The 57671-nt window shown below is 42.0% G+C and carries 59 protein-coding genes and 1 riboswitch (2 of these 60 cut by a window edge); of the genes, 28 read left to right on the forward strand and 31 right to left on the reverse strand.

What is annotated here, in order from left to right:
• On the reverse strand, positions 1–78 hold the 5' end (the start) of the coding sequence (locus BUR42_RS06240; RefSeq protein WP_074238400.1) for a TonB-dependent receptor. 1983 nt of this gene lie to the left of the window's left edge; only the first 78 of its 2061 coding nucleotides appear in the window; it begins with the start codon at positions 76–78; the stop codon falls past the left edge of the window.
• A gap of 105 nt (positions 79–183) precedes the next feature.
• A riboswitch (cobalamin riboswitch) is annotated at positions 184–391 on the reverse strand.
• A gap of 79 nt (positions 392–470) precedes the next feature.
• Between BUR42_RS06240 and BUR42_RS06245 the strand changes: the two genes are divergently transcribed.
• Complete coding sequence (locus tag BUR42_RS06245; protein ID WP_074238401.1) at positions 471–2879, forward strand: TonB-dependent receptor; 2409 nt, start codon at positions 471–473, stop codon at positions 2877–2879.
• Positions 2880–2986: 107 nt separating this feature from the next.
• On the opposite strand, the gene BUR42_RS06250 is transcribed toward BUR42_RS06245, so the two are convergent.
• Both BUR42_RS06250 and BUR42_RS06255 read right to left on the reverse strand, forming a co-directional pair.
• Positions 2987–4033, reverse strand: a complete 1047-nt coding sequence (locus BUR42_RS06250; RefSeq protein WP_074240475.1) for a sensor histidine kinase — start codon at positions 4031–4033, stop codon at positions 2987–2989.
• Positions 4030–4704 carry a response regulator transcription factor gene (locus BUR42_RS06255; protein ID WP_074238402.1) on the reverse strand — a complete coding sequence of 225 codons (675 nt, stop codon included), beginning with the start codon at positions 4702–4704 and terminating at the stop codon, positions 4030–4032. Before BUR42_RS06255 ends, BUR42_RS06250 begins: the two co-directional genes overlap by 4 nt.
• A gap of 80 nt (positions 4705–4784) precedes the next feature.
• Here BUR42_RS06255 and BUR42_RS06260 point away from each other — a divergent pair, with 80 nt between their 5' ends.
• Positions 4785–5459 carry a phosphatase PAP2 family protein gene (locus BUR42_RS06260; protein ID WP_200798224.1) on the forward strand — a complete coding sequence of 225 codons (675 nt, stop codon included), beginning with the start codon at positions 4785–4787 and terminating at the stop codon, positions 5457–5459.
• 294 nt (positions 5460–5753) lie between these two features.
• Here BUR42_RS06260 and BUR42_RS06265 read toward each other — a convergent pair whose 3' ends face one another.
• The gene (locus BUR42_RS06265) at positions 5754–6872 is read right to left on the reverse strand and encodes a DUF4238 domain-containing protein (protein ID WP_074238404.1); all 1119 of its coding nucleotides are present in this window, start codon (positions 6870–6872) and stop codon (positions 5754–5756) included.
• A 316-nt stretch (positions 6873–7188) separates the two neighbouring features.
• Here BUR42_RS06265 and BUR42_RS06270 point away from each other — a divergent pair, with 316 nt between their 5' ends.
• Positions 7189–8946, forward strand: a complete 1758-nt coding sequence (locus tag BUR42_RS06270; RefSeq protein ID WP_074238405.1) for an ATP-binding response regulator — start codon at positions 7189–7191, stop codon at positions 8944–8946.
• Between the two features lie 14 nt (positions 8947–8960).
• Here BUR42_RS06270 and BUR42_RS06275 read toward each other — a convergent pair whose 3' ends face one another.
• Positions 8961–9935 carry a terpene synthase family protein gene (locus BUR42_RS06275; protein WP_074238406.1) on the reverse strand — a complete coding sequence of 325 codons (975 nt, stop codon included), beginning with the start codon at positions 9933–9935 and terminating at the stop codon, positions 8961–8963.
• Positions 9936–10309: 374 nt separating this feature from the next.
• Here BUR42_RS06275 and BUR42_RS06280 point away from each other — a divergent pair, with 374 nt between their 5' ends.
• Complete coding sequence (locus tag BUR42_RS06280; RefSeq protein ID WP_074238407.1) at positions 10310–10600, forward strand: hypothetical protein; 291 nt, start codon at positions 10310–10312, stop codon at positions 10598–10600.
• A 143-nt stretch (positions 10601–10743) separates the two neighbouring features.
• Here the strand turns inward: BUR42_RS06280 and mobC are convergent, their stop codons facing one another.
• The 4 genes from mobC to BUR42_RS06300 form a co-directional block, all read right to left on the reverse strand.
• Complete coding sequence (gene mobC, locus BUR42_RS06285) at positions 10744–12747, reverse strand: conjugal transfer protein MobC (RefSeq protein ID WP_074238408.1); 2004 nt, start codon at positions 12745–12747, stop codon at positions 10744–10746.
• Positions 12748–12766: 19 nt separating this feature from the next.
• On the reverse strand, positions 12767–14110 hold the full coding sequence (locus tag BUR42_RS06290; protein ID WP_074238409.1) for a relaxase/mobilization nuclease domain-containing protein: 1344 nt from the start codon (positions 14108–14110) through the stop codon (positions 12767–12769).
• Positions 14095–14481: a plasmid mobilization protein gene (locus BUR42_RS06295; RefSeq protein ID WP_074238410.1), complete on the reverse strand. Its 387-nt coding sequence runs from the start codon at positions 14479–14481 to the stop codon at positions 14095–14097. Before BUR42_RS06295 ends, BUR42_RS06290 begins: the two co-directional genes overlap by 16 nt.
• Positions 14482–14651: 170 nt before the next feature.
• Positions 14652–15515 carry a toprim domain-containing protein gene (locus BUR42_RS06300; protein WP_143197354.1) on the reverse strand — a complete coding sequence of 288 codons (864 nt, stop codon included), beginning with the start codon at positions 15513–15515 and terminating at the stop codon, positions 14652–14654.
• A 195-nt stretch (positions 15516–15710) separates the two neighbouring features.
• On the opposite strand from BUR42_RS06300, the gene BUR42_RS06305 reads away from it, so the two are divergent.
• Complete coding sequence (locus tag BUR42_RS06305) at positions 15711–15992, forward strand: hypothetical protein (protein ID WP_074238411.1); 282 nt, start codon at positions 15711–15713, stop codon at positions 15990–15992.
• Between the two features lie 209 nt (positions 15993–16201).
• On the opposite strand, the gene BUR42_RS06310 is transcribed toward BUR42_RS06305, so the two are convergent.
• The 9 genes from BUR42_RS06310 to BUR42_RS06350 form a co-directional block, all read right to left on the reverse strand.
• On the reverse strand, positions 16202–16450 hold the full coding sequence (locus tag BUR42_RS06310; protein ID WP_074238412.1) for a hypothetical protein: 249 nt from the start codon (positions 16448–16450) through the stop codon (positions 16202–16204).
• A 109-nt stretch (positions 16451–16559) separates the two neighbouring features.
• Positions 16560–17603: a DUF932 domain-containing protein gene (locus tag BUR42_RS06315; RefSeq protein WP_074238413.1), complete on the reverse strand. Its 1044-nt coding sequence runs from the start codon at positions 17601–17603 to the stop codon at positions 16560–16562.
• 57 nt (positions 17604–17660) lie between these two features.
• On the reverse strand, positions 17661–18140 hold the full coding sequence (locus tag BUR42_RS06320; protein ID WP_074238414.1) for a hypothetical protein: 480 nt from the start codon (positions 18138–18140) through the stop codon (positions 17661–17663).
• 528 nt (positions 18141–18668) lie between these two features.
• On the reverse strand, positions 18669–19184 hold the full coding sequence (locus tag BUR42_RS06325; protein WP_074238415.1) for a hypothetical protein: 516 nt from the start codon (positions 19182–19184) through the stop codon (positions 18669–18671).
• 175 nt (positions 19185–19359) lie between these two features.
• Complete coding sequence (locus tag BUR42_RS06330; protein WP_143197355.1) at positions 19360–19986, reverse strand: hypothetical protein; 627 nt, start codon at positions 19984–19986, stop codon at positions 19360–19362.
• Between the two features lie 66 nt (positions 19987–20052).
• Positions 20053–20397, reverse strand: coding sequence for a hypothetical protein (locus tag BUR42_RS06335; protein WP_143197356.1), 345 nt, complete (start codon positions 20395–20397; stop codon positions 20053–20055).
• Between the two features lie 83 nt (positions 20398–20480).
• Positions 20481–20993, reverse strand: a complete 513-nt coding sequence (locus tag BUR42_RS06340; protein ID WP_074238418.1) for a hypothetical protein — start codon at positions 20991–20993, stop codon at positions 20481–20483.
• Positions 20994–21306: 313 nt separating this feature from the next.
• A complete protein-coding gene (locus tag BUR42_RS06345; RefSeq protein ID WP_074238419.1) occupies positions 21307–21711 on the reverse strand; it encodes a hypothetical protein in 405 nt (134 codons plus the stop codon).
• Between the two features lie 100 nt (positions 21712–21811).
• Positions 21812–22156: a hypothetical protein gene (locus tag BUR42_RS06350; RefSeq protein WP_074238420.1), complete on the reverse strand. Its 345-nt coding sequence runs from the start codon at positions 22154–22156 to the stop codon at positions 21812–21814.
• Positions 22157–22869: 713 nt separating this feature from the next.
• Between BUR42_RS06350 and BUR42_RS06355 the strand changes: the two genes are divergently transcribed.
• The 5 genes from BUR42_RS06355 to BUR42_RS06375 all read left to right on the forward strand — a co-directional run bounded on the left by BUR42_RS06355 (position 22870) and on the right by BUR42_RS06375 (position 31004).
• A complete protein-coding gene (locus BUR42_RS06355; protein WP_074238421.1) occupies positions 22870–23439 on the forward strand; it encodes an RNA polymerase sigma factor in 570 nt (189 codons plus the stop codon).
• Positions 23440–23505: 66 nt separating this feature from the next.
• Positions 23506–24663, forward strand: coding sequence for a FecR family protein (locus tag BUR42_RS06360; RefSeq protein ID WP_074238422.1), 1158 nt, complete (start codon positions 23506–23508; stop codon positions 24661–24663).
• Positions 24664–24853: 190 nt separating this feature from the next.
• Entirely contained in the window at positions 24854–28411 is a 3558-nt protein-coding gene (locus BUR42_RS06365; RefSeq protein WP_159442224.1) for a SusC/RagA family TonB-linked outer membrane protein, read from the forward strand.
• An 18-nt stretch (positions 28412–28429) separates the two neighbouring features.
• Entirely contained in the window at positions 28430–29767 is a 1338-nt protein-coding gene (locus BUR42_RS06370; protein ID WP_074238424.1) for a RagB/SusD family nutrient uptake outer membrane protein, read from the forward strand.
• Between the two features lie 25 nt (positions 29768–29792).
• On the forward strand, positions 29793–31004 hold the full coding sequence (locus tag BUR42_RS06375; RefSeq protein WP_074238425.1) for a TlpA family protein disulfide reductase: 1212 nt from the start codon (positions 29793–29795) through the stop codon (positions 31002–31004).
• A 150-nt stretch (positions 31005–31154) separates the two neighbouring features.
• On the opposite strand, the gene BUR42_RS06380 is transcribed toward BUR42_RS06375, so the two are convergent.
• The 5 genes from BUR42_RS06380 to BUR42_RS06400 form a co-directional block, all read right to left on the reverse strand.
• Complete coding sequence (locus BUR42_RS06380) at positions 31155–31547, reverse strand: hypothetical protein (RefSeq protein ID WP_074238426.1); 393 nt, start codon at positions 31545–31547, stop codon at positions 31155–31157.
• Positions 31548–31586: 39 nt separating this feature from the next.
• Positions 31587–32021, reverse strand: a complete 435-nt coding sequence (locus BUR42_RS06385; RefSeq protein ID WP_143197358.1) for a hypothetical protein — start codon at positions 32019–32021, stop codon at positions 31587–31589.
• 16 nt (positions 32022–32037) lie between these two features.
• Positions 32038–32484 carry a MauE/DoxX family redox-associated membrane protein gene (locus BUR42_RS06390; RefSeq protein ID WP_159442225.1) on the reverse strand — a complete coding sequence of 149 codons (447 nt, stop codon included), beginning with the start codon at positions 32482–32484 and terminating at the stop codon, positions 32038–32040.
• 364 nt (positions 32485–32848) lie between these two features.
• A complete protein-coding gene (locus BUR42_RS30145) occupies positions 32849–33181 on the reverse strand; it encodes a helix-turn-helix domain-containing protein (protein ID WP_074238429.1) in 333 nt (110 codons plus the stop codon).
• A 311-nt stretch (positions 33182–33492) separates the two neighbouring features.
• Entirely contained in the window at positions 33493–34110 is a 618-nt protein-coding gene (locus BUR42_RS06400; RefSeq protein ID WP_200798225.1) for an acyltransferase, read from the reverse strand.
• Positions 34111–34533: 423 nt separating this feature from the next.
• Here BUR42_RS06400 and BUR42_RS06405 point away from each other — a divergent pair, with 423 nt between their 5' ends.
• Genes BUR42_RS06405 through BUR42_RS06415 form a run of 3 tightly spaced genes read left to right on the forward strand, consistent with a single transcriptional unit; the run spans position 34534 to position 36762 of the window.
• Positions 34534–35904, forward strand: a complete 1371-nt coding sequence (locus BUR42_RS06405; protein WP_074238431.1) for a hypothetical protein — start codon at positions 34534–34536, stop codon at positions 35902–35904.
• 13 nt (positions 35905–35917) lie between these two features.
• Positions 35918–36484 (forward strand): DUF6705 family protein, encoded by a 567-nt coding sequence (locus BUR42_RS06410; protein WP_074238432.1) that lies wholly within the window; start codon positions 35918–35920, stop codon positions 36482–36484.
• A 38-nt stretch (positions 36485–36522) separates the two neighbouring features.
• Positions 36523–36762, forward strand: coding sequence for a hypothetical protein (locus BUR42_RS06415; protein ID WP_074238433.1), 240 nt, complete (start codon positions 36523–36525; stop codon positions 36760–36762).
• 164 nt (positions 36763–36926) lie between these two features.
• On the opposite strand, the gene BUR42_RS06420 is transcribed toward BUR42_RS06415, so the two are convergent.
• Entirely contained in the window at positions 36927–37436 is a 510-nt protein-coding gene (locus BUR42_RS06420) for a hypothetical protein (RefSeq protein ID WP_074238434.1), read from the reverse strand.
• Between the two features lie 404 nt (positions 37437–37840).
• Here BUR42_RS06420 and BUR42_RS06425 point away from each other — a divergent pair, with 404 nt between their 5' ends.
• Positions 37841–38209 carry a helix-turn-helix transcriptional regulator gene (locus BUR42_RS06425; RefSeq protein ID WP_074238435.1) on the forward strand — a complete coding sequence of 123 codons (369 nt, stop codon included), beginning with the start codon at positions 37841–37843 and terminating at the stop codon, positions 38207–38209.
• A gap of 189 nt (positions 38210–38398) precedes the next feature.
• On the opposite strand, the gene BUR42_RS06430 is transcribed toward BUR42_RS06425, so the two are convergent.
• From BUR42_RS06430 to BUR42_RS06455, 6 genes are all read right to left on the reverse strand, one after another.
• Positions 38399–39193: a hypothetical protein gene (locus BUR42_RS06430; RefSeq protein ID WP_074238436.1), complete on the reverse strand. Its 795-nt coding sequence runs from the start codon at positions 39191–39193 to the stop codon at positions 38399–38401.
• Positions 39194–39268: 75 nt separating this feature from the next.
• Positions 39269–39910 (reverse strand): hypothetical protein, encoded by a 642-nt coding sequence (locus BUR42_RS06435; RefSeq protein WP_074238437.1) that lies wholly within the window; start codon positions 39908–39910, stop codon positions 39269–39271.
• A 110-nt stretch (positions 39911–40020) separates the two neighbouring features.
• Complete coding sequence (locus tag BUR42_RS30150) at positions 40021–40236, reverse strand: DUF6965 family protein (RefSeq protein WP_074238438.1); 216 nt, start codon at positions 40234–40236, stop codon at positions 40021–40023.
• Between the two features lie 63 nt (positions 40237–40299).
• Positions 40300–43527, reverse strand: coding sequence for an error-prone DNA polymerase (locus BUR42_RS06445; RefSeq protein ID WP_074238439.1), 3228 nt, complete (start codon positions 43525–43527; stop codon positions 40300–40302).
• 11 nt (positions 43528–43538) lie between these two features.
• A complete protein-coding gene (locus BUR42_RS06450) occupies positions 43539–45038 on the reverse strand; it encodes a Y-family DNA polymerase (RefSeq protein WP_074238440.1) in 1500 nt (499 codons plus the stop codon).
• A 6-nt stretch (positions 45039–45044) separates the two neighbouring features.
• Positions 45045–45770 (reverse strand): ImuA family protein, encoded by a 726-nt coding sequence (locus tag BUR42_RS06455; protein WP_074238441.1) that lies wholly within the window; start codon positions 45768–45770, stop codon positions 45045–45047.
• 199 nt (positions 45771–45969) lie between these two features.
• On the opposite strand from BUR42_RS06455, the gene ligD reads away from it, so the two are divergent.
• Entirely contained in the window at positions 45970–46938 is a 969-nt protein-coding gene (gene ligD / locus BUR42_RS06460; protein ID WP_074238442.1) for a non-homologous end-joining DNA ligase, read from the forward strand.
• An 88-nt stretch (positions 46939–47026) separates the two neighbouring features.
• Complete coding sequence (locus tag BUR42_RS06465) at positions 47027–47242, forward strand: helix-turn-helix domain-containing protein (RefSeq protein WP_074238443.1); 216 nt, start codon at positions 47027–47029, stop codon at positions 47240–47242.
• Between the two features lie 6 nt (positions 47243–47248).
• Here the strand turns inward: BUR42_RS06465 and BUR42_RS06470 are convergent, their stop codons facing one another.
• A complete protein-coding gene (locus BUR42_RS06470; protein ID WP_074238444.1) occupies positions 47249–48052 on the reverse strand; it encodes a competence protein CoiA in 804 nt (267 codons plus the stop codon).
• A gap of 248 nt (positions 48053–48300) precedes the next feature.
• Between BUR42_RS06470 and BUR42_RS06475 the strand changes: the two genes are divergently transcribed.
• The 12 genes from BUR42_RS06475 to BUR42_RS06530 form a co-directional block, all read left to right on the forward strand.
• Entirely contained in the window at positions 48301–48927 is a 627-nt protein-coding gene (locus tag BUR42_RS06475; RefSeq protein ID WP_074238445.1) for a Crp/Fnr family transcriptional regulator, read from the forward strand.
• Between the two features lie 314 nt (positions 48928–49241).
• Positions 49242–50438, forward strand: a complete 1197-nt coding sequence (locus tag BUR42_RS06480; RefSeq protein WP_074238446.1) for a hypothetical protein — start codon at positions 49242–49244, stop codon at positions 50436–50438.
• Positions 50439–50716: 278 nt separating this feature from the next.
• Entirely contained in the window at positions 50717–51154 is a 438-nt protein-coding gene (locus BUR42_RS06485; RefSeq protein WP_074238447.1) for a hypothetical protein, read from the forward strand.
• A gap of 172 nt (positions 51155–51326) precedes the next feature.
• A complete protein-coding gene (locus BUR42_RS06490) occupies positions 51327–51716 on the forward strand; it encodes a DUF4134 domain-containing protein (RefSeq protein ID WP_084185438.1) in 390 nt (129 codons plus the stop codon).
• A gap of 8 nt (positions 51717–51724) precedes the next feature.
• Complete coding sequence (locus tag BUR42_RS06495) at positions 51725–52165, forward strand: hypothetical protein (protein ID WP_143197359.1); 441 nt, start codon at positions 51725–51727, stop codon at positions 52163–52165.
• Positions 52166–52417: 252 nt separating this feature from the next.
• Positions 52418–52747, forward strand: coding sequence for a DUF4133 domain-containing protein (locus tag BUR42_RS06500; RefSeq protein WP_074238449.1), 330 nt, complete (start codon positions 52418–52420; stop codon positions 52745–52747).
• Entirely contained in the window at positions 52744–53265 is a 522-nt protein-coding gene (locus BUR42_RS06505) for a hypothetical protein (RefSeq protein WP_074238450.1), read from the forward strand. Before BUR42_RS06500 ends, BUR42_RS06505 begins: the two co-directional genes overlap by 4 nt.
• Positions 53266–53267: 2 nt before the next feature.
• Positions 53268–53816, forward strand: coding sequence for a hypothetical protein (locus BUR42_RS06510; protein WP_074238451.1), 549 nt, complete (start codon positions 53268–53270; stop codon positions 53814–53816).
• A gap of 37 nt (positions 53817–53853) precedes the next feature.
• On the forward strand, positions 53854–54678 hold the full coding sequence (locus BUR42_RS06515) for a hypothetical protein (RefSeq protein ID WP_074238452.1): 825 nt from the start codon (positions 53854–53856) through the stop codon (positions 54676–54678).
• A gap of 51 nt (positions 54679–54729) precedes the next feature.
• Positions 54730–55593, forward strand: coding sequence for a hypothetical protein (locus BUR42_RS06520; protein WP_143197360.1), 864 nt, complete (start codon positions 54730–54732; stop codon positions 55591–55593).
• A gap of 33 nt (positions 55594–55626) precedes the next feature.
• Complete coding sequence (locus BUR42_RS06525) at positions 55627–56451, forward strand: hypothetical protein (RefSeq protein WP_074238454.1); 825 nt, start codon at positions 55627–55629, stop codon at positions 56449–56451.
• 96 nt (positions 56452–56547) lie between these two features.
• On the forward strand, positions 56548–57671 hold the 5' portion of the coding sequence (locus BUR42_RS06530) for a TraG family conjugative transposon ATPase (RefSeq protein WP_074238455.1). It continues 1318 nt past the right edge of the window; the window shows 1124 of its 2442 coding nt (coding positions 1–1124); it begins with the start codon at positions 56548–56550; its stop codon lies beyond the right edge, outside the window.

Below are 57671 nucleotides of genomic sequence, written 5' to 3' on the forward strand. Positions count from 1 at the left end.
CTGTCCGTACAGGCCAATGCCAATAAATAATCCTAAAAACGTGATGGAAAACGTTTTTAGAATGCATGAAATACGCATCCGTAAATAGATTTCTTCAGATTGCTTACTGAATGATACACGAAAACAAATAGATACCTGAAATACTCATTTCAGGCTGTATTTAAAGCCCTATCCGCGAAAGCTTTAAAATTGTTTGCAGTGGCAGGTCTCCTGACTTGTTCTCACTTTGAACGCGCCTTCCCATTTTTATTCACTAAAAACAGTGGCAAGAAGATGTCAAAGTGTTGTAATAGAACTTACAGTAGCGGGTCTGTTCAGGATTTTCACCTGATTCCCTATTAATTTTAACATTGTGAAACGTATGTTAAAAACCAAATGCAACGCGAAAGTAGCTTATTTCTATATTATAACAAAGGGTCTTTTCATCCTACGTCCAGAATTCCTCCCAAATCAGGTCCTACTTTTATGCGATGAAAAGGAAAAATCTGTTACTGCTGCTGTTCAGCATCGTTTCGCAAATAGTCTATGCTCAGTCTGCCAACGTTTCTGTATCAGGAACCGTAAAAGGAAAGAAAGACGGGAAACCTTTGCCATACGTGAACGTATTGCTGAAAAGAGTGAAAGACAGTTCCTTTGTTACCGGTACCGTCAGTAATGAAAAGGGGTTGTTTACACTAACAGGTGTAAAACCGGATAACTATATCCTCGAAGCCTCTTTCATGGGCTTAAAAACAAAAGCACAGGAATTATTCGTGGGTAACCTTTCTCCGTTTATAGATATCCCTGCCATAGAAATGGAAGAAACGGTATCACAGTTGCAGGGAGTGGTGGTTACCGGCCAGCAACAAACCATTAGCACCGCGCTGGATAAAAAGACATATAACGTGGCCGATAATATCAGCCAGGGAGGAGGATCTGTGCTGCAAACCATGCAAAACCTTCCCGGCATCACTGTACAGGATGGCAAGGTACAGCTGAGGGGAAACGATAAGGTTACCATACTCGTAGATGGTAAACAAACCGCGCTCACCGGCTTTGGCAGCCAGTATGGACTGGATAATATCCCGGCATCTTCCATAGAAAAAATAGAGATCATCAACAATCCTTCTTCGAGATATGATGCCAATGGAAATGCGGGGATCATCAATATTGTAATGAAGAAGAACAAACAGGAGGGATGGAACGGTAAAGCCGGCTTAGCCCTGGGGCTGGGCTCTCTTTGGGAGCGAAGGGAGAATTTACCTACCATCAGGCCCCAGTATAAAATGACGCCAAAGATCAATCCCTCCCTGGCACTGAACTACCGGAAAAATAAGATCAATGCTTTTTTACAGGCAGATAACCTGTACACGCAAACCCTGAATAAAAATGAATTTGTGACCAGAACGTATGATGATGGGGAAGTGGTGCAGCAACAACTCAAAAGGAACCGGAATACCAACTTCTTTACTTCAAGGGCAGGTATCGACTGGTATATGAATGATAAGAATACCCTCACCGTATCCGGTATGTTTGGCAGCGAAAAGATCATAGACCGCGGCGATCAGCCTTTCTTCCAAAAAGACCTGTCACAAAGGCTGCGCCTGTGGCAATTCCTGGAAGATGAGCTGAAAACCACGGTAATGGGCACAGCCAATTACCAGCGTAAGTTCCAGGAACCGGGGCATTTGCTCAACGTTTCCTTCAACTATACATTCCACCGGGAAGATGAAAAGTACTTTTATGATAATATCCTGCCTGCCTCCTCCGGCACAGATGCTTTTAAGCTGTTATCAGACGAGCAGGTGTATGACCTGAATATAGACTATATAAGGCCGCTCAGGTACGGAAGGATCGAAACCGGTATAAAGCTGAGAGACCGAAGCATCCCCACGAATATGCAATTTATTCCCGGGGTTAACTCCGTGATCGATTCAGCAGCCGGTGGCTGGGCTACTTACAGGGAACTTATTCCTGCACTCTACGGTAATTATGTGTTTGAAACCAAAAAATGGGAAGCAGAACTTGGGCTCAGACTGGAATATGTGCGTATTAAGTATGATGTTAACCCGGAACACCCTACCTATAGCAGCGACGGGTATAATTACACCCAGCCATTCCCTAATTTCAGGTTAAGCTATAAATTAAATGAGCATAACAAATTATCCGCCTTTTTCAACAGAAGGGTAGACCGCCCCAATGAAGTAGACATCAGGATATTCCCCAAGTATGATGATGCGGATATTATAAAAGTAGGGAACCCGGCACTGAGGCCACAGTTCACTAATTCCATTGAAGTAGGTTACAAAAACACCTGGGCAAAGGGTAGCTTCTACGTGGCCGGCTATCATCGTTTTGCGGAGGGGACCATTACAAGGATCTCTACCGTAGTACCGGGAAGCGCCTCTGTTTACGCCATTTTCCAGAATGCAGGAAAAAGCTATAATACAGGAGTGGAAGCGGTGCTGGAAGAAAAAATATCTCCTGCTTATTCCTTTAACGTAAATGGAAACATCTACAGGAATAAATTCAATGCATATACTGTCAATAATCTATACCCTATCCCTCATCAATTTACGGCAGCGGAGCAAAGTATTGTTTCAGGGAATTTAAAACTGAATAATAACTTTCGTTTTGCCGGAGGTCTTGAAGCGCAGCTGACTGCTGTATACATGGCCCCGGATATTATTCCGCAGGGAAAGATCGAATCCCGTTTTTCGCTGGATGCGGGTATCAAAAAGGCCATACAAAAAGCTAAAGGAGAAATTTTCCTGAACGCTACAGACCTTCTTAATACAATGGTCATTAAGCGGGAAATAGTGGGCAACGGTTTTTCCTACACGAGTAAAGACTACTACGAAACACAGGTGATCAGGGTGGGGTATAATTATAAATTTTAAACCCTTCGTTTATGAGGCTGCGAAGCGTACTTGTTGAAATGGAAGAATATATCAACCGGCTTTTCAATGCTTCAGATCAACCCGGTCTGCTCTATCGGAAACACAGATCATCTGAATACCAGGTAGAAATGATGATATCCGTCTCTAAACTCATACTCCACGTTCCATTGGTACCGGATCACAATTTGCTTGACCAATGCCAGGCCCAGGCCCGTACCAGGTGAATGCTGGGAGGCAGATGCAAAACGTTTGAACAATTGCGATCTGTTAAGCGGTTCAGTTCCCGGGTTGGAAACAGTCAGGCGGTCCGCGTTAATATTAACATAGATATGGCCTGCCCCCTGTGTATGTCTTATAGCGTTTGTCAATAAATTACCGATCAGGATCTCGATCAGGATCCGGTTCCCTTCCACTACAAGAGGCTCATGCGCCTCTACCTGCAATTCACAGCCCTTTTCTTCAAAGAAGGGGGCAAACTGCACAGATAGGTCCTGCACCAACGCATAGAGGTCTATTGACGCTTTATCAGCAAACTGTTTGTTCTCGATCTTGGTGAGGAGGAGTAAGTTTTTGTTGATGCGGCCCGCTCTTATGAGTGCCGCCTGTGCAGCCTCAATTAAATTATACTGATCATCATCCATCGTTTTGCCCTGGGAAAGCAATTCCAGCTTGGATTGTACGATTGCCAGCGGTGTTTGCAGTTCATGAGAAGCATTATCCGCAAATTCCTTTTGCTGGTTATATACGGCGATGTTGGCCTGCAGCAATCTTTTCAGGCTTTCATTCAGTTCATCAAACTCAGCAATGCCTGCTTTCTCAAAATGAATATTATCAGGGTTATCGAGGTCAAATTGTTTGATCTGTTTCAATGTTTGATAGAATGGCTGCCACATGCCACGGGATAACCTCCGGTTCAGGAGGATGAGGGCGCCTAAAAGGATGGCAAAGAACAGGGCACTCAAAAGGGTAACAGCACCGATGATCAGTAATTTGTCTTCCCGCATGGCTTCAGGTGTCACAATCACGTTATGCTCGTCCAGTTCGTATTGCCACAGCCTGCTTAATGCGAGGTAATAGATGGGGATGCTGCAGGCCAGCACAATGGCGGCACAGATCACAATCCTTTTGAGTGAATAGTTCAGCAGCTTACTCATATCTCCCATTTATAACCGCTCCCGTACATTGTTTTAAGATATTGCCCAACACCCGCCTCATTTAGTTTACGTTTAAGGTTTTTGATATGCGAATACACAAAATCATAACTATCAAACTGGGCAGCCACATCTCCTGAAAGATGCTCTGCAAGGGCTGCTTTGGAGATAACCCGGTTCTTGTTGATCATGAAATACATCAACAGGTCAAATTCCTTCTTTGTCAGCAGCATGGGTTTTCCGCCTATCGTAACTGCCTTACCCAAAACATCCACCCGGATCTCCTGCTGTTCAATAACGTTTACACTTCCAAAGTGTTTCCGCCTGATCAATGAGTATACCCTGGCAGCCAGCTCCGGCAAATGAAAAGGTTTGGCGAGGTAATCGTCCGCACCGATCCTCAGGCCGTTGATCTTATCGTCCATCGAGTTTTTGGCCGAAATGATGATCACTCCATCATTTTTCTTCTGCAGCTTCAATTCCTTCAGGATCTGGAATCCATCGCCACCGGGCAGCATCAGGTCCAGAAGGATACAATCGTAATCGAAAGAATCAATCCTTTCCAATGCCTGAGCATAGGTGGATGCATACTCGCAGAGGTAACTTTCATCTGAAAGATAGCTCCCCATGCTTTTGGCCAGTTCCACTTCATCTTCAATGATTAAGATCTTCATGGTACAAATTTACTGTTGAATTCTGTTTTCTTTTTGGACAAGCACAGAATTTCCCCAAAATCGTTCCTCAATTTTGTATAATGAAAAAGTTGAGCTTGTGCCTTATTATCTCTGTAACAGCAATGATTACCAGGGGCCAGGATGCAGATAGCCTCCACTACAGCAGCCGTTTGAAGTTCAGCTTCAGGCAGGTGCATGTACCATTGGTCTTAGGTGTAATGGGAATAGCAGCTAACGGAAACGGCCCGGAGTCCTTTAAAAAAGAGCTGGCCGAGGAAAGGAATGAGCATTTTTCCGGGTTTCATACGCGTATAGATGATTACCTGCAATTCTCTCCGTTTGTAATTGCCTATGGCCTGGATGCTATGGGGATACGTTCAAAAACAGATATCCATAACCGGACGGCTATTCTTTTGAAAGGGGAATTGCTTATGCTGGGCTCGGTATTCGGCCTGAAAACACTCACTCATCAATTGCGGCCGGACGGTTCCACCTACAATTCTTTTCCATCAGGGCACACCGCACAGGCATTTGCAGCGGCCACTTTTTTAAGTGAGGAATATAAAGACCGTTTCCATTGGATGCCTTTTGCCGCATACGGACTGGCCAGTTCAGTGGGCGCGCTCAGGATTGCGAATAACCGCCATTATATTTCAGATGTATTATTGGGAGCGGGGATAGGTATCCTTTCAATGAAGGCTTCCTATTGGATGCATAGATACAAATGGAAGAAGCGAGATCAACTTTATTTCTGAAAACAAAAAAGCCACATAATCTTGCGATCTATGCGGCTTTGCGTTTGTTTGTTTTTTAGTTGTGATTCCGCTGGAATCACAACAAATACGCTATATCGGCCACAGTGGCCCACTTTTATTTTCTGATCAATCTGGTAACCGCTCTGGTAACCGTTTTGATTTGAATTGATTTAATACGATTTAAAGAACTTCTTTGTGACAAAGCAAATATACTGATAATCAGCATAATTACAAATAATATCAAAAAATATTCACCGTACGCCCTTTCCAGAATTGAAATCCTCTACCACTGGGCTATAGCTTTATCCCCATAGCTGAGTAAGTGCCCATGAGTTTTTTGAATGCATCATCATTGTCCATAATTCCCGAATCCTTTATTTCTTTAGCTTTCGCAATCGATTCTTTAGAGAACATTGAGCCTGTTTTTTTGGCGATAATAAAAAGTTCAGCCAGCCCGGTAGCCTTGTCGCGAATATTTTTAAAATCTTTAATATTTTCTTCAGTATGCGCTCCTAAAGCTTTTTGACTTTCGAAATGGGCTTTGACATCCCCCGGATATCCTAAAATCCTACCGTCTGAGGTTTCTTCTGTTCGTAAGTTTACGCCTGCTGCAAAACGTTTATCTCGTTTTCCCCGCCTTAGTTCCAATCTTTCACCTTCAGAAACTGCATTGGGATAGATTACCAAATAGTGCTTCCTGTCTAAAGCTATCTCGATAATGTTATGTTGATCAAAAATGTTATGTGGGTTAGGTTTACTATCAGGTCCAAGAATAAGCACAGGATTATCAGAAGAAATCAGAGGAACTTCGGCAGGAACTTCCATCACTTCTATACCACATTCCATCTTGTAATCAACAAAACGCTTCCATTGTTCCAGATGATTATCAAGAAAAAACAGCTTGTTCTTTACTTTTAGGGCTGCCCTAATCTCCTCAATATTCTCCATATTAATAACGTGGGCTTCATTCCACTCATCAATGTATTCTATTATATCGTCACCTGAATTAAGCCGATCATTAAACCCATCAAAGCTTTTGTCTAATTTTTCATTCTCGTCATTAAGGAAAAAGGGCGTCCTGAAATAAAGACTTAGAATAGTATTAAGAACAGACCGTTTTTGTTCTTTCGATAAACTTGTTAATTCTGTATCTATAAGAAGATTGTACACTGAGGGGTAAATATCATCTACCTCACTAGCATAGCGCTTTTCGAGGCTAAAGCGGTCACCTGGTGTTTCTGGAGGAAATGTATAAATATTTTTTTGTACACAGACTTGTGTAGTTGTTAAGGTTTTAATTTCATCAGAACCTCTCATTAGAGTGTCAACAAGATACCGCCCTTCTTCAGCCTTGGTCGCAAATTGTTTAAGGAAAGATTTTGGAATAAAATGTTGATGTTTAGGGGCACCCATAAATATTAGTTTAATTATCTAAGCTATAAGGACTAATATAATGGAAACTTAGGTTGATAAACAGAAAAATTTTACCAGTATTTAAAAATGAATAACACAAATATATTTGTATCCTCAAATAAACACCTTTGTCAAAGGTCCATAATAGATTTAACATCAAATCTTTATGGCACAAAAAGAATATATTAATTATCGCATATAATATATTGGTCATTTATCCATTTACAAACGGTTAACATTTTGAGTTCTGAATTTCAGTAAATTACAGCCATACGAACCCTCAAGGCGAAAATTTCAATTCTAAACCTCTGATTTTATGGAGCCTGCAACCCTGCCCGATAATTCTATGGTAAAAAATGGTAAGAGAATTTTTCAGTTCATTGATGAAAAAATACTTTTAGCCGGGACTGCCGGATTAGATAATAAAGAAGATTTAAAGCGAACGCGCCTTGTTAATTCAATTTGCGCCATAACTGCATTTCTGGCATTATCAATTGGTTTTTTATTCTATCTTCTTACCGGATTGCTGAAGGAAATATTTATTCCGGCAGCAATTGAAGCTTCACTTTTTAGCCTTATTATCTTTTTAAATGTTTGGAAACTCCGTCGGCTTGCTTCATTCTCCTGTTTGATTGTGCATCTTGGATGTGCAGTTTACTTTGCCTCATTACTTGGTTCCCGCATTAATGTAGTTATTATTCTCGCCTTTCTGTTCGGCTTATGTCGTTTGATATACAAAGATAAACTTCAAAGGGGTGTTTCCATGACAGCAATTGCACTGGCTTTGATAGTTATTGAAGCGAATGCATATTTGGGGATTATCAAGCCGCTGGATATGCCGGAAAGAAGCCAGTGGATATTTCGCTGGATTGCCTTGCCTAGTTTTCTCTTTTTCTTTGTAATGATTCTGGATTACTATGACATAGAAATTAAAAGGTTATATAAACAGATAAAAGACTTTGTACGCGATGTTGTTCATGATCTGAGAAATGTAACTGTCTCAAATTCACAAACACTAATAGAATTAAAATCGGAACTCAATAAAAAGGTTCCCGATTTAGGGCGTATTAGGTTATTGGTTAATAAAGTTTCCAGCGCTAACGAAAATATGAGTGTCATTATCAACAATATCCTGGATAAAGCTGGCAACAAAATCACCATTAACGTTTTTGATGAAACTTTTAGTTTGATTGACCTCATTAAAAACGTTATCGAAACACTTTCTGCAAGTGCTGATTCACGCTCGTTAGAGATTGTTAATTGGTATGATGCAGAAATGCCTGAGTATGTCGTGAGCGATTTGGGCAGGATGAACACTATATTGATCAACTTCCTCTCCAACGCCATTAAGTATTCGGATAAAGAAACTAAGATTAAGTTAGCGGTATCAAAAGATATGGATCATTTTACAATCTCAGTTACCAACAGCTGCCCGCGTATCCCGGAGGAAAAACTAGCGCGTTTGTTTGATGAACACTATACGGCAAAGAGGGATGAAAATGTTGTGGGAAATGGAATCGGACTACATATAGTAAAACGAACGGTAGAGGCATTCAACGGTACTTATGGCGTAACCAGCAACGATACTGAAACTACATTTTACGTTAGGTTAAGACTGGTTCCAGGCAAGAAAGTTGATATTTCAGAGATAATTGGGGAACCTCAAACACTTGATGGTGCAGAAATCTATTATGCAGAAGATAACCTAATGGATAATATGATTACCAAAAGATATCTAAAAAATGCAGGGTGTAATGTTACAACTTGTGTAAATGGAAAGGAAATGCTGGAACTATTACACACAGATCCTAAAGTGCCGGATTGTTTTGTTCTTGATGATCGCATGCCGGTTATGAATGGGAATGAACTACTTAAAAAGCTAAAATCACCAAACAGCCCTTATAAAAACATTCCGGTTATTATTCTTACTGGAGATGGATTCACAGAGAATATTGATCAGCTAATTGCAGCAGGAGCTGATCAGGTTATCATCAAATCGAACCAACAATTTCTTGAGATTAAGAACGCACTTGACCGGCATTTACACAGAAGACCTGCTGTAAATGCCGGCTAGGTAATCAAAAGATTTTACTGCGTTAAAGCAACTTTTCTAATATCAATTGACGGGTGGCCTCCTGCTTTGTACCGGGCCGTTAATTCCAAGGTCCAGAAAAGATATCCCGATATCATGTATCTAAGATTATCTACATAACTTCTTACTGCATCGTTGTATCTCCCGAAATCTGGCAGGCCATCACTGGTTATTTCAAACTCATGAACGTCCTGATCATGAATCTTGAGTAATTCTGCATTCGCTTGCTCTCCTGAGCAACCTGAGTAGTGTTTAATGATTAGCGCCAGGTTGAAAACCTCATTACCATCCTCATGATGGGCGGAAAAATAATCATTTTCCCATGACAGAATCCTGGCCGTAAGATGCCCTAACCGGTAAACGGATGGATGGTTTATAATTTCATCCGGAAGAATTGTACCAGTGATCATTTCTGCAAAACTCGCCATTATCCAGACATTTACATCGTTGACCCTGATATCATAAAAAGCTTCCATTGAGGGAAACACATTGCTCTTACGGTATGAAATAGCTTCTTTCATACCTTTAAAATATAGTTCCAGGCTGTGGCATATCCTTTTTTGCAGCCATTCCTCTCCACACCTGTCAATTATGATTTTCCTGAATGCAATTAGCGGTGCATACAAGGGATCATCACTAACAAGCTTTCCGAAACGAAGGAACTCCAGTGAAATCCGCTCTACTTCCTGGATCTTCTCAAATGAGGAATGTTCAAAAAGATCATCTACAGTAAAGCACCAGAGGAAACCTGCGCAAATGATCTTAAGGTCGCTCGGGTCGGCCTTCGGGTACGTACAGGCTGCGCAATGCCCTATGCCTGTAGCCGAGTATTTCTTCCGGACAATTGCCGGGAGAAAGTAATAATGTTCGTTGATTGAAGAATCAATAAAGACTTCCATTTCGTTTCCGGCTGGATTTACCGCGTGCGGAAATGCGAACTGTAAAGCATTTTCGTTTGACATGTCTTTCATTTTCTAAGTTTTAGATGTGAAGAATATATTGTATTTATCGGATAGGGAAAGCTGATTGCCTTAGTATATTCTAATGCCTTATTCTCGAATGAACAGGTTCCTAAGCCTGTATCTCATTGAACATCCATGTCTTTGAATAATCGTGTTAATTACTTGTTATTGATGAAAAGGTACGCCATAGAGGTCAGAAATCCTTCGGTGATCAAGTTAATAGGCGATCACACAATGCGCTTTTTTGTTAATTTACAGGCAGGTTGAATCGGCTTTGAGGGATCATAACCTGGTAAGGAAATAGTGATGAAACAATGACAGCATAGGCTCACCCCGATAAGTCATATTTTACCTCTTAATAGTAACCCAAAACAAAAATATTTATGGGCAATCTTTTCACCCGTATGTCTGACTTTGCGAATGTTGACGATAACCCTGCTCACCAGCTTTACAAAATGACCATTGCGTTTATATGTACTCCTGGTGGCGTATCTGATGAAGAATTAAAGACATTTCAATCAGAAGATCCCTATAGGACACTGTATAATGAAAGTGCGGGAAAGGACAAGTTCCTGCCCGAATTCCAGCGGAGTCTTCCACCTACACATATTCAATGGATCAGAGACGCTGGATTAGGGATATTTTTATGGGAGGAACTTGAACAATGGTTTTAGCTCAGGATTTAGCTAATAGCTGCAAAATATTGATCTCGATTCGCCCTTTACTTTAAAGACTACTCGTACTAATAAGAATAAGGACGGCATAAATGCCGTCCTTTTAAAACAAAAAATAAGGGGATGGATAAATCTATTAGCTGTCATTTCCTGATGACCAGGTGTTCCAACGTCGGGTCGTTCAGCATGCGCTGAATTTCACTGCGGCCAATTTCCTGAACCTCTTCACGTATCCTCTGGAAATTAAGGTCCACCATTTTCTGATCCACCTGCCTGATGACAGGGATAGGTTTATAGGCAGCTTCCTCTTTATTGATAGCTTCGAAATCATTCTGAATCTCGCAATGAAAAGCCTTCAGGGCAATTTTCTGATCAGGGGTATCAGCAACCATACCCACAAATTCTCCGCTGGACAAAGCGGCTATTTTACTGGCTGGAACTGCTGATTCCAGCTGCTTGCTCTTTGAGATAGAAGTATCGGCACTGTTAATGGAAAGGCTTTGCCTGTCTTGGTTGATCTTGCCTATTCTTTCGCTGAGTTGCCGGGCAGAATCCCCTGAAACCTGACCAGATATGATATTTCCGACAGTATTCAGGATCACATCCGCCTGTTCTTTGCCGTAGTCTTTGCGTAGCTGGCTGGCATCCTGGATACCTAGAAACACACAAACTTTATTACTCCTGCCAGTAGCGATAGTTGGGATTATATCTGTGGTAATGGTGGGAAATTCATCCAGTATCAGCGCAGACTTGAGCTTGTTCTTCTGGTTAATGATCTTCAGTATCCTGTTGAGGTATAGGCTCAAAACCGCCCCGTAGGTCTGGATCTTCTGCGGGTTGTTCCCCATGCAGATGACTTTCGGATGATTGGGATTGTTCAGATCAAGGCTGAAGTCATTCCCGCTCAGGACATAATATAATTGAGGAGATGCCAGCCTTGCCAGAGCAATTTTCGCAGAGGCTATCTGCCCCTCCAGCTGCTCCATAACATCGTTGACATATGCCTGGATGAACGGAGAGAGGAGCACTGTTATGGTCGGCTCCAGCTGTAAAATTGAGAAGAGCGTATCGTAGTCTAAATTAATTAACTCTATGACATGCGGTAATGTACAGTACCTACCCTCTTGGTATTTTACCAGGAACCAGATTACCGCAGTAACAAAATTAATTGGCGATTCCACAAAAAAATCCCCACCCTTGGTTTGCCATTGTCTGTTAAGACCAAGGAGAATGGTACGTGCAGATTCGGCGGCATCAGTAATGTCCGACATGCCAAGCGGATCAAAAACATTGAGCCGGTGTGATCGGGTAAGGTCATCAAAATTGACAAACAGGCAATCAGATCTTTTTGATTTGTACCTGTGTTTGTTCTTCAGCCAGTAGTTATAGGCAATAATAGAGAGGTCAGGAAACTTAAAATCATAGATTAAAGCCGTATAGGGTTCAGCGCCATTCTCTGATTTGCTTAATGCCTGGGAGATACAATGTCTGAGGACAAAGGCCGATTTTCCACTTCCCGGACTGCCCTGGATGAGCGATGCGCGTGCTGGGCTGACCAGGTTGATCCAGCCATTAAACAATTTCTTTTTATATCGAAACTTGGTTGGCAGATTAATGGAAAACTCATTGGTGAGCAGCCGCGTCTCCTGCGGAAAGGTTTCCTGGTCGTTGTTAAAAACATCATCGGCCAGGCTATCCTTTATGATCCTGGTGAGCAGTGTTCCCCCGGTTAACACCAGTATAAAACCTACGGAAGTGATGCAGATGTACAGCCCCGCCTGAATGGTCAGCGGCAACTTAGGGATTAAGATCAGGTAAGCGATGAAATACAGCAGAAGGCCGGTAATGATGTAGGCGAATGCTGTTTTGTAGCCTAACTTTTCATCCTTCCGCCCCTTAACGCCCAGCAGAGACACCAATAATATCCCCAGGGCAATAAGTTTGGATTTATGAAAAAATGTAAATAATCCTGACCGGGCAATATTACCCAGTAAACGATCTGTGAAGCCTGAAACAAGCCCCCATTCCTGGAAAGCTCCGTATAGATAGTAGTAAAAATGGATGAGCAGTATCGTGATGCTGATCAACCTTGTCATATCAATTATCTTCCTTAGCGCCTGTTCATTTTCACCTGTTTGATGTGACATAATCTTTCATGGTTAAGTGTTATTCATTCTGTTTTTTCTTCATTTTCTTCTTTTTAGCGCGGAGTGGATAAGGAATAGGTTCGTCGGCATTTTCTGATCTAAACAGAATGTCAACGATACCTTCAGTGTGAGTTGAAGTGGAAGGAAACGATGGGAGATGATTGTGAGAATCTGGATTTTCTTTCTGTGGGAATGGGAATATTATTCGTGGGTTTGGGTCTTTGATGGTGAGCTTTTCGCGACTGATATTGCCAGTATTCAATCGTTCAGAAATAGCTTTAGCACTATAGTCCGGTCCTAGTTTACGGCCATTGAAGACACATTTTTTTTCATGATCGATGAAAGTAATGCCGTATACAAAACCATTTTCATTAATGCGTGGAATGAGTTGCACAGCATCCCTTTTTAAAGCGGATTGCAGGTCGTCAAGGGTTTTGACGGACTTACTTTTCAGGGCAAAATCAATGATACTTCTAAGCCTTGTTTTGTGTGTATTTCTGGCTGTCGCGTTGATCAAAAATCTTTTTTCAAGGAATTTTAGGGTAGGTTTACTATGAAAAATACTGGCTTTGATTGGAATACCAGCAGGCTTTCCTTCTCTATCCAGCAAACGATATTGAAGCCCTTTATATCGCTTTAGCCGGGAGCCTTCAGCTCCAGTTTCGGCGCAAACACCGCCAAGGCTAAGTACTGCATTGAGTTCACCTATGCTGGCATATTTGTACTTTAGAATCACATGCTCCAGTGTGTTTGCTATCGTTCTATAAGTCTCAGATTTACCATAAACACCCTTCTGGAAACTTTGTGGCTTTGGTAGAAAATGTTCCTTCAGGCTGCTTTTGTGCTGTTCGGCAGGTGTTAAGCCATGCCTGTTTTCTATCTCCTTCCTGATGACCTCAGACCGGTAAAAGTTACCCTGAGTTTCAATCCTGTCACCATTATGGTCTACTTTGACGGTTACGATATGCAGATGTGGATGACCCGCATCGAAGTGGCGATAGACCAGATACGGCTGGTTGCCGTAGCCCATGCCGTCCATATATTCTTCCGCAATAACAGACATCTGCTGATCTGTAAGGCTATCTTTATTGGAAAAATTAAGAGAGATATGAATGCTGTTGTTGGTTACTCCGGTATTGCGTTCAGCGAGTTTCAGCAGCATATTGATCCTATGACCTTCCTTCATAGCAGAGAGATCCATTGGATAGTTCACCGCATGGAGCAAGCAGGCCGCTGGCATCATTTCCACTTTTTTACCGGGTAAGATTACCTGACCGGGAACAGGAATTAGAACCTTAAGTTTGTTCTCATTATAGTGAAAGGCACGCCTGATGGAATAGCCGGGTGTTATTCTTGCAACCATGTAGAAGCTGTTTGATTCATAAAATCCTTCATGGTTTCAATATCCTTCAGGAGCTTGCGGCGGTCAAGTTCGTAGATGGTCAGCCACTTTTGAAATTGTTCTGGATGCTGTAGGGTATGGAGTTTATGGACAGCCTGGTTAAAGTTGTTCCCAATCCCGTTCAGGTCTTTCTGGAGCTTGGAAAACTCTGTGATCAGGGATTCTACACTGAGGTTACGGGTGCCTTTGATCATGGCTTTTCCCAATAAAATCTTGCGGCTGTAAACACTGATCTTGCGTTCTGTAGTCTTTTTAAAAGCTGTCTGAAGCTGGTTATACTCTGTTTCTGAAAGCCGCAGATGCAGCCATTTGTTCTTGTTCTCTTTCTTCATCCTATCCATCTTCACCGTTGAACAATGTTCTCTTTCTTCAAACCGCCCCGACTTCGGAGGGTGGCGGTAAAATAGCTTGTGATACAAGCTGATATCTTGCCGTATTCGCTACAGCGGAATGCCCTTATCTATTTTAATGAGATACTATGGGAGCCGCTGAATAATAGCTGTTATCTGCGCAGACGCTTTCTTTGCTTCAGGGCACCGCCGGTTTTTATATGCCAGTCATTAAAATCATCGTATCCTTTATATAGCGCCCGTTTGTCTTTGTAACCTAGGTTAAGGGCGATGGCCTGACGGGTATAATCATCACCACCTTTGCCATGGTCCAGGTAGAGGTCTTTGGTTTCATGCAGATCCATAAATGCCCTGGCTCTGGTAAACATGCCCAGGCAATTCCAGATGCAGAAGTTGGCTCTCATTTCGGGCCTGCCTTTGTAGATGGTTGCATAACTAAGGAAATTGAAAAAACCTTCAAAAGCCACCACTTTTTTGTATCCTTTATCAATGGTGGTGAAATCCATGGGCTGAACACCGCTTTTCATAAAGGGGTTACGAATGGCCCAGCCGTCTGAATTATTTTTAAAGCCAATTCCGTAATATGTGTTTTCACCAATCCTGTAGGTTACCTCCTGACAGTATTCTTTTGCCACCTTCGGATCAATCATGCGTTTCTCCAGATATCGCATTAAGGAGGAAGACTTTATCGGGTCAACGGTTAAAATCTCAGAATGGTTCCTTGCAACAGCAGGCGGCGGCGTATATAACTTAACCGGCTGGGGAGAAGAAAGAACATCCTTTTTGAAGCGTTCCAGAAATTCCTCGATGGTATTGCATTTGTGGTATAGCTTTCCGAAATCAACTAAGGTCCCACCTTCCCAAGAAATGAAATCAAACCAGGTGTTCTTTTGTAGATTTACTTTAAATGAAGGATCTGTGTCAGGCGGGTTTAATGGGGAATTAAACCAGTAATCATTCCCTTTGCTTTTTTTAGGGTCTGGATAGAAACCAAGCTTCGCCAGATAATCGACCATATCGTATGAATTGGCTTCCGCACAATTCATTGTTTTCCTGTTTACCTTAATTCTCATATTCAATTTCACATTTACAGTGATACAAATTTAAAGTTCTGATTGCCAAAAACCTTGACCACAAGCATTTTGCAATAGGTGAAGCTAGATGCAAAAATCTATTTTTGGGGATGAAAAGTTGAATATAAACCTGAGTGTATGACAAGAGAAGAGATTGGATGGCTGTATGATACAGTCGTGAGTATTCCGGGGATGGAACTGAAGCTAAAACTGACGACGCAACCCAGCAGGAAACTGGTACTGATTCTTAGCCAGATCATTGACCAGGCGGTTGCCAGGAAGAAGGGAGAAGGAACGGATCTATTAAGCTTCCTTCCTGAAGAGGCAGAAGCACTTAAAGAACTCAGCAAGGAATTTCTGGAAAAGGCAGAACTCACCGGGCTTGCGCAAAAGCTAAAAGGCCTGCCAGGACAGAAGTAAAAAAAGAAAAAGCCGCTTGCACAAAAACAAGCGGCTTTACAATTTCATAGCTAAAGTATAAAAGAAAAGAGCTAAATGAAAAAAACAAAGCTATATGGGAGGCGGCAAAAGCTGGATTCGAGGAACGAGAATACGGCTTTTGCCGCCGGGAAAGAAACGCGGCACAATTGCCATTTTTTAATCATTATTTTAGCTTTGTCTCGGGTTGTCTACTTACTGATAAAATAAAGAATAATCAGGTAAGCCCCTCCAACAAACAATAGCAAGCTTAACAAACTTATTAGAACTTCACTTTTTTGTTTAATATACTTCTGCTCATATGTACTAAACTGCTGCACGCCTGCACCGTTCCTGCGATTAAACCGCCTGCGTTTGACTAAATGACGTAAAAGCCAGCTTGCTATAATACAGATGACACCCAATATCAATACTACAACCGGTTCTTTTAAAAATTCCATGACATTACTTATTAAGGGTTTACAACATCAGATACACCAAAGTGTAACAGTTAAATAATAATATATGTTTAAGTCAGGGAGGCGGGCCTCCCTGAAAGGATAATTAAGTTTAAAAATCGTTCCACTTTTCAAAATCTTTGCAAAGGTCAAAAGCTCTTTGCGCTTTAACCTGTGCGGCACCACCGTAAAGAATGGATTTTAGTTTTTCCTCGGAACTTTTGAAAGTCTTTACATTTTGGAAATAGCCCGTTACGGCATTGAATGCACCAAACAAAGTACCTTTTGTTGTTTCCATCTGCTGCGCATGGTCTTCAAAGTGGTAATTCAGAACCTGGTCGCAAACATTTATAAACTGACTGCTAAAATTCTCTTCATCCTGTTTTACGCTTTCCAAGGTTTCAGGATTGGGCGCCATTGCCATTTTGATAAGTTTCTTTAGCTGCTTATCAGAAATGCGAATCTTTGCCCAGCGGCTGAATATCTCCTTATAGGCCGCAGACACTTCAGCGGATTTTGTCAATACCCTCCGGGCATCCTCTAAACGGGTTTCCATATTCTCCGTATGCCGGATGCTGATCAGGTTGCTACAGTTTTTAATAGCCGCATTCAACGTATTGCTGCATGTAATTCGGATAGGTGTAATTCCTAAAACCAGCCCGTTACCATCGTGGGAGGCCTTTAGAAACAGATAATTCAGAATATCGTCATTCCTGCCAATAGTGATATGATCAGGAAGAACGGCAGTTATAAAAATTTGTTCCCCGTTGCCTAATGCCCCGGCAGTTTCATAACGAACACCTTCACCTGCAAGGGTGTCCATGAAGTTGAACGCTTCAATGTTCTGGAATACCTTGTATTTACTACCAACAACACCCAAGACCTGATCTGTATCAGTCCTTACGGTAGCAAAATAGTCGGGAACTTCTATTTCAGGGATTAATGTATCCTTTTCAAGGTTTCCGCGGTTGTTCTCGGTATCAAAGGTAAACAAAGGGCGCTTTTCAACTGTAAAATCCAATTGTGCATGACTGATTGCCTCCGCGCTAGTGGGATAGTCAGCGATGACCTGCCCAAGTCCACCCCAAGCAGGATCTTTTACAGCGAACAAACTGTATTTTTGCGTCTTTTCGTTGAAATTTATATTATGTCCCATATTAATTATATTAAGATTAAAAAAATGCCCCTGCAGGGATGCAGGGGCAATGTTTAATTATGCTGCCGGAAGTACAATTTCGGCTTCAATCTCACCAAGCTTGTCTACACAAAGATTGCGTGTAAACAAGGCTACCTTTTGAACCAACTTTGGGTTACGGGTAAAGAACTCATTTCCCTTGCTGTCCTTAATGGTGACAGTACAACCGGTATAATAGTTTTCCTTGTCATGATCAACATTGTCTTTCAGGTTGAACGTGAATTTATCGAACCTGTTGATCGTCTCAGTTAGCGCCCTGCGGTGAACTACACGAGTGTACAGGTCTTGTACTATATTTTCCGTTGCATCTACGTTTCGCACCACAACATTGCGTTTCAGTTCAGCTTTGGATTTTTCCGCTGGTGCCGGTACTTTTGCGGGTTCCTCTGCTTTTACAACTTTCATTGCGGGCGCGGAGTTGTTTTGCACTGCTTGTTTTGTTCCGGTTTGAGTTGCTGCTACTTTAGCGGCTGCTCCTGTTTTTGCTGTTTTTTTCATTTTGTTTTGTTTTTTTTGTTAAAAAATTTTTTCTTTTTTCCCCAGCCCCCACCTGGAAGATCTTCTCCCATGGCGGGCCGGTTATTAGAATGCTACATAAAATACTTGGGCGAATATGTGCTGATAAATGCCCCCCTTTACGGGGGGTGAACGGCGGGATTGAGGCGTAGCCCCTGCCGTTCATTTAAGGAAGCACTTTTCGCACAAGTGTTTTATGTTTGCAGCACTACATACCGGTCTGCCTGGGACGAATACCAGCCAGGGGGCGGGGAAAAAAGAAACCCTTTTGAGTGGAAAGAATAAGGGCTATGAAAAAAATAAAAAGCAGCAGTGCAAGTGATAATAGCTTGTGTTATACAAAGGCCTATCAGAAAAGAGCTGGATATTGTTAGGAGAAGCGACCTTTCAGTATTAAAACAAAAAAACCTGCCGGTAAAAGCAGGTTTGTGAACTCAAAAAATTGGCAATCGGGTTATTATGGTAAAACTTGATTAACTGTCATTACCATCTGACCATGATATTTATAGTTTAAAATATGGAACTATCTCTGAACCCCTGTTCATACATATCATTCCAGAATTGCTCTGGCCTGGTACGAACGATGGTTTTCAGAATATCAATCCCTAGTTTGTGCTCCTTCATGTGGTTGCGCGCTGTCCACCTCAATCCGGTGGAGGCATATTCCTTTTCCAGCTTTTCTAAATCGTCGTTTAGCAAACCCAATAATGTCAAAGCCGATTCCTGAAGAAGCAGAAACGATGAAGTCAGGGTACTTGCGGGAGATCCTACTTCGACGCAGCAGATTGTTTGTTTGTGATGTTTCAGAACTGTGCTGAAGGTACTGTGGCAGTAAATCCAATTTACCAGGTTGAGGGATCGTTCATAAAAATACTTTATGCCAATCGCCTTATTTCCCATAGATTTCAGCGCTGCCTTATAGTCAAAGCTATCTCTGGACTTCTGAAGCTGAAAAGCAAATTCGCGGGTAGCCTGTAAAACGCCTATTTTCTCCTGAAGGAAGAGTATGTTAACTCCTGCTTTCATATGATCATCTTTATAAGCTATCTAATTTTACAAAGTACATATCTATGGTCGTCATGAAGGGATTTAATGACCTCTGCCAGTTCCATAAGTTCCTCGTCTACTTTGGGATCGATGGCATCAGTTTCCCCTTCTTCGTCTCCTTATCTGTGACAGGTGGCACATTCCTGACATCAAATTACCAAGCTATCAGGCCGTTTATCATTACCTGTTTAAAATTAACAGCGCTATTGCATTTTACCCGTTCGGTCATCGAGGCATATCTCAGGTAACCTCCAGCCCGCTTTCCAATGACTTTTAAGGAGTCAGGCAAATTAACTAAGAGGACTGTGGTGCCATAGGTATATTTAAAGGACGGGTCTATTTTTACAATAGCTTTCCAGCAATCCATAGTGATGCCAATTACCTCAAACTCTGACCAATGGAGTGCTGGCTTTATCGTACGAAACTCAATCTGATTTGGAGGGGGGATATAGCTGCACACTTTCCAGTATTTTGCATGTATAGGTCTGAAATACACTTCCAATTCCTGCCCAGGTGCCTTCAAACTATCTGGCACGTTAAAGCTCCAATATTCATCGTTAGCATTAAATCCAAAGCTCATTGAGAATACAGACCTCCAGCTCCCACCTAAAAACTCCAGTAACACAGGTTTTTCAGCGCATCCCTCTACACGGACAACTCTGGCATCTGCGAAATGATAAGTGGGTCCGTCACCAGATGATGATTGTGATAGACTGTCAATATTATACTTCCTGCACGAAATTGCACAGCATATAAATAGTATCAATAGAAAGCGTTGCATGTTCCTAATTGTTGGTTTGAAAGAATTACAGTTTTGATCTGGGGGTAACCATATTTAGGCTTGGCATCAATGTTTCTTGCGGCGTCTTGCCCTTTCCAACGTGGTGATGCCCAAATTCAAATCCCTCACTCCGGTCACTGTCCATTTTTCAGTGATAAAACCAGGCCCGGAATAAATAAGGTTTAGAAACTCGTCCTCCAAAGATCTGCTCGCCCTGATGGAAAACTGCCCCAAGCTGTCACAAACTGCGTTTGTAACAAAAGCGCCTGAGAACTGTAAGAATACCTGAACCTTGCCGCCTTTTATTGGAGTGTTGGTTTTCTCGTCAAACAGCTTACCTGTAATTGTGGCAGAATCCTGGGCGAATAGTGAAGAAGATAAAAGCAAAAAGAGAAGGGTGAGCCTGTTCATGGGCATATGTTTTCTGATATGAATAATGGGATACCGTCTGGCGTGTTTTTCTGAAGGTGCTTTGAAACATGATGGATGCGCATTCAATCCAGAATATCGGGGACTAAAAGATGCGGTCGTTTCGTTTGTTGTTCTATTTCACTTCGAGTTTCAAGAATTGTAATAAAGATGTCCAACTGTTTATGTTTGCTTGGAGTTATAGGCTCACCCTCTTTCCAATAGTAATTTGGATATTGCCAGGTGTGGCAACAGGGTTCACGCAATAATCCAGATATCTTAATTAATAGCTCAGAACCTGCTTGTTTAAGGGTGTGAACCGCATCGTTAAGACTGCCTTTAGAGGTTGTGGACGGTGTAAAACCGCTGGCGAGATAATGGCGAACAGCCTGAGCGAACAAACGATGATGGTGGATCTCATAAACAGTATAGGCAATAGCGAAATGGCAATCATGTTCCTCAATCGAAGCTGGCCCGTCGTAGTGTGGGTATATTTTCCTCAGTTGCCTGTCGATTTCCACTACAGCTTTAATGATTGCTAAACCTTGCACAGGAAAAAATTCCATAACAATGCTGTCAAACTTAACTTTAGGTTTCATCTTGTGGTTATTTAAAACGTTTAATATTCCGCAATAACAATAGAAATCCGCACCTGCAACCTCAATTTGAGGGTAGGCGTTCTGCCATTCGGCTCTAAAAAAGGATTGGCCAATTCCGAAAACAGCTATGCTGTATTCAGCTCAGTTAGTTGTCTAATTATAATTTCAAATTGAAGACATTTAGGGTATGTGGATTTTAGTGCATTTTGCAGAAAAAATTACCAGAGGCCTAGAATGCATGGTCGGTCTTTATATTCAGTAGCAAACGAATACTGGATAATCACATTTGCCGATAAAGGCACGTAACCCCGATTTAGAATAAGCGGAACAATCTCTTGTTTTTGAAGTCGCACCAGATCATCCAAATATACCCAGCATACTTCCGCATCCTTAAAGATATCAGTTCGAGCGTATGTTGGATGCTTATGTTTTCCATTTTTCGTATAATCCTGAAGGAATCAGGAATATCAGCATGGCGGTAGCTAAAATACATAGATCCACGCTTTTCAATTGAGTCGAAAAGCCCTCTGGCAGAATAGTTTCCTGCATCAAGTGTGATACTCCTATCCCGCAACCCACTTGACTGATCCCCGATATTATCTCGCCTGTACTCTATAGCAGCATTCCCATCTTTGTTCCAAGAAGAAACCACAATGTACATTACCAGGGTGGCGATTAGCAGGCCAATCAGCATTCCCAAAAGCCAAAGTATTTTCATATACGATTATGTGTTAGATTTCATTCAGATATACGCATAGTCATACTGTCCCCTTGGGGATAGTCTACGAGGATTGTTTAGGTTATTTGGTTACGGAAGATCAGTTGGAGCTTGGCAAGCCAAAATGAATTTCTTTAATCTCCGTCACAGAGTCTGTTCCATTGAAGTAGGTGTAACTGATTTTCACCGCACCATCTGCCTTAATAATTGCTGTATCTGAAAAAAGAAGTGGAAAATTGATTTTTCCATCTTGAGCAATGCCCGGATGGCCACCAAACCTTCCACCGCGGGGGAAGTCTCCAAATATCCGCTTTAACAGATAATTACTTGAATCCTTATTGTTATCGGCATTCAATAGAACAGGGATACTTCCTCTCTTGTCAAGCGAGGAATTACATCCGGCAATTGATGAAATGAGAATGAGGTTAAGAAGTACATATTTCATATCATAGAAAAAGTTGCAAGCGCTGTTTGGAAATGCGCCTATATTTTTATCATAGAAAAAATTCTGGTTGCCCAGTTATACATAAGATGAAGTTTTCAATATATAGGGTGAATAGTTTCCAAAAATATTCCAGCAAAACCTTTGCAGAATGATATTGGATTGTCCGGAATTAACCTGTCATTAACATCAAGTAAATCTTCCATAATTTAGATTTGAAAGATTAATTTAATTGGAGATAAATTTTTGTTCGTACTTCCAATTGCTATTGGGAGTATTAAATTTCATTGAAAAAAAGAAAAAAGCCCTGTCACTCCTGACAGGGCTTTTACATGGAGGTAGTATATACCGACCCATACCGTGTTAACCTCCCGTTAATGACCTCATTTTTGTTAACGGCTCCATGATTGCTTTATGCTGCAACGGACAAAGCTTTGGGCCGCCTTCTCATACATGCTTGTATGTTATAGCAATTAACAATTACTACCTGCCCTGAATAATTTCAGTATATTGACTGAAGGAAATTTAAGGCATTTAAACCGAACGTGTACGGATATAGGTTATATGCCAGTGAGAGTAATCGGAGGTATAATTTCCCTTTTGTTTTCAGCTACGGCCTCTTCCAAAAGCTGATTAACGCATAGTTGTTTTTATTAATGTTAATTTAGTTGTAAATTAGCATATTGCTAATAAGCAGGTTTTCATTTAATAGGGTAATGAAACGGGATTATAAAATATTATCAGAAAATGAACTGAGTGAATTACTCCGCGAAAACAACAAGCTTGCTTTCACTGAAATATACGACCGCTATTCTCCTTTGATCTATAGTTACGCCAAGAGATCTTTGCAAGATAAAGATCTGGCAAAAGATATACTTCAGGAGGTTTTCACTATTGTATGGGAAACCCGTTCGAAGTTGAAGTATCATTCTTCCTTTCTGAAATACCTGTTTGGTGTAACCCGGTACCGAATGATAAGAGTTATCAGACAATCAAAACGACATCAAGGGTTTCTGGATACTCTGGAAAAAATAATCGAGGAAACTGCTGCGTGCCCCGAAAAATGTTTGATCGACAGGCAGACGAATGACATCATAGAATATCATATCAATCTCCTTCCTGAACGTACGAAAGCAATCATCAATCTTAGCCGGACTGGCAAATACTCCCAAATAGAAATAGCCCAACAGTTCAATATCAGCACTGATGCGGTAAAGAGTGAGGTTTATCGTGCGTCAAAACGGCTTAAGCTGACACTTCAAAAACTAAGATTCTTCTTATTTTAAAAAAAACTTCGTTTTTTTTGCCACTTTTCGCTTTCTCATGGCACTAGTATATATAGGCCAATAGAAATGCGAAAGAAAAAAGCTTCAGAGTTAATTGATAAATACCTGGCTGGCGAATGTTCCGCTGTGGAAAAAGCCATAGTTGAGCGTATGCTCGATGATCAGTCACAGGGTAACCCGGAACAGTATACTGAAGATGAACTCCGATCCGAAACCCATGATTCATGGGCGATGATTGAAAACGCCACTATCTCCCGTAAGTCAAAGCTCAAACGATTAATTCCGTACGCAACTGCCGCAGCAGTAGTAATGTCCCTTGCCGTAGGGTACCTCTTCAGCGAAAGAAAAGATAAGGATATAATACCGGATACGGTTCAGCAGCTTAAAGATGTGCCTCCGGGTGGCAATTACGCCATCCTTACGCTGCCCAATGGCCAAAAAATCAACCTCAGTAAAGTCAATAAGGGAAATATCCCAAACAACTATTTTATCATAGAAAAAAGAAATAACGGGGAAGTGGTCTTTACCTCTTCCAATTCTTCTGCCCCTACCAGTATGGTCAACAGCACAATCAGCACACCAAAAGGCGGGCAATATATCGTCCATCTTTCAGACGGTAGCAAGGTATGGCTGAATGCAGCTACTGAGATTAAATTTCCAGCCAATTTCAAAAACCTAAAAAACCGGATGGTATACTTGTCCGGAGAAGCGTATTTTGAAGTAGCCAAAGATGCAAAGCAACCATTTATTGTAAAAACCAAGACACAAGAGGTTCAGGTGCTGGGCACACACTTCTTTGTCAATTCCTATCCAGATGAACAGACCGTTCGAACAATTCTCCGCGAAGGCTCTGTCCGTGTATTCTCCACTCAGCTTAATTTAAGCGAAACGCTCAAGCCAGGCCAGATGGCCGTATTACAACACCAAACCAAGAACGAAAAGGAAAAGCTTATCGTAAAGCCATTAGATGAAGATTTGGTAGCATGGAAAGAAGACAAAAAACTAAAATTCAGTAACAGCGATCTACCATCCCTTATGCGGGTTGTGAGTAAATGGTACAACCTAACCGTAAAGTATGAAGGTCCAATCTCCCAGCAGCGTTTTACCGCAGGTATTTCCAGGGATAGCAATCTATCAGAACTATTGCGCATCCTGGAAGGCATGGGTATAAGATTCAGAATTGAAAAACAATCCGAAGAAACCGTACTGATTGTAGGCAATTGAAACAACTAAACTAACAGAGTAATTAACCATAATCGAATCGCATGAGAAGACAAGAATAACGACCATCACGCCATGCTTCCTATATATAAAAACCGGACACGTGTCTCACCACGTATCCGGAAAAATGTTTGAGGAAGCACCATATCACCTGACAAGCGACATTTTACTAACCATCAAACAAAGCAAAAGTATGAAAAAATCTACTTGCTGCTCTCATCCCTTTTTCAGGGGAAAGAGAAGGTGTATCCATTTATCTAAAGGAGATCCTTCTACCTATACATTATTAATGAAAGTCATCATGAGGATTCACATTGCCGCCTTTCTGATATCAATTTGCTGCCTGAATGCATTTTCAGAGGCCAAAGCGCAGAAGGTCACTCTCCAGCTGAAGCAGGTGGAACTAGAAACCGTGTTCCGCGCCATAGAAAAACAGACGGACTACAGTTTTGCCTATGGCGTAGCCCTATTAGCTGGCAGCAAGCCGGTGACCATACAACTGAATAAAGTCAGTGTGACCGAAGCATTAGACCAGATCTTTAGCGACCTCCCATATCGGTATGAAATTGTAAACAAAACTATCCTCATCAAACCGAAAGCGCAACCAACAAATCAGCCAACACCCGAAAAAGCAAAACCTATACGGGTCAAGGGAAGGGTTACTGATATTAAGAACATACCTTTACCTGCGGTTAGCATTCGTGTCCGTGGCACAAACATAGGTACAGTAACTGATCAAAATGGCTATTATTCTATCGAAGCAGAACCAGATGCTTCGCTTGTATTCAGTTCTGTTGGCTTCCAAACAATACAAATCAAAATCAACAATCAAACAGAGATTAACCTAACCCTTCCAGAACTAACCGCCCAACTAAAAGAGATTACGATCCAAACGGGATATGAAGCAATCAAGCCCGAAAGGTTTGTTGGTGCTGCAACTGTAGTTGATAGCACTATCTTGCAACGGCAGGTTAGTACCAATCTTTTATCACGCCTTGATGGAACTACAGGATTACTTTTTGACAAGCGGTCATTATCCTCCTTTCTGTTGCGAGGAGTATCTACTTTAAATACAAGTCAAGACCTGAACGGGATGATTGCTCAAAACCCGTTGATCATTCTGGACGATTTTCCTTTTACAGGTGAGATCGCTAACCTCAATCCTAATGATATAGAAAGTGTCAGCATACTCAAGGATGCCGTAGCCACTTCAATTTGGGGATCTCGTGCCGGTAATGGCGTTGTGGTTATCAAAACTAAAACTGGAAGCTATAATAAAAAAGCGTCCGTCAATATTACTTCTAACGTTGCCATTACTACGAAACCCGATCTCTTCTATATGCCTCAAATGAGTTCGAGTGAATTTATTGATATGGAGATGAACCTTTTTGGCAAAGGTTTTTATAATACGGCTATTCAATTTCCGTCCTTTTTTTCTGTTTCTCCAGTGGTAGACATATTAGCAAAGCAGCGCGCAGGTAGCATATCTGAAACGCAGGCCCAAGAGCAGATAAATAGTTTACGAAGTATTGATGTCCGTAACGAAGCAAGAAAACATGTTTACCGCCAAGGAATTAACAATCAGAATTTTGTAAATATATCTGCCGGGTCTAACACAATGAACTATAGTTTGTCATTTGGAGCGGATAATAATAAAAGTACCCTACAAGGACCTGGTGGCAGGAGTCGCTACACTATCAATTCAAATATACGATTCAAACCCATCCTGCCATTAGAACTGATGTTAGGCATAGAATACAACCATGATAAGTATTCAGCTGATGGAAATGTGTATCCCGGATCTCCTGGACGTGGCTTCTTATATCCATATGCAAGACTAGCAGACGAAAATGATAACCATTTAACTGTTCCTACATCATTCGGATCAGCGTATTTAGCCTCCTTACCTGCTGACAAACTATTAGACTGGAATTATCGTCCATTGGATGAAAGAGACTTAGTTGACAATACTAATACCACAAATCTACTAAGGATGAACTTCGGAACAAATCTTAAAGTTAACTCGTGGCTTTCAGCAGATGTAAAATATCAATATACTCGGCAAACACTTGATGGAAGAAATATGCAAGATGTCAAGTCTTTCTTTACCAGAGATTTGATTAATAAATTTACAGCACCAACGAACTATGCACGCGCTATTCCGGTTGGAGGAATATTAGACCTACGGGAAAATGAACTTACTTCCCATAATTTGCGTGGACAGTTAAATGTTAGGAAGAATTGGAATGGCATACATGATTTCACAGCACTTGTTGCCGGGGAATTCTCAGCTGCTAAATTAGATGAAAGTACAAGAACTGTTTATGGATATGATGAAGAATTACTTCGATATTCGCCCTTAATTAATTATGCCATTCAAAATCCTCTTTTCCTGGGAGGAACCCAACAAATACCAAATAATGTAAATTTCGCGCTTCAGAATAACAACCTTGTTTCTATTCTCATGAATACCTCATATACTTACAAGTCACGTTATGGGGTCTATTTCAGCGCTAGAAAAGATGGCTCAAATCTCTTCGGCGTTTCTACAAACAATAAATACAAACCATTGTGGTCACTAGGTGGACGATGGAACATTGGCAACGAGATGTTCTACAAGGCAACTTGGCTCCCAACACTGGCTTTAAGATTATCTTATGGGTACGCTGGAAATTCCAATAACTCAGTATCTGCCTTAGCAACGATCTCACAAGTGGCTTCACCTAATATTTATGGCCAAAATTATGTAACTCCCCTTACTGCTCCTAATCCAAACCTACGTTGGGAGGAAGTTAGAACCTCAAATGCGGGAATAGATTTCGGGTTGTTCAAGGGCAGAGTTTCAGGTACCATTGATGTTTATCGAAAAAAATCTAAAGATGTGATAGCAGCGTTCCCACTTGATCCCTCATTAGGAATTACTGGTAGCCAAATTAGGAAGAATGCCGCGAATCTTACTACAAAAGGTTTTGATTTTGCATTACAAACACAAAATGTCCGCAGTATGATAACGTGGACTACTAATTTCAATGTCTTTTATGCTAAGACCACCGTTTCGAAATTCTTCCAGGAAACAAAGAATGTGCAGACAGGACCAATAATAAGAGAAGGAGACATCTATGGTGCTATCTATGCATACGGATGGGCAGGTTTAGATCCAACAAATGGTGATCCAAGGGGATACATTGGAAAAACTATAAGCAATAACTATCAAGCGATATTTAACGATAGCTTAAAGAATCAACAATATGTAGGTTCCACACTGCCGTTATTATATGGAAATATATTAAATACGATGACCTATTCTGGATTTTCATTAAGTGCAAATATTTCCTATAGGGCTCAATATTATTTCAGAAAACCAAGCATTGATTACAATGCACTTTATAACTCTTCAGCCAACCACAGTGATTATCTCAATAGGTGGCAAAAGCCAGGCGATGAAAAGATAACCAATATTCCGTCAATGCCATATCCAGCTAATGCAAACAGGGATAAATTTTATGCTTATTCGGCGGTTAATTTCGAAAAAGGAGATCACATTCGCCTACAGGACGTCAGGCTTGCCTATACCTGGAATAACAAAGGGGATATTCGGTGGCCGATTAAGGGAGTTGAGCTGTATACCTATATTGGAAATATAAATATACTTCTTTGGAAAGAAACAAAAAGTAACTACGACCCCGATTTTGCAAACTCTATGTTCCCTCCACCAACAACGTATTCTTTCGGATTAAACATCAAACTGTAGCATTTAAATCCTTATCAGATGAAAACAACTTACATAAAAATATCCCTGCTATCACTATTCAGCATGACCGCAATTGTGGCATCTTGCTCAAAACTCTTGGACGAAAAACCAAATCAATCCATTACAACGATTAACACGCTAAAAGATCTCCAGGGTGTTCTTCGACAGCCAAATATGATATCATTTGGTGGCCTTGTGAATATTGGTGCAGATCAGTATGTCCATTCAAATTCCGCTTATTCTACAATGGCAATTAACTTTCAGAATGCATACCGCTGGGATAAAGATGCTCTGTTTGACATATGGTCGGGTGCATACAGAGGAATATATGCTGCAAATCTGGTGCTTACAGAAATGGAGAGGATCAAAGAAGGTACTGAATTTGAGAGAAATGATTTACGGGGGCAAGCATTATTTTTCAGGGCATTTTCTTTGTATCAATTGACACAGGTGTATTGTCGGCCATATGGACCAGATGCTCAAACAGCGCTTGGTTTACCATTGCGGTTAACCCCTAATGTTGAAGAGAAAATTTCAAGGGCGAGTTTGCAAGAAACTTATAACAAGATCATTGGCGATACTAAGGAAGCAATAGGTTTACTTCCGCTCAGAAACATAGCGATTAATTTGCCAGGTAAGATTTCCTGTTATGGATTTCTTGCAAAAATGTATTTGAGCATGAGAGAATATTCCGAAGCTGAGAAATATTCCAGCCTTTACCTTGCTGAAAGCCCACAATTATTAGATTACAATACTTTGGACACTTTAGCAAATCCCAGCATTCCGAGGATTAATCTTGAAAGCACATTTGACGCAGGAATGACTTCCGTTAGCACGAACGCAGTTGTCACCGCAAATCCTATTTTGATCCAATCCTATCATACAAATGATCTTCGAAAAAAAGTGCTTTTTATGATAAATGCAGACGGCAGTGCTGTTTTTAAGGGTAGCTACTTTAGATCTGTAAGCAATCAAGGTTATTGTGGAATAGCGACTGATGAAGTTTATCTTATCCGTAGTGAATGTTTGGTACGGTTAAATCGAATTGAAGACGGTTTGAAAGATCTGAATTATCTCCTGGTTAGGCGGTGGAAAACCAATCGTTTCACACCCGTTCAAACAACTTCCAAAGAGGATGCTATACAGATCCTTATTAATGAACGAAATAAGGAATTAATATTCAGAGGAACAAGATGGTCAGACCTCCGTAGATTAAATGAGGATGGAGCGAATATCAGTTTGTCAAGAACCATTAATGGCGTAACCTATAATTTACCAGCTAAAGATAACCGTTGGATATGGCTGATTCCAGCTGAAGTTATTAACCTAAGCGGTATCCAACAAAACGAGAGGTAAATTATCTTAATTAAACATCAAGGGGATGAAATTTAAAATATTGATGTTAGTCGCACTTAAAATTACGTGTACTCATCAGATCAAAAGTCAGAACATAAATACATATCCGAAAGGTAGTATTCAAAAAAATGCGGATCTGATGTGGTCAGACCGGCCAAAATTAACATACGAAATCTCGACTGATCGTGTGACATTCTTCTCAAACTTAGAGATCCGGAGTTTAGAATATCGAGAGTGGGGAATTTCTTTTTGGAAGGCATTTCCCCATGACCAAAGGCGTTTTACATGGTTTGAGGAAACCGTGGCCATTTCTCCCAGGTATTTCGTAGATCCCAAACTAGCTGCTCAAGATAGAATTCTTGAAAGTTATCAAGCAAAAATCGATTACAGTGCTAAACAAAAATGGGAGTTGCAATATCAGAAGTTCCGTAAAGAATATATGGAATCACCTATTGTTACATCGACGAAGAAATGGGAGTTGAAGTTTGCAGAATTGAGTAATTCCGTCATGATGGGAATGTATCCAGACAATCAGGGTCGTAAACACTTTAATTATGTAAGTTTTGTCAGAAACCTTCTAAAGTATGCAAAATACTATTATGAAGAAATTCCATACAAGCCATATAAAACTACGCCCGTTTTAAGTGATAAAATTACTAGCACATTGTATGTTCCTATCGAACATCCTCGATTCTTAAATATGACTGTCGATGACCAAAAGAACATGCTTAAGATGATAATAGAATCAGAGGTGGATAAGAGACTGAAAGAATTTGCAGCGAAAAAACTATCTGTTATATCATTGAAAGATATTCCATTAAACTTAGCAGGCCTAACCCCAGATTCAAACCACATTGATTTAAAAGACTATTTAAACAAGTTAGTCTTCGTAGATATCTGGTCCATCGGCTGTTCCAGTTGTATAGCCATGATGCCGAAATTAAAAAAGGTCTATGAAAAGTATAAAACCAGAGGCTTTACGGTACTATCAGTAGACGTTTCCGGCCCAAAGTATTACCAACAAATAATGAGGATTCATCATGAGATTGGTGCAGATTGGCCTTTTATGTTATTAAATAACGATCAGTATAATACGCTTTTCTCAACTTATGGCATGCTCGGAGTTCCGCAGACGTTTTTAGTTGGAAAAGACGGAAAAGTCATTATGTATAAGGATCAGGTATCGTCTCCTGAAGGGTTAGAGGAATATCTGAATAAATATTTTAGTGATTTATAAAAGCAAGTTATGGGGAATACATCCCGGTAACTTTAAAACGGATTTTTGCTAATCAATATACGCTGTGTACTCAAACTTGAAAATCACATAAAACTGATAAACGATGGCGTAAATGCTATACGCCATCGTTTATTTAAATCCATTTAAGGATTAAGGTTTCTTTTCAATAACTCTACCATTAGGAAGGGTAATTGTTGAACTTGAATTGTCTGCAATTGCTGCGCTGATATCGCTTTGGAAACTGTAGTTTGTAGCGTCATCAATTTTGGGTTTCCCTGTGTAAAGGGTGTTACCAAATCTTGCAAGAGATTCAGAAGAAGTGTAAATTTCCCCTGCGTTCAATGCATCAATGGTACAAACTTGTGCTAAACCAGTGCAAGATGGGCTTGTTGAAACTACATAATCCAATGGATTCAATTGTGAACCACCAGAAACCAATTCAAAAGTTTGGAAAGCGAAAGTCTTTTGAACAGGAGCTTTAAAAGCGAAAGCTGCTACAGCTGCAATGGCGAGAACTGCCAGACCGAGAAATTTGTTTTTCATGTGTTTTTGTTTTTAATGATTAATGAATATTAGAAAAAATTATGGACGCTTGTAGACCATTCTCCCATTGGGTGCTAAGTACCATATAGAGATTGTATAAGCAAGTGCGTCGTTTATATCAGTTTGTAAACTTGATCCTGCTACATCAACTTTGGGTTTACCCGCAAATGCTACATTACCTTTGACAAGTGCCTCGACGGTTGTATATACTTCTGCGCTTGTCAGAACGTCAAGCGCACAGATTTCTGCAAATCCAAGAGTACAAGTTCCGCTAATCGGACTGGTATAATCTAATGGATCAAAACGATTCCCTCCAGAAGCAAGTTCAAATGTTGCGAATGCAACACCTTTTTGATGCTGTATTTCATCCCTACCTGAACGTTCTTTATTGGTAATAAAGCGTGAAGGAATTCCACCAAACGTAGCGCACAGAAATATTAATAAAATGGCCTTTAATAATAATTTACTTTTCATGAGGTTAATTTGAACGTTATCCACGAACTAATCTCCTAAAGTTCTGACCCCAAATGGTTTTTTTCACGATTATTAGCGCCACTATGGCCAACAGAACAAACCCGATATTGAAGTATATATGTTGTGTCCATGTCATATTCTGAAGAATGCCACCGCAACTGCACGGCACATCCTTGGAAAAAGTTAATATACCGATCAGGTAAACTGTAAATATTGTCATCAATGCCAGTGAAGCTAAAATTCCGGCACACTTTGTCCGGTCGAAAATCAGCATCAAGGCAAGAACTATTTCTATGGCAGGTAAAAAGATAGCTACAAATCCTGCGGTGGATTCCAGTAGCGGAGATTTCGCTAACTGGCCCTTGAAAATTTCATATTCAAAGATCTTGCTGAATGCTGCGTATCCCCAAAGGCAAATAAATAGAACTACGATGGTTTCAAAAATGATGCGCTGAACTTTCATTCTTAACATTTTTTAAAATTGTGGGTTATCATTCTCTGTCTGGTGGGAACCAAAGAAGATAGCTTTTCAGGTGATACTTTAAATACGAAACCACACGGCGATTTCTTTTCATACCATTTGGCATTAAGTCTATGGACGCCGGTAATGTAAACAAGACGGATTCGTATTCGTTGATTTATACAAAAAGGAAAGTATAAAGGAATTATGTTTTTATATGGGCTAAGGTTATCAGTCGATGCATAAATTGGAATTAAGGGTTACTGTGTTATATGGTTACTGTGTCTCTAATTTCTTGATCAAAACTAATTCACTTTGTATTCACCACCAAGAAAAAACAGTTATCCGATTCCGTTATTTCACTGCACTATTTGTGCACCTGAAAATTGCTCGGAGGCTTTCCAAAAATCTTTACAAAAGCGCGGGAAAAATTGCCGGTCGTACGGTATCCTAATTTAATTGCGACTTCTTTAACCATAGCACCTGATTCCAATAGTGCTTTACCATATTCCATAGATATTGTCAGATGATAGTGAGAAATTGTCACACCATATAGTGATCTGAAACCTTTGGAAAGCTTGCTTTCTCTCATTTCAGCGTCTAAAAGCAGGTCAGTTATTTTGATATGCTGGAAAACCCTACATTGGATTAAATGCCGGACCTGGTGTATTGTTTTGGTATCTGTGTCAGAAAGCATCATGGGTCACATATACTGTTATCAATCAAATAAAAAGAGAGGTGGCATCATAAAATTAAAATCATAACCCGCGGTCAAACAGCAGTGCGAAGATTTTATTTTCCTAAAAGATTCACCCGGCCATACCGCTTTTTTACTCTTCTTAAATCATACTTGCTGCCTGTATTTGGTTGATCTGCCGTCATTGCGAGCGAAACGAAGCAATCTGCAAATGGATTGCTTCGACATTGCGTGTTTCGCAATGACCTCACCGTGAAGTCGTGAAATTGAATAATATTGTGTTCTAGCAGAAGACATTGGCCGCGAAGCAATCTTTAAGGAACAGGAAGCCCAGCTGGCACATCGATTTTAATAGGGCCACCCGGCGATATTTTATATTGATCTCCATTTTTGGGATCGGAAAGGCTCATATCCAACAGCAAACCATCCTCCGTTATGTATCCCTTATGAGAAGCGGGATTGCCATACCATACGGTATATGGGGGAATATTCTTTGTTACCACACTACCCGCACCAATAAATGCGTACGCACCAATAGTAACACCACAAATAATTGTGCTATTCGCACCAATTGAACAGCATTCCTGGAGGTGTGTCTGTAAAAAACGTTGTGGATAGACCTTCGACTTGGGAACACGGTCATTGGTGAAAGTAACATTGGGGCCAACAAAAACATTATCTGCTATTTTTACGCCATCCCAAACCTGCACGCCGGATTTAATGGTGACATCGTTTCCGATAATAACCTCATTTTCAATAAAACAATTACAGTTGATATTGCACTCTTGTCCGATCACCGCACCTGGCAGCACCACTGTAAACTGCCAGATTCGTGTGCCATTACCAATGGCTTTACACATTACATTCGCAAGGTCGTGCACAAAATAGCTTTCTTTAAAGTCCTTCTCCTTCATCGTATCTTCCTCCTTCACAATTGCAAAGGTACTTTGGGGGGATTACTTTAACCCAATCGAAAATCGCTGAGGTGTTCAAGGATACCATCCCCTGGTTAGATTTTTTCAGTACTTGTTGTTAGTATTGACGGGCTTTGTATGCATAACTTCTTCAATAAGTAATTCTACTCAAAACAGCTAACCGTATTTATGCGCTTAATGCAAAACGGATCAGCCTTTACAGGCATTTTTGCGCTGAGGAAATGTCGTTCAAATCAAAACAGGTTATATACTTATGGAATCTGTAAATATATTGCATCCAGTGCATGGCTATCGCCATGTATTTCTCCGAAAATGCTGTAGGCAAATAACCTGGGTAAAGAAAACCGCCTTAGAGGCCGTTTATGCGCCCAGTAATCGTACGCCCAAATTATTTTATTTAATTGTTTTAAACCTAACGTGATGATCAGTTATTTTACAAGATTACGCCTGGTAGCCCTGGTATTCCTGATTGCCTTCTATTCTTCCTGTCAGCAACACAGCCACGAGCTGATACCCAACGAAACATACCAATACGCAGAGGAAGTAAAAAGTTACCTGAATTCCCAACGGTATGTCGTTCCAGGGCTGGGTAATGAATTTGGCGATAGCCTTTTCCGGCAGCTGGATGTGTCCGGAATTAAGAAGATCAGCTGGAAAAACTCCGAACTGATCATTGCTCCCTTAAAAAGCAACAATCCAAACCGTTCAGCGAAGGTCCTCTTGGAATTCAAGAACAATAAGCCAGTAGGTGGCACTTTGATTGAAGTGAATGCCACGGGAGCCGGGGATAAGGCCGGGGACCAACTGCAAAACTTCCTGAACAAAAAGCCGCTCAATTTTACGGGCAGGTTCAAAGCAACCTCTTTAAGCAATGGCGGTCATGAGCTATTGAGCTATACTTTGCAAAAGGGAAAGCTCCTGCGGGCGGAAATTGTTCAACCTGATAGAAGCCGGAATGCTTTGGCAAAAGCAGGTGTTCCAGATCAGCTTGCGGCTGTAGGTGATCCTACTGGTAACTGTGTAACCTGGGTAAGAGTATACTACAACCCGGAAACAGGGGAAATCTATGAAACACTGTACCTGTATACCGTATGTGACGGTGGCGGGGGTGGTTCCGGTACGGGCAATGAAACACAGTATGAATACCAGCAACAGGACCTTTGTGCCAAGGCAAGAAGTTTGAAAGATGATACGGTGTTTATTTCCAAACTGGCCCTACTTAAATATGCCGCTCAGAACATGAACTATGAAGCTGCCTGGGTACATACCAACCAGCCAGCAAACGGAGGCTGGAACCTTTTTACAGGCCAGCCCGATCAGCACCACATCCAGATGAACATGAATAATTTTTCGGATAATTCTGTTCAAGGAATGATGCACAATCATTTTGCCGGGGGATTTTCGATTTTCTCGGTGAGTGATTTAAGAGCCATGTATGATCTCCTGCGCTATAACAAAGTTGAAAATCCTGCAAATTTTTCTTTCACTGTGATTACCAACCAGGGAACAACCTATACCCTGGGGATTGAAAACGTGCAGCGGTTCAGGGATTTTGGAAATAACTGGCTAAACAATGATGTGAATGCCGTGCTCCTGGAAAATCGGTATACGCTACAATATGGCATCTCAAATGATAACCTGCCAGCAGATAACCAGGAGAAATTCATGAACCTGCTTGCTGACAGCAATACCGGGCTGACTTTTTATAAAGGCAATTTCAGCAGCCTGGACAGCTGGCGGCCAATTGTGCGCGATGGCAATAACGAATTCGTAATTATTCCCTGTAGATAAGTAAATTTGAGATATGCAAACGCGGCTCACCATCATACTGTTAGCTCTTCTTTTTTCGGTACGGCTTTTTGGGCAAACGAAAGGGAACAGCAACAAGGAACGATATACCAGAGATCCGGAACTGGCAAAATATACTGGTACCTGGCAATGGAAATCTGACAGCACTATTTTCACCATTGTGCTCAGACAGGTAAAACTTCACTTTTCAGGTACAGGCAAATCCAAAGATGTGATCATTGGCTGGCATTCCTACTATGAAAATGGGGTACTCCTGGAAAGCAGCCAGGACAGGATAGCTTCAGCCCCGCTGAAAGAAATGGAGGATACCCTGCTGGCTAAAGTGGCCACCATTACCGCTACCACACCCACCAAACCTTCGACCCTTAGCATTTATATCCATGACCTGACCAGGAAACGGGAGTTTTCCGGTCATCTGGAGCTGATACCCGGTAAACCTGATGCTGCAATATGGGAAACTGAGTACCGGAGCAAAATGGAATTCTATTTTAAGGATAAGCCCCCGGCATATATGTCCGGACGTACAGTTCCTACGGGCATTGTGATGCGGAAGATCAGATAGTGTGCACTCAGCTATTCAAAATGACCTGAGAATTTAAGATGGAAGAAAATGTAGGTGGTGGAATCGTAATTTATGACATAAAAGATATTCTGATGAAAAAAATCTTTTTGGCAGGTGCTATTATAGGGTTGCTGCTGGTGCTTTTAAGCTTATTGGCCAAGGTTAATCATTGGGATGGTGCAAGCACCATGCTGAATTTTGGGATTGGGGGATTTGTATTACTCGTGGTTTGTGGTGGAATACTGATTATGCAATCCAGCAGAGGTGTAAAGCGATAAAGGCAAGTTTAAGGATGGGCTTCCGGATGCTAAATGCATCCCGGAAGCCTTTTATATTTACAGGTGTTGTCGTAATGCCGGGTATATCAGCTTTTGTTTTGCGGGTGAAGCAAAGCATCTGTTTATGATATGCTTCCAGCTACCAATTGTATCCGAACAGAGAATTAAAATCTTGGTGCTATGATGTGCTTGCTGATCTTTTTTAAATTATGGGGGTAAAAGAATTCCAACTTTGTAACCTCAAACCCTAGTGTAGGATCGACTACAAAAGGTTGTGCCAGGAAGGCGGAGATATCGGGAGATAATTCCCAGATGACCGAACCCCTGTTTCTCCATCCATTGACTGCGGGTTCGGCCTTATATTTAGGTTTCCCGTAAATCCGGTTTAGATACGATTCCACCTTGCGGCCTAAGTCGTTGATCCAAAGGGAAATCTTTATAACAATACCGTTGCTATCAGCAGATAAGAAAACATACCGAAGTTGTGTCCCACCAATCAAAGAATCCTGTGATTGCCAGACATATAAGCCGATGTCAGAAGGAAAAACCTGGAATAAATTCCTATCGGGGAACGAAGAAAAGTGCGACACACCCTTGATCGCCTTTATATTTTTTCCTAATTGGACATCGCCAAAACCACTATCGTTCAATTTAACCTGAGCATTTAAGGACATAGAAGCCAGTTGAAGTTAGGATAATAAGTATGCCAGCTCGTTTACTCTTCATTTGAATGTAGAATTGAAAGCGCTCCCGACACAGCTCATTGTTATAAAGGCCGAAGCGCAAAATAAAATTCAATCAATTGAATGTTGTTTAAATAAAAATAACGCAAATATTTCATCTGTTCTAAAAACTTATCGTGTAACAAAAAAGGGAGATCAGTCTTTCAACTGTCCTACCGGAACCTTTTATGTTTTTACGCTGATCTCCGCAATGCGGAGTGTTTCATCGGCACCTGCCATGCAGGGCACTAAGTAATGAGATGGCGATTTACCCAGCAGTCGAGTGCTTCAGTATTCCTATCATTACTGTTTAAACCAAAAACATAATAAAATGAGAAAAAACACGCGAGCAGCTAATGGCTGATCTGATTATTGAACATTGCAGGAAAAATAAGCTCACCTGGCATGACCTTGGTGATATTGCAGAGTGGGATTATGAGTATGTCAGGGAGATTTTATTGGGAGAAGTAGATGATAAGGCTTTTTGTGAGCTAAAAGAAATTGCAGAAGCGCTTGGAATTAATGGCTTAGAAAAGCTAAGGTACAACCAGCTAAAAACTTTGATGGCTGCACATTATATCAGCCGTACAGAATTAGCTGAACATATTGGGGTCAGTCCAAACACCATCACCAACTGGGCCAAAAACGCAAGTCAGCCACGAATTGACGAGCTGTATGCAATGGCTGCATTTTTCAGGTGCTGTCCTACAGAATTATTAGGGTAAAAGATATGGCTGCTCCTATGAGCGGCCATAATTATATTTAAAATAATAGTTGTTATTGCGAGTGTGGCGAAGCAATCTTTTGTGTTGGATTGCTTCATCACTGTGTTCTTCGCAATGACATTGCAGCAGTGTAGCGAAGTGGATAAAACCTATCGTTTAAGCCGCCAGCGGATTAGCAGGCAGTTCATGTTATCTGCTAATTAGTTCCCGAACGAAATCCAGCGCAAACTGAGCCTGTTCCTTGTTGTGAGCAACGTCCGAATGAGCGGCGGAATTTCTCATTTCCTTTATTTGGTTAATCGCGGGTATATCCAATTCAGTAATAATATTTTGCTGTAAGGCATGCCGTATTAGATCATTAAACCTGTTTCGTGAAACATGGATTTTCTTTTCAAAAAGTTTTTTGTAAAGATGACCTTCCAGGACTTTCAGGGCCTCCAGGATCGAATGAGAAAAGTAACCATCCTGGAACAACCTTGATGCGCTTTCCAGGTGCCTTATTTTTTGTAATTCTATTGCGTAAGCAATTTTTAATCGCTGAAAATGAGCGTTCCATTTGGTAACATAGTAGGAAATTACGATTGCCACCATGGACATAATAATTCCAATCGCAGGCGCCACCACATCTTTACTGGAAGCTGCCTTTTCGGACTCCGAATTAAATAGCTTGTATATGACCCAATTAAGTACAATAGCTACGGGTGTGCAAAGGGTAATGATAAAAATGAAATATGCAGCATATGGAAGGAAAACAAACAGTTTCTTGCTGCCAAATTTTGTATCACTGGCCATGTGTTCTATGACGTACAAGTAAAGGCTACATGAAAAGCTTAGGACGACCACCAAAAAGTAATCCGCCAGCGTGAATTGCAGCCAGCCTAAGTCTACCAGGATATTTTTCAGTTCATCTTTAAAAGCACTAAGAGAGATAAATACCGCGGCAAAGCCTAGTATGATTTCATATTTGTTTTTGATCTTATCCATTCCTGGGGGTTTGAAAAGTGATAAAGTAGTTAAAAACAATTTACCAGAAGTAACGAGTGTCTTGTAGATGGGGTTTTAAATCAGGACCGAAGGCACCTTCATGGTTACATTATCAAACAGGTAGGAATAAATACTGCGTTCCGGAACCTGAAGCTCTCCTGTATCAGTCTGCATATCAGGCACCTTAATTGTCATGATCCACCTGTGATCCACAAAAGTATAGTCCGGGAAGTGCTTTTCGCATATGCTTTGAAGTTTTTTGAAATCTTCTTTTAACCTCCCGGATGGGTCATTTGCCAGATCTTGAAAGTAAATGCGATAAATGGGCGGCGTCATATCTTCATAAGTTAGCATTTGGGTAAACATGTAATCCTCTTCATAGAATAAAGTGTAATAACGGCACAATAAAGACACACACAGTACCAGCCGCCGCTGCCGCTCTACAATATGTGGGGCCTGGTCTATGTTGTCCAGATTGATGCCCAGATAGTAATTTGGAAACTGCATATAATCGCAACTCATCACATTTTTCCAGTGCTGCTTTGCTTCCAATTCCAAAGGCCTTAAAGGACTGTCTACCTTTCCGATAAGGCTATTGATTTTCGTTGCCGTTATAGCATTACGTTTGCCGGCTTTAACTTCAAAATCCCTTTCCTGGATAGTGGAATAGAAAAAATGAACACGGTCTAGCAGTTCCTGAATGATTTTCTGGCTCATGATTTATTAATTAGTTGAAATGCCATTTGGGAATGTAAGATAAAGCAGTGGAGGTAAAAATTGTTACATCATTGGCACAGACATTTTTTTAAATTCTCAAAACGATTTCACTAAGCTTTGTTTTGTTGCTCTATAATTTCTATCAGTCGCTTTAACCGTACTTCAATCGGATCAGTTACTCTTTTGTGCTGTCCGCTACGCAGTATGTTTAAAGACTTTTCAATGAATCCATGCACGTCGGTAACAATAACGCCTGGAAACAATTTAACCGGTGCCGGTGGTAGGGTTAAGTCCTGGAATTTGTTATGGTACTCGTTTGCTGTCATGAATATGAAGTTAGTTACTTAACTCAACAAACAATAGCACCTTTTCAATAAAGTAAGGACCGATCATTTAAAATTACGGCCTGGGTGAAATATATCCTCCTGTTTGCCTTCACTTTTATTGGACGCTTTGGAATCTGCCGGGAACGCTGCACCTTCATCGGATTTAGCCAGTGCATGAGAAAGGCTTTCTGTCTGCTGTGGAGAAAGCACACGCAGCAGCTTTGACATATTATAGCATTTGGATACGATCACATGCACGATCTGTCCTTCCCGCTGAAGTTTGCCTTCCACCATCAATAACCTGGATTGTACGATCTCTTTACGGAATTTATTAAATATATTTTCAAACACCACCAGGTTACAGGTGCCGGTTTCATCCTCTATGGTAATGAAGCAAACGCCCTTTGCCGTACCTGGCCGTTGCCGGACGAGTACCAATCCGGCCACTTTTACCGTTGTTCCGTCAACACCATTATTGATCACCTGCGTAGACAGGATATGCAACTGCTCCAGCTGCTTCCGAACGAAGCTGACCGGGTGTGCTTTAAGGGAAAGCGCAGTACTGGCATAATCCTGCACCACATGTTCAGCTTCAGACATCAGTGGTAGTACAACCTGTGCTTCATAACTACTTTGCGAAGGCTGTCCTTTAAATAATGCCTCTGGTTTATCATGTAAGGAAGATACTTCCCACAAAGCCTGCCTTCGATCCAGCTCAATAGACCGGAATGCATCTGCATCGGCCAGCCGCTCCAGTGCCCCATGGGATAACCCCGCATCTTTCAGTTCAGGAATGGTCTTATAACCCTGATAACGGTTATTGATCAGGAGCTGAATATCTTCTTCCCGCATGCCTTTGATCTGACGGAAACCAAGGCGTAGGGCGCAATATTTGCCGGATGGCGCTTCCAGAAGGTTATCCCAGGCAGAATGATTGATGTCTACAGGCCGGATTTCGACACCGTGTTTACGGGCATCGCTTACCAGCTGGGCTGGCTGATAAAAACCCATCGGCTGGCTGTTCAGCAGTGCCGCGGCAAATACATCCGGATAATAATATTTGAGCCAGCAGGAGACATACACCAGCAGTGCAAAGCTGGCGGCATGGCTTTCCGGGAAACCATAACTCCCGAATCCCTGAAGCTGCCGGAACACCCGCTTTGCATAATCTTCCTCATAGCCTCGCGCCATCATGCCATCGATCAGCTTCTTTTCAAATTTATTCACTGCACCCTGCTTCATTTTAAAGGTAGCCATGCTACGCCGCAGCTGATCCGCCTCTGTGGCCGTAAATCCTGCGGCAACAATAGCCAGTTTCATAGCCTGCTCCTGGAACAGCGGGATACCCATTGTCCGGCTCAGGATCTCTCTCAATTCTTCTTTCGGATATTCTTCCGGTTCTTCTCCATTGCGCCTGCGCAGGTAAGGATGTACCATATCGCCCTGTATCGGCCCCGGTCTTACAATCGCAACTTCGATCACCAGATCATAGAAGCACTTGGGCTTCATGCGGGGCAGCATGGACATTTGGGCGCGGCTTTCTATCTGGAATACGCCGATGGTATCTGCCCGGCTGATCATCTCATATACTTTAGGATCTTCTTCTTTGTTGATGCTGGCCAAAGTCAGCTCTATATTGTAGTGTTTTTTACAAAGGTCAAATGCTTTGCGGATACAGGTAAGCATGCCTAAAGCCAGCACATCTATTTTAAGAAAACCCAATGCATCAATATCATCCTTGTTCCATTCAATGTTTGTCCGGTCCTCCATGCGGGCGTTCATGATCGGGCACAGATCAGTAAGCTTGCCTTGTGTGATGACAAAGCCACCGGTATGCTGGCCCAGCTGCCGGGGGAAGCCGATCATCTGGTGTGTAAGGTCTAATACTTTACTTAGGTAAGGGTCTGAAGGATCAAGTCCCTGATCGGCAACCCGTTTATCATCAAACTTCTCCGGTGTAAGCTCCCATATCGAACTGGACAGCTTATCTATCGTATCCACACTTAAGCCCATTGCTTTTCCTACGTCCCTGATCGCGCCCTTCTGGTGAAGCTGAGTAACTGTTGCGACAATAGCCGCCCGTTCACGCCCGTACTTCTGGTAAATGTACTGGATCACTTCCTCGCGTCTTTCATGTTCAAAATCCACGTCAATATCCGGCGGTTCATTTCTGGCGGAGGAAATGAAACGTTCAAACAACAGCTCAAACTTAGCCGGATTTACAGAGGTGATACCCAAACAATAACATACGGTAGAGTTTGCCGCAGATCCGCGACCCTGGCAAAGAATGTCCCTGCTTCGCGCAAACTTTACGATGTCATAAACGGTAAGAAAATACGCGGCATAGTTCATCTCCTGGATGAACTTCAGCTCATAGTTTATGGCATTGGTAACCTTTTCCGGTATCTGCTCCCCGAAGTGTTCGCTTGCGCCTTTCCAGGCCAGGTAGGTCAGTTCTTCCTGCGGGGATCTGCCTTCGGAAGTAATTTCGTCAGGATAAACATATTCAAGGCTGTCCAGTGAAAACCTGCATGCTTCTGCCAGTTCCTGTGTAAGCCGAACGGCGGAAGGATGTTGCCGGAACAGGCGGATCATTTCATTTGCAGGTTTCAGAAAACGTTCTGCATTCGCATGTAGTTTTAAACCGGCAGTGTGAATCGTACACTTTTCCCGCACACAGGTCAGCACGTCCTGTAATTCCCTCCGTGAAGGGGTATGGTAATGCACATCGTTGGTAGCTATCAATGGAATGTCGTATTGATCCGACAAGTGCGAGAGCTGAAACAGCTTTTTGTGGTCATTCCCGGTATAGGTGCGGATGGCACCCATATAGAGATCAGTGCCCAGCGCTTCCCGGTATTCCTGCAGATCTTTTTTGAAAGGCTCTTCAAAGTCAAACAACTTGTTTAAGGCGAAGGGGGGTACAACAATGAACTTCATCCCCTTGCTATGCTGGTACACATCTGCCTTGTTTAAAAGGCAATCTCCTTTTTCTGCCCGTAGGTTACCTACGGTTAATAGTGCTGAAAGGCGGCCATAAGCTTCCCTGTCCGTAGGATAAGCAAGCAGGCTATGCCCATCTGTAAGATCCAGGCGGCAGCCGGTGATCACACGCATGTCACAGCTCCGTGCGGCCACATGGGCACGTACAATGCCCGCCAGGGAATTGCGGTCTGTGATGGCAATTTCTTTATAATTGTAAATCGCTGCCTGGTTCACCAGTTCTTCAGGGTGCGAAGCACCACGCAAAAAACTGAAATTACTGGTCACCTGTAATTCTACATAACTCATGATCTACTTCCTCATGCAAAAAATCCATGTATAAACCATTGCTGTGTCTGATCTTCAGAATAATGGCCAGAGCGGAACAACCAGAAACGCTGGCCGTTTTTATCTTCAACAACATAATAGTCCCTGTGCTGCCCTTCTTCTATCCACCATTCCCGCTCGATACGTTCAGGGCCATCGGCTTTTCTCGTTTCATATAAAGCACCTTTATAACGAAAGTTCATGGGCGGGTAATCCGGTATGGGCGCGGTAACCTGGATGGGTTCCGGTTGCCGTAAAATGAGTACCGGTCGCGGGTAATCCGTTCTCCATGCTGTGGAAGGCTTTTCGTCCAGCGAAGCCGCCACTTTAAAAGAGCGTTCCGGCCAGTTCTGTTCCACCGGTAAATACCTGTGGATCGCATCGGAACCCACCTTATTGCTTACCCTGTCCAGCAGTTCTGATACCCTGGCATTGTCCAGGCCGGGAGGCCCTGCCCATAGTTTTTCCTGTGCCTGGCTGACCTCTTCAATCTTGATCGCTTCTAATAAGAAAAGGTCAATGCCCAATGCCGGGCGGATGGTCTGTACCTGGAGTTCAAATAGTTTGAAAAGATGCTCCACATGATGCGATGCCCTGCTGGTACCAATTTCCACCTGCTGAATTTCACCATCTATACGAAAGCATTTTAGTCTGGCCCTGCGTACGCCTTTGCCTTCAGATTTCATGCGGTGGCATAGGCCATGCAACAATCGTTCAATAGCGATTTTGATGGCGGTGGCTGTCTTTAATGGCTCTAAACAGGGTAAACGTTCCTCATAAGGGGCTATGATCTGTAAAGGCGTAATGGGTTCCGCTTTGTTGCCTACCGCTTCAGCTATGCGGTCCAGCAGTTGCTGCCCGAATCTTCTTCTTAGTACAGATGGCGGCATAGTAATGAAACTGCTGATCTGATAGAAACCCAATTTCTTCAGTCGCTGAAGGATACTCTCTTCCAGGCGGAGTGCGGCTGGAGGCAAGGACATTAAAGCTTCCAGCTGCCCGCCAGGCGCAATGATCTTTTCATTACCGAAACGGGCAACTGCCCAGGAAGTACCCACGGTAGTGCTGATCGCAGCTGCTACATCATAACCGGCTGTTCGCAGGCGGCATGTGATCTCTTTCAGGTATTCATTTTCACCACCCCATAAATGGGCACATCCGCTTGCATCCAGTATCAGGCCGTCAGGCAGGTCTACAGCCGCAATAGGCGTATACCGGATACACCATTCCCCAATGCCTTTTAATAAATTCTGCTTTCTATCCGGTTTCTGATCAAAAACCTCCAGCGCCGGAAGAATGGCCTTTGCATCAGCTAATGGAATGCCCGGATAAATGCCATGCCGCTCTGCATCAGGACTTGCAGCGGCAACGAGCATGCGGTTATGAACTTTGCTGGAGAAAACAAAAGGAATACCTTTTAAACGGGGCTGGCGGATGATCATCCAATCCGTTTCTAAATAACGGAACCATATTGCAACAAATCTTTTCTCCATACCACACTATCCGATTTTTCGTAATTTTTCATTTATTGCTGCCGCTGCTTTTCCGGCAATAGGATTAAACTGACCATCCATGCATTCTAACTCCCAATAACCGGTAGTTCCATTTCGAACCTTTAATAATTCAACCGCCCATCGGGGATGACCGACACCGGGCATACGGTTCGCCAGTTCACTTGGTAAAAATGAGAGCTTCCATCTGGCGGTACAGGCTGTAGCTGTGATGGATTTGGGATCATTGCGGAGCAGGAACCCGGTTACTTTACTATTTTCTACGGCCAGTTGAAGGCGCCTGGATGCATTGAAATCCACATCAGGCGCTTCGGCAATTACGGCAGCAAGCCCTTCGCATTTCAATGCTTCCTCCATGACCCAAAGCACATCTTTCGTCTTTTTGAGGTCGATGAAGATCACCCGCTCGGGCTCTACCCCGAATGCCTTAAGGGCAGGCGGAAACACTGTCCTGTCAACACCTATCCATAGGCAAACGCTGCCATTTTTCAGCAGATTGGCCAATATTGCACTCACGAAACCTGCTGTGGCGGCTCTTGTCGGGGAATTACTGATGAACTCATGAACCGCTGCCCTGGGGAATACACCACCGGGAAAGGAAGCCTCCAAAGGCCCTAAGCCAAGGGGATCTTCGCTGCTGTCAAGGCTTTTATGGCCTTGAAGAGAAAGGATTTCCCGCTGCAATTTCTCGATGACTTCCTTTTTGCCGCTCATGTCTCACAAATATGTTTGCTCAATTATTTAGCAATAGTACTAATAATATTAGTAAAATAAAATCTAAGTGACTAGTTTAACATCGGATTAGTAAAATTTGAGGCATGCTGTACTACGATTTAGCCAAAACTTTGAGGTCTGACCGCTGTTCTGTTAGGCATATAAATTGTTTCATAATGCGCGTAAACCCGAATGATGTATGGCGAAAAGAAAAAATAAGGAGGGCGGGCACATTGAACCCATGCTTTGTACCCTGGTAAATGCACCTGTAGATAGCACTGAATATCTGTATGAACAAAAATGGGACGGATACCGAATCATATCTATTGTAGAGGCTGGTAAAATTGTGATGCGTTCCCGCTCAGGCCTGGACTACACCGCAAAATATCCGCTGATAGCAGAAGCATTGCTGAAACTCGGACACGATCTTGTCATCGATGGTGAGGTAGTCGTGTTTAATGATGGAAAACCTGATTTCGATAGCCTTCAGCTGTACAACGGAAAACGAACACCTATTTCGTATTGTGTGTTTGATCTGCTGGAACTGGATGGTACAGATATCAAAGATCTGCCCCTGGCGCAACGTAAAGAACTGCTTTCTGCGCTCGTAGGAAAAAGTAGGACACTGAAATACAGTAAAAGCTATTCGAACGGCCCGCAGCTGTATGCTAAAGCATTGGCGGAGAACCTGGAAGGGATCGTAGGGAAAAAGAAGGACAGCCCATACCTTCCCGGCAACCGCAGCAACCTGTGGATTAAGATACCCACCCGCAAGCGCCAGGAGTTTGTTATCGGTGGCTGGGCGGAATCCGATAAGGTGCGTTCTTTTAAATCCCTGCTTTTTGGTGCTTATGAAAACGGCAAATTTACATGGATAGGCCGCTCAGGCGGTGGCTATAAGCACAGTGAAATGCCCGGCATACTCGCAAAGCTACAGGCGATAGAAACAGAAAAATCGCCTTTTGTAAACCAGGTGCTCGATACCAAGGGCGCAAAGACACATTGGGTTAAACCCCAGCTGGTAGCTAATTTTGAGTTTGCGACCTGGACTAAATCTGGCCGTATCCGTAAGCCAGCAACTTTTCTCGGCTTCCGGAAAGATAAAAAGGCCAAGGATGTCGTGCGGGAAGTGCCCAAAACCGCAAGCCAAATCGATAAGGGAGCTTAAGCGTTGTCAGATCAGTTAAAGCAGGAACTTCTGGAAAGTGCAGCGATTAGTGGCATTTTATGTGTTAAAAGTGCTGTATTTTCGCAGTATGGGGAAGCAGGAAGATATCATTCAGGCTTTTGCGGAAAAACTAAAGGCCGTTTACATGCAGAAGGGCATCAGCATGCAAGACCTGGAGCTAAGTGATGCTGATAAGACCCGGCTGGAAAACATACTTAAGGGTGAGTATGACAATGTTGATGTGCTTTTCTTGGTTCGCATTGCAGATTCGCTGGGTGTACCTCCATATTCCCTTTTGAAATAGGAATAACTAGAACCGTCTCCTCCTTATATATATACGTGGAAAAATGAACTTCCGATAGGATATGCCATTATTGGGGTTTTGTCGAAGGCGCTCTTGATGCTTCCTCTTCTCGTTTACTTCGTTCATAAAACTCTGAACCCTGATTCCCCATTCACCATTCTGAACAGTATTTATAAAAGCATTCTTTGGAATTTCTGCTATATAGGCGTCAAAAAGTCCCTCATACGGGAATAAACAGTAAAGGGGATCACCTGGGTCTTCAGGTTCCCCTTCAATACCAGCCCCTTTGAAATCGAAAATAACAGGCACAGATGAATTAAGCCATGCTTTAGGAAAGCATTCATCAGGAAAATCGGCCATGAAGATGCCTGGTTTGGAGGTAGCGCGAAAATCCTTCTTCCCTTTCAAAAAGCGGGTATAGTCTCTCTTAAGACGCGTACCGTCCACAACCCAAACCATATTCCGATAAAATTTTTCACGGGCAGTACGTTCTTCGGGCTTAATATGTGAGTGCTGAAATTCAAGAACAAGCCCATGTTCGGTTCGCACATCGGCAATATGCTTTTCTCCGGATTGTACATCCGGCATAAATACTTCCTGCCATTCACGGGAGAAATTATTTTTCCAGGAGCGGTGCCATTCTGTTTCCGGTTCCCACCAGCTATCGCACATTCTGATTGTTTGGTGCGCCCAATGGTGAACTCTTACTGTCCCGCATTTTGCAATGACAAGCCGCCCGCATCCTCGACAGTTACCTTGTAATCCGGGTGCCGCCTCTATAGGTTCGTTATTGATCAAAGCAAAGCGCATACTTATCTTTTTTTAAATATAGCCACTTCCCTTTATTGTCGCAATCCTGGAGAATAAAGTTTTATTAATGTTTTCCGGTGGTGAAAGCCCCTTTATAGGTATCAAGGCCAGCACGTATGGTGACAACTGCTCTTTAAAATTTAATTTCCAAAAATATCTTAAATTGTATCCAGCAGATTCTGTCAGCCCTAATCTGAAACCCGAGCAATTTAGCGAACACCCATTTCCTTATCTGAAACCATCATTTTATGAATCCACTAAGCGAAGAAGTTGAAATTCCGCAGGATCTAATTGAAGCGGGCTATCAGAATGTATTCATACATTTTAAAGCAGCTTACCCGGAAATACCTTCATCGGTACTTGAACATTTCAGAAAGATAACTGTAATAGAAAATTATCTGAAAAACACCGTCATCCTGGACTACGGAAATGTTTGTCGTAAATGCTGCTTTATTATTAAAGGTTATGTTATTTCCCGGCTGATATATGATGGTCAGGAAAAGGCCATCTGGTTTGTTGGTGATGGTGAAATCACAATGGGCGTACAGAGCTATTTTGAGCAAATACCCAGCAAAGAAAGCCTGACTACTGCGGAAGATACGCTATGTATCGTGCTCTATTATGATCAATACCTGGAACTGGTTAATGATGGGCCACATTTTAAAATTCTGGTCGGCCAGTTGTTCTACAAATATTTGTTGCAGGCACTAGACCGCATTGAACTCCTTCATGCTGATCCTGAAACAAGGTACACGTATATATTAACCCACAGATCTGATATTGTCACCAAGACAACAGTAAGTGACACGGCCACCTATCTTGGCATTGCCAGGGAAACCCTCAGCCGTTTGAGAAGCCAGCTAAGGAAAAAATAAAAATGAGGAACGCCTCCACCAGCATTATTTGTCCCCTGATTTCGTGACGAAAATCACACACAATGTATAAATGCCTGGTTAATTTTGCCTAAAATCAAACTCCGTTAGAAAACTCTAAACAGTCACGCAATAACGCGCATGATGCGTTTATTCTAAAAAAATAAAACATTACAAAACATTATACGTTATTAGTTTATTGTTAATCAGCGAATTAGACGTTAATTGTTTTGTGACATCAACCCTATTGTTCCTGAAGCCTCACCTCTCTAACCGCTGGAATTATTAATTATTAGCTAACTCCTAACCAGAATGGTATGAAGAAGAATCAGTATGAGTTGGAATGGCTGGATGATGTGGTTTCTATCCAATTGAATCCAGATGTGAAGGGCAGCAAAGACTTGTCCAGTGAAGAAACCAACAAAATTAAACAGCGCATTGAAACAGAAGAACGTGAAGTTCTTTCCCGTTTGAAAAATCGTTTATTCCGCGTTCCGGATGAAGCTGCCAGCAGGTCACTGGTAAAGAAGTATCATGATGACCTGGTGCTGATGATCACCAAGAACTACAGCCACTTGCATCATCCAGCTGTGATGCACTCAGGACTGAAAGAACTGCACGAGTTTATCGGCGCCCGTCTGCACTATATCCTCTTTCTGTTTGAAAAGGAACTTTCTTCTTTTCTGAATACAGAAAACCTTGTTCCGATCACCGAACTACTGATACAGAAAACGCAGATCCTGGAACGCGCAGACGATATGAGAAAAAACCTTGCTACAGGGGAATACGGCATGGCCCCGGTAGATATAGTAATGGAGGTGATAGAGGATTATATTTCCAAAATAGATAACAGGGTTCCGATCACCCTGCGGGAATCCAGTTATATAAGAGAACTGATGCATGACGTGTTAAGTATAGATGGCAATCTCACCTCCATCACCGGATGTGATGCCATCAACGAACTACTCATTATCTGGAACTTAAACAGCAAGAACTGTATCCGGTACTTTACCACAGGTACACAGATGCTGATGGACAGCAAAGAAACAGAAGAAGAAAAGCTAGCGTTTCTGAAACTGGAAAGCAAGAAGCTGGACATCATACCGGAACGGCAGAACTTTGTGCTGGACCCTGATTTCCCATCGGTAAAGGAGTATTGTTACAAATGGCTGAACAATGAGATTGCTTATCGGGAAAACCGGCTGGAAGGTTTCGTGCCGTTGGCACGGGAAGAAGCCAGGAAGGAGATGAAAGAAAATGCTTTTAAAGCTGTTGTTTCCATGTCTGTTGACCAATTGAGTCTGATCTTAAGGGCCTTATTTGATCTTCGTATTATACTGGCCAAAAGCATGAGTGCAGCCTTTAAAGCCATCACACCATACCTGTCAACGCCTTTAACTGAAAACATCAATTGGGACAATGCCAGAACAAAGTCCTACGTTGCTGAAGAAAGCGACAAACAGATTGTGATCGCAAAGCTGGAGGAACTGATCCGGCTAATCAGAAGCTACTGATGGCCACATTCAATTGTATTTTATAATACCCCATTCTCTGAATGGGGTATTTTTTTTGCTCCGCTTTTTCTTAAAATAGTAAAAAAAATACGCCCTCAAGGCGTATTTTTTTTACCCTTATTCTATTGAAAAAGAACGTAGTACAATAAGTACAATAAAAGTTGTTCCCTAAATCGGTCTTTTGCAGTTTTTGCGTTTGGTGTTCCTTTGACCTGTCAATTAACAACAACCCTTAGCAGATGCGAAGGTTGGAAATGTGAAATGTAAACGTAAAAGAAATGCTAAAGAACATTACCTGGCTGCAATACTTTACAGCAGTCTTTCTGATCCTTGTTCCTTATTATGCTTTCCTGCTACTGCGTTATTACAAACGTACAAAGGCCGGTACAAAAGATGATTCACAGAGATCATATGAAGATGCGCATCAGGAGGAACAGGAATATACTGAAGAACCTGATTTCGATTCCATTCCGGAAGATCTGTTTACCCAGGCACAAGAGCTGATTGCCAAACTGAAAGCATTCCTTATTCGCGCCTCCAATGAAGGGCTAGAGAGAGAAGAACTGCTGGTTAATGTCAAAAGTCATCTGGATGATTATCCATCCCTGAATATCGATGCTTTCAGACCAGCCATTAATGAAATGATTGTCGCAGAGTGTGATAGGAATAGCTCCGTAACGCTGAGTGAGCGTGAAGTAGATGGGTTGTGGGAATAGCGTGCGGAGCGTCTGCCTCCCTTCCCGCCTTGGTTGGCGGGAAGGCAAAGGCAGATTTTCAACCCAATGAATTGATAAGAAGAACGTACCCCCAACCTGCTTAGTGCTGTAGAGCTTGTGGTGAGATTGATAGAAGCATTGGTTTGGCGGTTCCCTGCCCCTCCCTGCGGCCATGCCCAGGGAGGATCAGCAGGGTTTTGAGAAGGAGAAATTTAAAAGTGTGAGAGATATGTGGAGAGAGAATTTAGATTCTTCTGTAGAGAAGGGCAAGAAAATTATGCTGACTGTGGTTTTGGTTCTGATCACAATTGCAGTGGAAGCACAAAACGGAAAGGCCGGTATAGAGGAAGCGGATAAAGCAGTAAGAGGTTATTTCAAATCAGGGACTAGCCTGATGTATGCCATAGGAGCGGTTTTAGGACTAATCGGGGCGGTAAAAGTGTATACCAAGTGGAATGGTGGGGATCAGGATACCTCAAAAGTAGCAGCAGCGTGGTTCGGCAGCTGTATCTTCCTGGTCATCGTTGCAACAGTAATTGAATCCTTTTTCGGCGTAAAATAATGGCAGCTATGGAAGCACAACTCTTAGAACAATTCAGGGCATACATTGTAACCCATCATCCTGAGCTGATCCTACGTAATCAGCAGGAATACCCGTTAAGTCAGTACATCAGGGAAAGCATGCAATCCATACTTCCAACGCTTCAGTACCTGGAGGATCAGGGCAAGCCGGAACATGAGGTATTAGACCTCTGCATGAAAGAGATGATCAAAAAGTTAGGCCCATCAAAGGCCGATTACCTGCGGGAAGTACTAAAAACAGAATTTCCAAAAGAACACCATGCACTGAATAAGGTCGGAACACTTACCCAGAATGTGGTGGACCTTATCCGCTTATGTGATGAGGTTTTTGATGCTTATGGCTTTTCTGAAAACAACAAAGACAGCAATCAGCTTTGGATTGCAATCATAGTGGTTGTTCACGATTATTTAATTGATTCGGGTATATAGCGTTGAATAGAGAATTCACTTCGTAAAAATCTAAAGGATTCTTAGTATAGTATCTGGTTCTAAATGTAACGAAGATGACGGGTGTCAGGTTGCTGTGGCTGTTGTAAAAAGGTATGTGCTTTCCACCCGTTCGCGCATTTAATCACCTAACGCCGGCGTGGAATGCCGTGGCATCCGGTCAATAACGCAGCAATACAATGGAGCCAGAAAACCCCTTAAATGTATCTGTATTTATCCATTAATAAATAAAATATGAGCAGTGTATATACTATAAATAAAGGCATTAATAAAAGTATCGAGTTTAAAGGGCTAAAAGCCCAGTACATCTGGTACTTTGGCGGTGTTGTCATGCTTTTGTTCCTGCTGTATACCATTATGTATTTCATAGGGCTGAATTCTTATATCGCTATGGGGATCATTGTGATTGCTGGAACAGGTTTGGTGTTAAAGGTTTATGCCCTGAGCAACAAGTATGGGGAATTTGGAATGATGAAGGCCATGGCAAAAAAGATGGTACCAAAAGTAATAAAAAGCTATAGCAGAGCGGTTTTCCGAAACCTGATTGTTCAAAACAAGAAATGAATACGATGGATAATTCTGAAATGTCGTTTGACTTCCCGACGCTGGATATTGCCGGAACTGAATATAAGATCAATATCGGAAGCTATTACTGGTTTCCAGTTGACCGTAACAGCCGGGTAAAGGAGCTGGAGCTGTCAGGACTTGAGATTATGAGGTATGATAATTACTCCCATTATGGTTACTATAACCTGAAAAAAAAGGAACTGGTAAAGACCTTTCCAAAAGACATCACTGAATTTCCAAAAGATGTGGTGGCGATTTCCTTTCCGCGCCTGAGAGATTTAGACCCAAGGCGGTTTGCATTGATGAACGGCTTACCTGTTCCTCCCAACCAAATGTCACAACGGAAATTTGTTGCCGCGCTAATACCACTGGATGAAACTGATATGGCTTGCCGCATTGATGAGAACAGGGCAAAGCTAAAAGAAAAGACCCATCAGGGGAGGGCACAGAAACCGGGCTTTCCGGGAGAAGTTCCCGCACTAAAAAAGAAAACAAAATTGAGGAAGAGAGGTTAGAGATGGAAACTGAAAAAACACCCTGGGATGAACTGCCCTACTTAGCAATCAAGGGCACAGACTACCAGATAGACATTCGCGCCGGAAAGCTCTGGGCTTTGACTACGGGTGTAGATGATGTATACCTTGCTGATTTAGAAAAGATGGAGAGCGGGTGTTACATGGGCTATTTTGACATTTGTGAGGAGTGCTTTGTGAAGTTCCACAATATAGCAGAGATAGATTATGCTGAAATATATGCTGTCGTACTCCCACCAGATAAAGAACCGGATTACCCTACTTACGTTAAGATGAAGGGCATTTCTGCGGTTGATCTTGAAGATATACCTGTGAAAACGTTTTTTGATGTTTACACAGTACCGTTCAGCGGAATGGCAATCATGGGTTCGTATCATGATCATAAAACCGGACATGCCATTTCATGGCACAAACCCTCCATCCGCATTCCACTGGCACCGGATGCATCGGGAAATGTAAAAGATCATAAGCAGCAAGAAAGTAAGGAGATGAAAAAGGCTCAAAAAGTCCGAAACCGGAAAAAACTGGGATAAGGATCATATTTGTATAGTAACTGCAATTGAGGTAGATATGGAAAGTAACGAAAATCAAATAGTTGATTACCAGGGAATGATTATCATTCACGGAGATCTTTATGAGTTTGCGAAATCAGGGAATGGCATTAGCTTATATGGCGATCCCTCACATAAATTGACCTTTCAGCATCTGGACAAAAGCTGGGGTTCCTATAGCGGTGGTTACAGCGTACAGAAAAAAGATTTTGTAGATGTAGTGGACTTCCTGCGAAATATTAATAAGACTTTGAACACCATAATTCCTGTCAGAATCATTGACGAAAGAGAAAAGCTAACAGAGGAAGATATCAGGGAGTATAATGAACTTAGCCTTAACCGGAAACATGGATATCACTACGTTGATAAAGGGTTGTCGGAAAGGTTAAATGGAACACTTCCTATAATTGACTTGTATGGAAAAAATTATCATGTCGATATAAAAAATGCACAACTTATCCCAGCTGATGGAATTAAGAAGAGTATTCAGTTTAACCGTTGTGATTTATTTGAACCTTCTGTGATCCTTTATGATATCAGCACGCACTCACAAGTGAAAATGAATGAGAGCCAGAAACAATTATACCCTAACGTGGTAGGTGTGAAATTTCCGGCACTTCAGGAACTTGATATCATTGCAAGGGCAGAAATGTCAGGTTTACCGGCTACGTCACTTTTATGCGCAATGCCATGGAGACCAGATCAGACAAAAATTGAAACTATAGAACTGTCGGATGTAAATATCACCAGGCTTAACCTTCATAACAAGAAACAACAGGAACTGGAGAAGAAGGCCGGAGTATTAAAAGATCAAAAAATTAGAGGCGTCAAAAGGCAAAAATAACCTGGACAGTACACCTATATCAGATATAGAGGATTAGTGAAAATGGAAAGAGTGGATTATAAAGGAATGATTGTGCTGCATGGCGACCTTTTCAGGTTTGATCAGCAGCGCCGGTACCTGATAGATCAGGAAAACAAACAAAACAGGTATGATCTTTCGGTGTTTGAGCGAAGCGGGTATTACCTGAAGGGGTTATATGATATCCGAAGTCATAAGGTTATTAGTTCATCAGAGGCCCTGATATATGCTACCGCAGACAAGCAGCCTTACCCCTTTAAAATTCCGGTTGCCATTGTCCATAAAGGTGAAAGACTATCAGATCGTGTCATAAATCTTATAAATAATGACAGCCTGAAGTGGAAGCATGGGTTCTATTATGTAGATCAGGCATTGTCTGACAGGTTAAATGGCGATTTACCTACCATAGACATCTACGGGACCTCTTTTATTTTGAATATTAAGGAAAGGGAACTGTCTCAGGTAGATCTTCCGGAAAACAAGATCTGTTTTCCCCACAGGGCTATGTTTGAATGTTCAGAGATATTTTATAGCACCTCCAGACACACCCAGGTAAATGTCAATTCCATGGTCATGTTTCCTAATCTTAAAGAATTTCATCCGGATGTCGAGTGCATTTTATTTCCCCCTCTTCAGGAAATGGATATGATCGGTTATATCCAGCTATCCGAAATGAAAGCGACAGCTATGGTGTGTGAAATACCATGGCAACCGGATCAAAGCAAAATTCGGACTATGAACCTCAAAGATGTGGATATAGCTAGTCTTCTGCTGAAAAACCTGCGGCAACAACCGCAGGTAACACGGCCGGATGATATCAAACAGTCAGCTCAACAAAAGGAGAAACAAACTGAAAAATACACGAGGAAGAATGGCAACAAACGAAAGCTATCATAATCAGGCAAATAAAGGAAAAGAAACAATTGAAAGATGGGACAAGAGCAACAGCATATAACAGACTATACCGGCCTGGTGGTCATACACGGCGATCTTTTTCAGTTTGATAAATCCGGAGATTTCATTTTCGAATATGGAAATCCAGCCAATAAACAGGACATTAAAGCACTTGATGTCGGCATCTTTTATATAAATGGTATTTATGATCATGTCAATAAAAAGCTGCTTCCACCAGATGCAAAAAATGCATATGGCAGTTTTAAAACTTTTGTCGTTCCAAAGCTCTATTCTGAGGAATGGAAAAATGTGGATGAAGATACGCGGATAACATTTAACAGCATAAGCATTAAACATCAGCTAGGGTATTATTTAGTAGGCAAAGCATTATCTGACAGACTAAACGGTGTATTGCCTTCTTTGGAATATGATGGGCTGAAGTACATTGTAGATGCAGAAAAGTGCGAACTCATACAAACAGATGACCTCTCAAAAACAATTAGCCTTGGGCCAGAAGCATTTTCCAAGCCCTCAGTGGTATATTATGACACCCATAGTAAAATGCAAATTCATGCTGACCAGGTGTTTTCAGATTATTCTGAACATACCGTCCAGCTTAAATTCCCCCCATTAAACGAGTTTGATATCGTTGGATATGGGAAAAAGTACGGTCTTTCCCCTACGGTCTTGGTATGTACGGTTCCTCTGGAACCAGACCCTACCCGTATTGAGAAGATGCAGCTCTCCAGGGAGGAAGCGCTAAAGATAGAACGTGCTGTAAGAGATTCATGGGTAATAAAACAAGTAAAAGTTAACAAACGTAAAAAGAAACCTGGAAAGCAGAGAAAAGGGGGTGGCTAGGTGGGTATCGCAAATTTTAAATAACTAGCAGCGCAGAAAAAACAAACCAATATATCAGGGGCAAAATTGCCTCTATGTGAAAGAGAAAATTGTGAGATGGAAAAAAAATTGGAAAAGATATTCCCCATCATGGGGGTTGAACATGATTGTATATTGTCAGGTCAGGGTGATATAACTGTTGTGTATAAGACTGAGTTGCCTGAGATATTTACGCTCTCTGATACAGAGTATGAGGCATTTCATCATGCGTGGATAAAGGCAATCCGCTTACTGCCCAAACACTCCGTATTCCATAAACAGGATTGGTATATGCGTTCGGCATATACTCCTTTAAAGACGGAGCAACCCAGCTATCTTCAGCATGCTGCTGATCAACATTTTAAAGGTCGTGAGTACATAGCTCATACCTGTTACATTGCAATTACAAAAAAACCAGATGGCAGAAAACCCAGTTCTTCTATGTTCTCCAGTCTGCTCAGGAGAAGTATTGTGCCAGAGCAAACCCTGAAAGCTGATGCACTGAAGCTGTTCCTGGATAGCTGCGGACAGTTCAAAAGAATCATGGAGGATTCCGGATTTGTAAAGCTTCAGCGGCTTACTAATGCTGAACTCAGTAGTCAGCACAGAAAGGCGGGCCTGATAGAGCGATATTGTTTCCTCTTGGAAAACCCAGAACCGATGACCATAAAGGATATTGAATTCGGGGATTCTATTAAAGTAGGTCAGCAGCAATGCCAGTTATATACGCTGGGTGATGCTGCTGATCTGCCATCACTTTGCGGCAGCAGAATAAATTACGATAAATTTAGTACGGATAAAACAAAATTTAGTGTTGGCTTTGCTGCTTCCCTTGGACAGCTGCTTTCCTGCAATCACATCTACAACCAATATATATTTATTGGTGATGGCCAGAAGACTTTGCAACGGCTGGAAACAAAAAGGCTCAGGTTGCAATCCCTATCCGCTTATTCACGCGAGAATGCCATTGCAAGGGATGCGACCAACGATTTTCTGAACGAGGCCATATCGGAACAGCGCTTACCGGTAAAAGCACATTACAATATTCTGGCCTGGACAGATGAGCCGGAAGAAATAAAAGAAATACGGAACCGGGTAAGCACAGCATTTGCGCAGCTGGACGCCGTAGCCAAACAGGAAACAGCTGGTGCCCCGCAAATCTTTTGGGCAGGCATTCCCGGTAACAGCGCAGATTTTCCAGA

It is taken from the genome of Chitinophaga niabensis (assembly GCF_900129465.1).
GTDB classification, from domain to species: Bacteria; Bacteroidota; Bacteroidia; order Chitinophagales; family Chitinophagaceae; genus Chitinophaga; species Chitinophaga niabensis.

What these genes read in the sequence shown, in the direction of transcription:
- BUR42_RS06245 (WP_074238401.1), top strand. Translation starts at nt 471, where the DNA reads ATGAAAAGGAAAAATCTGTTACTGCTGCTGTTCAGCATCGTTTCGCAA.
- BUR42_RS06250 (WP_074240475.1), bottom strand. Translation starts at nt 4,033, where the DNA reads ATGAGTAAGCTGCTGAACTATTCACTCAAAAGGATTGTGATCTGTGCC.
- BUR42_RS06255 (WP_074238402.1), bottom strand. Translation starts at nt 4,704, where the DNA reads ATGAAGATCTTAATCATTGAAGATGAAGTGGAACTGGCCAAAAGCATG.
- BUR42_RS06260 (WP_200798224.1), top strand. Translation starts at nt 4,785, where the DNA reads ATGAAAAAGTTGAGCTTGTGCCTTATTATCTCTGTAACAGCAATGATT.
- BUR42_RS06265 (WP_074238404.1), bottom strand. Translation starts at nt 6,872, where the DNA reads ATGGGTGCCCCTAAACATCAACATTTTATTCCAAAATCTTTCCTTAAA.
- BUR42_RS06270 (WP_074238405.1), top strand. Translation starts at nt 7,189, where the DNA reads ATGGAGCCTGCAACCCTGCCCGATAATTCTATGGTAAAAAATGGTAAG.
- BUR42_RS06275 (WP_074238406.1), bottom strand. Translation starts at nt 9,935, where the DNA reads ATGAAAGACATGTCAAACGAAAATGCTTTACAGTTCGCATTTCCGCAC.
- BUR42_RS06280 (WP_074238407.1), top strand. Translation starts at nt 10,310, where the DNA reads ATGGGCAATCTTTTCACCCGTATGTCTGACTTTGCGAATGTTGACGAT.
- mobC (WP_074238408.1), bottom strand. Translation starts at nt 12,747, where the DNA reads ATGTCACATCAAACAGGTGAAAATGAACAGGCGCTAAGGAAGATAATT.
- BUR42_RS06290 (WP_074238409.1), bottom strand. Translation starts at nt 14,110, where the DNA reads ATGGTTGCAAGAATAACACCCGGCTATTCCATCAGGCGTGCCTTTCAC.
- BUR42_RS06295 (WP_074238410.1), bottom strand. Translation starts at nt 14,481, where the DNA reads ATGAAGAAAGAGAACAAGAACAAATGGCTGCATCTGCGGCTTTCAGAA.
- BUR42_RS06300 (WP_143197354.1), bottom strand. Translation starts at nt 15,515, where the DNA reads ATGGTCGATTATCTGGCGAAGCTTGGTTTCTATCCAGACCCTAAAAAA.
- BUR42_RS06305 (WP_074238411.1), top strand. Translation starts at nt 15,711, where the DNA reads ATGACAAGAGAAGAGATTGGATGGCTGTATGATACAGTCGTGAGTATT.
- BUR42_RS06310 (WP_074238412.1), bottom strand. Translation starts at nt 16,450, where the DNA reads ATGGAATTTTTAAAAGAACCGGTTGTAGTATTGATATTGGGTGTCATC.
- BUR42_RS06315 (WP_074238413.1), bottom strand. Translation starts at nt 17,603, where the DNA reads ATGGGACATAATATAAATTTCAACGAAAAGACGCAAAAATACAGTTTG.
- BUR42_RS06320 (WP_074238414.1), bottom strand. Translation starts at nt 18,140, where the DNA reads ATGAAAAAAACAGCAAAAACAGGAGCAGCCGCTAAAGTAGCAGCAACT.
- BUR42_RS06325 (WP_074238415.1), bottom strand. Translation starts at nt 19,184, where the DNA reads ATGAAAGCAGGAGTTAACATACTCTTCCTTCAGGAGAAAATAGGCGTT.
- BUR42_RS06330 (WP_143197355.1), bottom strand. Translation starts at nt 19,986, where the DNA reads ATGCAACGCTTTCTATTGATACTATTTATATGCTGTGCAATTTCGTGC.
- BUR42_RS06335 (WP_143197356.1), bottom strand. Translation starts at nt 20,397, where the DNA reads ATGAACAGGCTCACCCTTCTCTTTTTGCTTTTATCTTCTTCACTATTC.
- BUR42_RS06340 (WP_074238418.1), bottom strand. Translation starts at nt 20,993, where the DNA reads ATGAAACCTAAAGTTAAGTTTGACAGCATTGTTATGGAATTTTTTCCT.
- BUR42_RS06345 (WP_074238419.1), bottom strand. Translation starts at nt 21,711, where the DNA reads ATGAAAATACTTTGGCTTTTGGGAATGCTGATTGGCCTGCTAATCGCC.
- BUR42_RS06350 (WP_074238420.1), bottom strand. Translation starts at nt 22,156, where the DNA reads ATGAAATATGTACTTCTTAACCTCATTCTCATTTCATCAATTGCCGGA.
- BUR42_RS06355 (WP_074238421.1), top strand. Translation starts at nt 22,870, where the DNA reads ATGAAACGGGATTATAAAATATTATCAGAAAATGAACTGAGTGAATTA.
- BUR42_RS06360 (WP_074238422.1), top strand. Translation starts at nt 23,506, where the DNA reads ATGCGAAAGAAAAAAGCTTCAGAGTTAATTGATAAATACCTGGCTGGC.
- BUR42_RS06365 (WP_159442224.1), top strand. Translation starts at nt 24,854, where the DNA reads ATGAAAAAATCTACTTGCTGCTCTCATCCCTTTTTCAGGGGAAAGAGA.
- BUR42_RS06370 (WP_074238424.1), top strand. Translation starts at nt 28,430, where the DNA reads ATGAAAACAACTTACATAAAAATATCCCTGCTATCACTATTCAGCATG.
- BUR42_RS06375 (WP_074238425.1), top strand. Translation starts at nt 29,793, where the DNA reads ATGAAATTTAAAATATTGATGTTAGTCGCACTTAAAATTACGTGTACT.
- BUR42_RS06380 (WP_074238426.1), bottom strand. Translation starts at nt 31,547, where the DNA reads ATGAAAAACAAATTTCTCGGTCTGGCAGTTCTCGCCATTGCAGCTGTA.
- BUR42_RS06385 (WP_143197358.1), bottom strand. Translation starts at nt 32,021, where the DNA reads ATGAAAAGTAAATTATTATTAAAGGCCATTTTATTAATATTTCTGTGC.
- BUR42_RS06390 (WP_159442225.1), bottom strand. Translation starts at nt 32,484, where the DNA reads ATGAAAGTTCAGCGCATCATTTTTGAAACCATCGTAGTTCTATTTATT.
- BUR42_RS30145 (WP_074238429.1), bottom strand. Translation starts at nt 33,181, where the DNA reads ATGATGCTTTCTGACACAGATACCAAAACAATACACCAGGTCCGGCAT.
- BUR42_RS06405 (WP_074238431.1), top strand. Translation starts at nt 34,534, where the DNA reads ATGATCAGTTATTTTACAAGATTACGCCTGGTAGCCCTGGTATTCCTG.
- BUR42_RS06410 (WP_074238432.1), top strand. Translation starts at nt 35,918, where the DNA reads ATGCAAACGCGGCTCACCATCATACTGTTAGCTCTTCTTTTTTCGGTA.
- BUR42_RS06415 (WP_074238433.1), top strand. Translation starts at nt 36,523, where the DNA reads ATGGAAGAAAATGTAGGTGGTGGAATCGTAATTTATGACATAAAAGAT.
- BUR42_RS06420 (WP_074238434.1), bottom strand. Translation starts at nt 37,436, where the DNA reads ATGTCCTTAAATGCTCAGGTTAAATTGAACGATAGTGGTTTTGGCGAT.
- BUR42_RS06425 (WP_074238435.1), top strand. Translation starts at nt 37,841, where the DNA reads ATGGCTGATCTGATTATTGAACATTGCAGGAAAAATAAGCTCACCTGG.
- BUR42_RS06430 (WP_074238436.1), bottom strand. Translation starts at nt 39,193, where the DNA reads ATGGATAAGATCAAAAACAAATATGAAATCATACTAGGCTTTGCCGCG.
- BUR42_RS06435 (WP_074238437.1), bottom strand. Translation starts at nt 39,910, where the DNA reads ATGAGCCAGAAAATCATTCAGGAACTGCTAGACCGTGTTCATTTTTTC.
- BUR42_RS30150 (WP_074238438.1), bottom strand. Translation starts at nt 40,236, where the DNA reads ATGACAGCAAACGAGTACCATAACAAATTCCAGGACTTAACCCTACCA.
- BUR42_RS06445 (WP_074238439.1), bottom strand. Translation starts at nt 43,527, where the DNA reads ATGAGTTATGTAGAATTACAGGTGACCAGTAATTTCAGTTTTTTGCGT.
- BUR42_RS06450 (WP_074238440.1), bottom strand. Translation starts at nt 45,038, where the DNA reads ATGGAGAAAAGATTTGTTGCAATATGGTTCCGTTATTTAGAAACGGAT.
- BUR42_RS06455 (WP_074238441.1), bottom strand. Translation starts at nt 45,770, where the DNA reads ATGAGCGGCAAAAAGGAAGTCATCGAGAAATTGCAGCGGGAAATCCTT.
- ligD (WP_074238442.1), top strand. Translation starts at nt 45,970, where the DNA reads ATGGCGAAAAGAAAAAATAAGGAGGGCGGGCACATTGAACCCATGCTT.
- BUR42_RS06465 (WP_074238443.1), top strand. Translation starts at nt 47,027, where the DNA reads ATGGGGAAGCAGGAAGATATCATTCAGGCTTTTGCGGAAAAACTAAAG.
- BUR42_RS06470 (WP_074238444.1), bottom strand. Translation starts at nt 48,052, where the DNA reads ATGCGCTTTGCTTTGATCAATAACGAACCTATAGAGGCGGCACCCGGA.
- BUR42_RS06475 (WP_074238445.1), top strand. Translation starts at nt 48,301, where the DNA reads ATGAATCCACTAAGCGAAGAAGTTGAAATTCCGCAGGATCTAATTGAA.
- BUR42_RS06480 (WP_074238446.1), top strand. Translation starts at nt 49,242, where the DNA reads ATGAAGAAGAATCAGTATGAGTTGGAATGGCTGGATGATGTGGTTTCT.
- BUR42_RS06485 (WP_074238447.1), top strand. Translation starts at nt 50,717, where the DNA reads ATGCTAAAGAACATTACCTGGCTGCAATACTTTACAGCAGTCTTTCTG.
- BUR42_RS06490 (WP_084185438.1), top strand. Translation starts at nt 51,327, where the DNA reads ATGCCCAGGGAGGATCAGCAGGGTTTTGAGAAGGAGAAATTTAAAAGT.
- BUR42_RS06495 (WP_143197359.1), top strand. Translation starts at nt 51,725, where the DNA reads ATGGAAGCACAACTCTTAGAACAATTCAGGGCATACATTGTAACCCAT.
- BUR42_RS06500 (WP_074238449.1), top strand. Translation starts at nt 52,418, where the DNA reads ATGAGCAGTGTATATACTATAAATAAAGGCATTAATAAAAGTATCGAG.
- BUR42_RS06505 (WP_074238450.1), top strand. Translation starts at nt 52,744, where the DNA reads ATGAATACGATGGATAATTCTGAAATGTCGTTTGACTTCCCGACGCTG.
- BUR42_RS06510 (WP_074238451.1), top strand. Translation starts at nt 53,268, where the DNA reads ATGGAAACTGAAAAAACACCCTGGGATGAACTGCCCTACTTAGCAATC.
- BUR42_RS06515 (WP_074238452.1), top strand. Translation starts at nt 53,854, where the DNA reads ATGGAAAGTAACGAAAATCAAATAGTTGATTACCAGGGAATGATTATC.
- BUR42_RS06525 (WP_074238454.1), top strand. Translation starts at nt 55,627, where the DNA reads ATGGGACAAGAGCAACAGCATATAACAGACTATACCGGCCTGGTGGTC.